This window comes from Streptomyces sp. NPDC058864, assembly GCF_042742985.1.
Lineage (GTDB): Bacteria > Actinomycetota > Actinomycetes > Streptomycetales > Streptomycetaceae > Actinacidiphila.
Window position 1 is genome coordinate 55001 of sequence record NZ_JBHYMQ010000012.1, and the last position, 55687, is coordinate 110687.

The 55687-nt window shown below is 71.5% G+C and carries 54 protein-coding genes, 1 tRNA gene and 1 pseudogene (2 of these 56 cut by a window edge); 40 read left to right on the forward strand and 16 right to left on the reverse strand.

Annotated features, from left to right (window positions below; all coding sequences use genetic code 11):
• From ACFW3D_RS12120 to ACFW3D_RS12135, 4 genes and pseudogenes are all read left to right on the forward strand, one after another.
• Positions 1 to 310, forward strand: a pseudogene (locus tag ACFW3D_RS12120) (geranylgeranyl reductase family protein); its annotated part reaches 1022 nt to the left of the window's first position; the annotation flags it as partial.
• Between the two features lie 148 nt (positions 311 to 458).
• A complete protein-coding gene (locus ACFW3D_RS12125; RefSeq protein ID WP_500503989.1) occupies positions 459 to 926 on the forward strand; it encodes a helix-turn-helix domain-containing protein in 468 nt (155 codons plus the stop codon).
• Positions 919 to 1278, forward strand: a complete 360-nt coding sequence (locus ACFW3D_RS12130) for a DUF4180 domain-containing protein (protein ID WP_500503990.1) — start codon at positions 919 to 921, stop codon at positions 1276 to 1278. The genes ACFW3D_RS12125 and ACFW3D_RS12130 overlap by 8 nt, the downstream gene beginning before the upstream one ends.
• Before the next feature lie 301 nt (positions 1279 to 1579).
• A complete protein-coding gene (locus ACFW3D_RS12135; RefSeq protein WP_500503991.1) occupies positions 1580 to 1978 on the forward strand; it encodes a hypothetical protein in 399 nt (132 codons plus the stop codon).
• A gap of 262 nt (positions 1979 to 2240) precedes the next feature.
• Here ACFW3D_RS12135 and ACFW3D_RS12140 read toward each other — a convergent pair whose 3' ends face one another.
• Positions 2241 to 3029 (reverse strand): C40 family peptidase, encoded by a 789-nt coding sequence (locus tag ACFW3D_RS12140; RefSeq protein WP_500503992.1) that lies wholly within the window; start codon positions 3027 to 3029, stop codon positions 2241 to 2243.
• Between the two features lie 555 nt (positions 3030 to 3584).
• Here ACFW3D_RS12140 and ACFW3D_RS12145 point away from each other — a divergent pair.
• The 20 genes from ACFW3D_RS12145 to ACFW3D_RS12240 all read left to right on the forward strand — a co-directional run bounded on the left by ACFW3D_RS12145 (position 3585) and on the right by ACFW3D_RS12240 (position 27282).
• On the forward strand, positions 3585 to 3944 hold the full coding sequence (locus ACFW3D_RS12145; protein WP_018558791.1) for an NADH-quinone oxidoreductase subunit A: 360 nt from the start codon (positions 3585 to 3587) through the stop codon (positions 3942 to 3944).
• Between the two features lie 15 nt (positions 3945 to 3959).
• Complete coding sequence (locus tag ACFW3D_RS12150; protein ID WP_018558792.1) at positions 3960 to 4514, forward strand: NuoB/complex I 20 kDa subunit family protein; 555 nt, start codon at positions 3960 to 3962, stop codon at positions 4512 to 4514.
• A 121-nt stretch (positions 4515 to 4635) separates the two neighbouring features.
• Entirely contained in the window at positions 4636 to 5373 is a 738-nt protein-coding gene (locus ACFW3D_RS12155; protein WP_500503993.1) for an NADH-quinone oxidoreductase subunit C, read from the forward strand.
• Entirely contained in the window at positions 5370 to 6704 is a 1335-nt protein-coding gene (locus ACFW3D_RS12160) for an NADH-quinone oxidoreductase subunit D (RefSeq protein WP_500503994.1), read from the forward strand. The genes ACFW3D_RS12155 and ACFW3D_RS12160 overlap by 4 nt, the downstream gene beginning before the upstream one ends.
• Positions 6705 to 6730: 26 nt before the next feature.
• Positions 6731 to 7558: an NADH-quinone oxidoreductase subunit NuoE gene (gene nuoE, locus ACFW3D_RS12165; RefSeq protein ID WP_500504087.1), complete on the forward strand. Its 828-nt coding sequence runs from the start codon at positions 6731 to 6733 to the stop codon at positions 7556 to 7558.
• Between the two features lie 2 nt (positions 7559 to 7560).
• The gene (gene nuoF, locus ACFW3D_RS12170; RefSeq protein ID WP_500504089.1) at positions 7561 to 8892 is read left to right on the forward strand and encodes an NADH-quinone oxidoreductase subunit NuoF; all 1332 of its coding nucleotides are present in this window, start codon (positions 7561 to 7563) and stop codon (positions 8890 to 8892) included.
• Complete coding sequence (locus ACFW3D_RS12175; protein ID WP_500503995.1) at positions 8889 to 11390, forward strand: NADH-quinone oxidoreductase subunit G; 2502 nt, start codon at positions 8889 to 8891, stop codon at positions 11388 to 11390. Before nuoF ends, ACFW3D_RS12175 begins: the two co-directional genes overlap by 4 nt.
• Positions 11387 to 12724: an NADH-quinone oxidoreductase subunit NuoH gene (gene nuoH / locus ACFW3D_RS12180; RefSeq protein WP_500503996.1), complete on the forward strand. Its 1338-nt coding sequence runs from the start codon at positions 11387 to 11389 to the stop codon at positions 12722 to 12724. The genes ACFW3D_RS12175 and nuoH (ACFW3D_RS12180) overlap by 4 nt, the downstream gene beginning before the upstream one ends.
• On the forward strand, positions 12717 to 13373 hold the full coding sequence (nuoI, locus tag ACFW3D_RS12185) for an NADH-quinone oxidoreductase subunit NuoI (RefSeq protein WP_500503997.1): 657 nt from the start codon (positions 12717 to 12719) through the stop codon (positions 13371 to 13373). Before nuoH (ACFW3D_RS12180) ends, nuoI begins: the two co-directional genes overlap by 8 nt.
• The gene (locus tag ACFW3D_RS12190; RefSeq protein ID WP_500503998.1) at positions 13370 to 14176 is read left to right on the forward strand and encodes an NADH-quinone oxidoreductase subunit J; all 807 of its coding nucleotides are present in this window, start codon (positions 13370 to 13372) and stop codon (positions 14174 to 14176) included. Before nuoI ends, ACFW3D_RS12190 begins: the two co-directional genes overlap by 4 nt.
• Entirely contained in the window at positions 14173 to 14472 is a 300-nt protein-coding gene (gene nuoK / locus ACFW3D_RS12195; RefSeq protein ID WP_500503999.1) for an NADH-quinone oxidoreductase subunit NuoK, read from the forward strand. The genes ACFW3D_RS12190 and nuoK (ACFW3D_RS12195) overlap by 4 nt, the downstream gene beginning before the upstream one ends.
• A 12-nt stretch (positions 14473 to 14484) precedes the next feature.
• Entirely contained in the window at positions 14485 to 16383 is a 1899-nt protein-coding gene (gene nuoL, locus ACFW3D_RS12200; RefSeq protein WP_500504000.1) for an NADH-quinone oxidoreductase subunit L, read from the forward strand.
• Entirely contained in the window at positions 16383 to 17978 is a 1596-nt protein-coding gene (locus tag ACFW3D_RS12205) for an NADH-quinone oxidoreductase subunit M (RefSeq protein ID WP_500504001.1), read from the forward strand. The genes nuoL and ACFW3D_RS12205 overlap by 1 nt, the downstream gene beginning before the upstream one ends.
• On the forward strand, positions 17975 to 19627 hold the full coding sequence (gene nuoN, locus ACFW3D_RS12210; protein ID WP_500504002.1) for an NADH-quinone oxidoreductase subunit NuoN: 1653 nt from the start codon (positions 17975 to 17977) through the stop codon (positions 19625 to 19627). Before ACFW3D_RS12205 ends, nuoN begins: the two co-directional genes overlap by 4 nt.
• A 318-nt stretch (positions 19628 to 19945) precedes the next feature.
• Complete coding sequence (locus ACFW3D_RS12215; protein WP_500504003.1) at positions 19946 to 21202, forward strand: carboxylate--amine ligase; 1257 nt, start codon at positions 19946 to 19948, stop codon at positions 21200 to 21202.
• Positions 21199 to 22407 carry an FAD-dependent oxidoreductase gene (locus ACFW3D_RS12220; RefSeq protein WP_500504004.1) on the forward strand — a complete coding sequence of 403 codons (1209 nt, stop codon included), beginning with the start codon at positions 21199 to 21201 and terminating at the stop codon, positions 22405 to 22407. The genes ACFW3D_RS12215 and ACFW3D_RS12220 overlap by 4 nt, the downstream gene beginning before the upstream one ends.
• 449 nt (positions 22408 to 22856) lie before the next feature.
• Complete coding sequence (locus ACFW3D_RS12225; protein WP_500504091.1) at positions 22857 to 23843, forward strand: polyprenyl synthetase family protein; 987 nt, start codon at positions 22857 to 22859, stop codon at positions 23841 to 23843.
• Between the two features lie 295 nt (positions 23844 to 24138).
• The gene (locus tag ACFW3D_RS12230; RefSeq protein ID WP_500504005.1) at positions 24139 to 25419 is read left to right on the forward strand and encodes a LolA family protein; all 1281 of its coding nucleotides are present in this window, start codon (positions 24139 to 24141) and stop codon (positions 25417 to 25419) included.
• 38 nt (positions 25420 to 25457) lie between these two features.
• Entirely contained in the window at positions 25458 to 26423 is a 966-nt protein-coding gene (locus ACFW3D_RS12235; protein WP_500504006.1) for an ABC transporter ATP-binding protein, read from the forward strand.
• A complete protein-coding gene (locus ACFW3D_RS12240; protein WP_500504007.1) occupies positions 26410 to 27282 on the forward strand; it encodes an ABC transporter permease in 873 nt (290 codons plus the stop codon). Before ACFW3D_RS12235 ends, ACFW3D_RS12240 begins: the two co-directional genes overlap by 14 nt.
• A 10-nt stretch (positions 27283 to 27292) precedes the next feature.
• On the opposite strand, the gene ACFW3D_RS12245 is transcribed toward ACFW3D_RS12240, so the two are convergent.
• Together ACFW3D_RS12245 and ACFW3D_RS12250 are read right to left on the reverse strand one after the other, a co-directional pair.
• Entirely contained in the window at positions 27293 to 27874 is a 582-nt protein-coding gene (locus ACFW3D_RS12245) for a flavodoxin family protein (protein ID WP_500504092.1), read from the reverse strand.
• Positions 27875 to 27939: 65 nt separating this feature from the next.
• Positions 27940 to 28389 (reverse strand): VOC family protein, encoded by a 450-nt coding sequence (locus ACFW3D_RS12250; protein ID WP_500504008.1) that lies wholly within the window; start codon positions 28387 to 28389, stop codon positions 27940 to 27942.
• Positions 28390 to 28454: 65 nt separating this feature from the next.
• On the opposite strand from ACFW3D_RS12250, the gene ACFW3D_RS12255 reads away from it, so the two are divergent.
• The gene (locus ACFW3D_RS12255; protein WP_500504009.1) at positions 28455 to 29093 is read left to right on the forward strand and encodes a CGNR zinc finger domain-containing protein; all 639 of its coding nucleotides are present in this window, start codon (positions 28455 to 28457) and stop codon (positions 29091 to 29093) included.
• Positions 29094 to 29121: 28 nt separating this feature from the next.
• On the opposite strand, the gene rarD is transcribed toward ACFW3D_RS12255, so the two are convergent.
• Together rarD and ACFW3D_RS12265 are read right to left on the reverse strand one after the other, a co-directional pair.
• The gene (gene rarD / locus ACFW3D_RS12260; protein ID WP_500504010.1) at positions 29122 to 30129 is read right to left on the reverse strand and encodes an EamA family transporter RarD; all 1008 of its coding nucleotides are present in this window, start codon (positions 30127 to 30129) and stop codon (positions 29122 to 29124) included.
• 146 nt (positions 30130 to 30275) lie between these two features.
• Entirely contained in the window at positions 30276 to 31133 is an 858-nt protein-coding gene (locus ACFW3D_RS12265) for an SDR family oxidoreductase (protein WP_500504011.1), read from the reverse strand.
• Positions 31134 to 31238: 105 nt separating this feature from the next.
• Here ACFW3D_RS12265 and ACFW3D_RS12270 point away from each other — a divergent pair, with 105 nt between their 5' ends.
• Positions 31239 to 31634, forward strand: a complete 396-nt coding sequence (locus ACFW3D_RS12270) for a winged helix-turn-helix transcriptional regulator (RefSeq protein WP_500504012.1) — start codon at positions 31239 to 31241, stop codon at positions 31632 to 31634.
• Positions 31635 to 31680: 46 nt separating this feature from the next.
• On the opposite strand, the gene ACFW3D_RS12275 is transcribed toward ACFW3D_RS12270, so the two are convergent.
• The 5 genes from ACFW3D_RS12275 to ACFW3D_RS12295 all read right to left on the reverse strand — a co-directional run bounded on the left by ACFW3D_RS12275 (position 31681) and on the right by ACFW3D_RS12295 (position 38620).
• Positions 31681 to 32766 carry a 2-oxoacid:ferredoxin oxidoreductase subunit beta gene (locus tag ACFW3D_RS12275; RefSeq protein WP_500504013.1) on the reverse strand — a complete coding sequence of 362 codons (1086 nt, stop codon included), beginning with the start codon at positions 32764 to 32766 and terminating at the stop codon, positions 31681 to 31683.
• Entirely contained in the window at positions 32759 to 34684 is a 1926-nt protein-coding gene (locus tag ACFW3D_RS12280; RefSeq protein WP_500504014.1) for a 2-oxoacid:acceptor oxidoreductase subunit alpha, read from the reverse strand. Before ACFW3D_RS12280 ends, ACFW3D_RS12275 begins: the two co-directional genes overlap by 8 nt.
• Positions 34685 to 34942: 258 nt before the next feature.
• The gene (locus ACFW3D_RS12285; RefSeq protein WP_500504093.1) at positions 34943 to 35602 is read right to left on the reverse strand and encodes a response regulator; all 660 of its coding nucleotides are present in this window, start codon (positions 35600 to 35602) and stop codon (positions 34943 to 34945) included.
• Positions 35603 to 35837: 235 nt separating this feature from the next.
• Entirely contained in the window at positions 35838 to 37151 is a 1314-nt protein-coding gene (locus ACFW3D_RS12290; protein ID WP_500504094.1) for a sensor histidine kinase, read from the reverse strand.
• A 302-nt stretch (positions 37152 to 37453) separates the two neighbouring features.
• Positions 37454 to 38620 carry a sensor histidine kinase gene (locus tag ACFW3D_RS12295; protein ID WP_500504015.1) on the reverse strand — a complete coding sequence of 389 codons (1167 nt, stop codon included), beginning with the start codon at positions 38618 to 38620 and terminating at the stop codon, positions 37454 to 37456.
• A 201-nt stretch (positions 38621 to 38821) separates the two neighbouring features.
• Between ACFW3D_RS12295 and ACFW3D_RS12300 the strand changes: the two genes are divergently transcribed.
• The 12 genes from ACFW3D_RS12300 (at position 38822) to ACFW3D_RS12355 (ending at position 49981) form a co-directional block, all read left to right on the forward strand.
• Positions 38822 to 39190: an NADH-quinone oxidoreductase subunit A gene (locus tag ACFW3D_RS12300; protein ID WP_018558821.1), complete on the forward strand. Its 369-nt coding sequence runs from the start codon at positions 38822 to 38824 to the stop codon at positions 39188 to 39190.
• Positions 39181 to 39798: an NADH-quinone oxidoreductase subunit B gene (locus ACFW3D_RS12305; protein WP_089226397.1), complete on the forward strand. Its 618-nt coding sequence runs from the start codon at positions 39181 to 39183 to the stop codon at positions 39796 to 39798. The genes ACFW3D_RS12300 and ACFW3D_RS12305 overlap by 10 nt, the downstream gene beginning before the upstream one ends.
• A complete protein-coding gene (locus tag ACFW3D_RS12310) occupies positions 39795 to 40949 on the forward strand; it encodes an NADH-quinone oxidoreductase subunit C (protein ID WP_500504016.1) in 1155 nt (384 codons plus the stop codon). The genes ACFW3D_RS12305 and ACFW3D_RS12310 overlap by 4 nt, the downstream gene beginning before the upstream one ends.
• Positions 40946 to 41908 (forward strand): NADH-quinone oxidoreductase subunit NuoH, encoded by a 963-nt coding sequence (gene nuoH, locus ACFW3D_RS12315; RefSeq protein WP_500504017.1) that lies wholly within the window; start codon positions 40946 to 40948, stop codon positions 41906 to 41908. Before ACFW3D_RS12310 ends, nuoH (ACFW3D_RS12315) begins: the two co-directional genes overlap by 4 nt.
• Positions 41908 to 42474, forward strand: coding sequence for a NuoI/complex I 23 kDa subunit family protein (locus ACFW3D_RS12320; RefSeq protein ID WP_500504018.1), 567 nt, complete (start codon positions 41908 to 41910; stop codon positions 42472 to 42474). The genes nuoH (ACFW3D_RS12315) and ACFW3D_RS12320 overlap by 1 nt, the downstream gene beginning before the upstream one ends.
• Positions 42471 to 43028: an NADH-quinone oxidoreductase subunit J family protein gene (locus ACFW3D_RS12325; RefSeq protein ID WP_500504020.1), complete on the forward strand. Its 558-nt coding sequence runs from the start codon at positions 42471 to 42473 to the stop codon at positions 43026 to 43028. Before ACFW3D_RS12320 ends, ACFW3D_RS12325 begins: the two co-directional genes overlap by 4 nt.
• Positions 43028 to 43405 (forward strand): NADH-quinone oxidoreductase subunit NuoK, encoded by a 378-nt coding sequence (gene nuoK, locus ACFW3D_RS12330; RefSeq protein ID WP_500504021.1) that lies wholly within the window; start codon positions 43028 to 43030, stop codon positions 43403 to 43405. Before ACFW3D_RS12325 ends, nuoK (ACFW3D_RS12330) begins: the two co-directional genes overlap by 1 nt.
• The gene (locus tag ACFW3D_RS12335) at positions 43402 to 45405 is read left to right on the forward strand and encodes an NADH-quinone oxidoreductase subunit 5 family protein (RefSeq protein ID WP_500504023.1); all 2004 of its coding nucleotides are present in this window, start codon (positions 43402 to 43404) and stop codon (positions 45403 to 45405) included. The genes nuoK (ACFW3D_RS12330) and ACFW3D_RS12335 overlap by 4 nt, the downstream gene beginning before the upstream one ends.
• Before the next feature lie 3 nt (positions 45406 to 45408).
• Positions 45409 to 46974 carry a complex I subunit 4 family protein gene (locus ACFW3D_RS12340; RefSeq protein ID WP_500504024.1) on the forward strand — a complete coding sequence of 522 codons (1566 nt, stop codon included), beginning with the start codon at positions 45409 to 45411 and terminating at the stop codon, positions 46972 to 46974.
• Positions 46974 to 48482, forward strand: a complete 1509-nt coding sequence (locus ACFW3D_RS12345; RefSeq protein WP_500504025.1) for an NADH-quinone oxidoreductase subunit N — start codon at positions 46974 to 46976, stop codon at positions 48480 to 48482. The genes ACFW3D_RS12340 and ACFW3D_RS12345 overlap by 1 nt, the downstream gene beginning before the upstream one ends.
• 120 nt (positions 48483 to 48602) lie before the next feature.
• On the forward strand, positions 48603 to 49463 hold the full coding sequence (gene htpX, locus ACFW3D_RS12350) for a zinc metalloprotease HtpX (RefSeq protein WP_500504026.1): 861 nt from the start codon (positions 48603 to 48605) through the stop codon (positions 49461 to 49463).
• 116 nt (positions 49464 to 49579) lie between these two features.
• A complete protein-coding gene (locus tag ACFW3D_RS12355) occupies positions 49580 to 49981 on the forward strand; it encodes a YccF domain-containing protein (RefSeq protein WP_500338470.1) in 402 nt (133 codons plus the stop codon).
• Positions 49982 to 50013: 32 nt separating this feature from the next.
• Here the strand turns inward: ACFW3D_RS12355 and ACFW3D_RS12360 are convergent, their stop codons facing one another.
• The 4 genes from ACFW3D_RS12360 to ACFW3D_RS12375 all read right to left on the reverse strand — a co-directional run bounded on the left by ACFW3D_RS12360 (position 50014) and on the right by ACFW3D_RS12375 (position 53992).
• Positions 50014 to 51396, reverse strand: a complete 1383-nt coding sequence (locus ACFW3D_RS12360) for an FAD-binding oxidoreductase (RefSeq protein WP_500504027.1) — start codon at positions 51394 to 51396, stop codon at positions 50014 to 50016.
• 75 nt (positions 51397 to 51471) lie between these two features.
• Entirely contained in the window at positions 51472 to 51924 is a 453-nt protein-coding gene (locus ACFW3D_RS12365) for a flavodoxin family protein (RefSeq protein ID WP_500504028.1), read from the reverse strand.
• Positions 51925 to 53247 carry a radical SAM protein gene (locus tag ACFW3D_RS12370; RefSeq protein ID WP_500504029.1) on the reverse strand — a complete coding sequence of 441 codons (1323 nt, stop codon included), beginning with the start codon at positions 53245 to 53247 and terminating at the stop codon, positions 51925 to 51927.
• A 256-nt stretch (positions 53248 to 53503) separates the two neighbouring features.
• Complete coding sequence (locus ACFW3D_RS12375) at positions 53504 to 53992, reverse strand: YajQ family cyclic di-GMP-binding protein (protein ID WP_319135184.1); 489 nt, start codon at positions 53990 to 53992, stop codon at positions 53504 to 53506.
• Between the two features lie 188 nt (positions 53993 to 54180).
• Between ACFW3D_RS12375 and ACFW3D_RS12380 the strand changes: the two genes are divergently transcribed.
• Positions 54181 to 54262, forward strand: a tRNA-Tyr gene (locus ACFW3D_RS12380).
• Between the two features lie 252 nt (positions 54263 to 54514).
• Here ACFW3D_RS12380 and ACFW3D_RS12385 read toward each other — a convergent pair.
• Positions 54515 to 54751 (reverse strand): hypothetical protein, encoded by a 237-nt coding sequence (locus ACFW3D_RS12385; RefSeq protein WP_500504030.1) that lies wholly within the window; start codon positions 54749 to 54751, stop codon positions 54515 to 54517.
• Between the two features lie 307 nt (positions 54752 to 55058).
• Between ACFW3D_RS12385 and ACFW3D_RS12390 the strand changes: the two genes are divergently transcribed.
• Positions 55059 to 55418 (forward strand): hypothetical protein, encoded by a 360-nt coding sequence (locus ACFW3D_RS12390; protein WP_500504031.1) that lies wholly within the window; start codon positions 55059 to 55061, stop codon positions 55416 to 55418.
• Between the two features lie 170 nt (positions 55419 to 55588).
• Here the strand turns inward: ACFW3D_RS12390 and ACFW3D_RS12395 are convergent, their stop codons facing one another.
• Positions 55589 to 55687: the 3' portion of a tyrosine-type recombinase/integrase gene (locus tag ACFW3D_RS12395; protein WP_500504032.1), read on the reverse strand. Its footprint extends 1269 nt past the window's final position; the window shows 99 of its 1368 coding nt (coding positions 1270-1368); its start codon lies beyond the right edge, outside the window; the stop codon is at positions 55589 to 55591.

Sequence of the window (55687 nt, forward strand, 5' to 3'; positions counted from 1 at the left end):
CGGCCAGATCGCGGCCGACGTCATCGTCCAGGCGCACGCGCGCGGCACCGCGGCCCAGCGGGAGCTGGCGCTCCAGTCGTACCCGCGGATCCTGAAGGACACCTACGGCGGCTACTACACGCTGGGCCGGGCCTTCGTGAAGCTCATCGGCAACCCGAAGGTCATGAAGCTGGCGACCCAGCGCGGCCTCACGCACCCGATGCTGATGCGCTTCACGCTGAAGCTGCTGGCGAACCTCACCGACCCGTCGGGCGGTGACGCGATGGACCGCGTGATCAACGGTCTGTCGAAGGTGGCGCCGCGTTCCTGACGCCCCGGTACCGCTCGCCGCGCCGGCCCGTGCTGCACGGGCCGGCGCGGCTTTTTCGTGCCGCCGTGCCACGAGGGGGCACCCGGGATGACGCAACGGGTTACCTAAACATCCTTATCCTTCCCTTCAAAGGGTAGGATGCGTAATCATGGAGAGGGATTGGATGTCCGTCGAGCAGGTCGCGGACCGGCTCGGCCTGCACGTGCGCACCGTCCGCGGCTACATCCGCGACGGCCGGCTGAAGGCCGTGCGCATCGGCAAGCAGTACCGCGTCGCCCGGGCCGACCTGGACGCCCTCACCGGTGCGCCGGCGGCCCCCGCCGCCCGGCGCCGGGTGGAGGTCTCGGCCATCGTCGAGGTGGACGGCATCGGACCGGCCGCCGCCGACCGCCTGGGCACCCTGCTCGTGGCCGGCGCCCAGATGGCGCGGGACCCCCACGAGTTGGCCCGGGTCCGGACGGCGTACGACGACGAGCGCTCGCGGCTGAAGGTCGTGGTGCTCGGCGGCGCCGCGGCGACGGCGGACGTCCTGCACACCATCGACGACGTCCTGGGAGGGGGGAACGACATGTTCCCGGAGGAGCACACCGAGGACCGGGAGGCGGACCGTGGCTGACGTGGTGACCGAACGGCAGGGCGTGCCCGTCCTCGTCTGCGGCGAGGACGGCGCGATGATCTCCGGCGTCCAGGACGCGCTCGACGTGATCGGATCGGCCTACCACCGGGCGGACGTGGTGGCCGTCCCCGTCGCCCGGCTGGACGAGCGGTTCTTCGCCCTGCGGACCGGTCTGGCGGGGGAGATCATGCAGAAGTTCGTCAACTACCGCATCCGGCTCGTCGTCGTGGGCGACGTCTCGGCGTACACGGCGGCCGGCACGGCCTTCCGGGACCTGGTCCGCGAGTGCAACCGCGGCGACCGCACCTGGTTCCTCGACGACCTCGAAGCGCTCGACGCCCGCCTGGGCTGACCGTGCGCCAAGCCCGCCCCGGGGGCAACTCCGCCCGGGGCGGCCCCGGTTGTCCCGTCCGTTGCCGCGTCGTACCGGGCCGGACGGTGAACTCCGCCGCCCCGGCGGCCGGTTCGTGCGAAGCCGGGGGGAGGAGCGTTGACCGGGCGGGGCGCCCGTCCTTTGACATCGATGTCGTTGACATCGATGTCAGATGCGCCTGCCCCGGAGTCAGCTCGCGCCCGAAATGCGGGATTTGAGGCGCTGTGCTCATACTTTTGATCACTGCTCGGGGATCCGTGATCAACAGAAGGGTGCAGACATGAGCACGCGCATAACCCAGGTCCTGGCCGCCGCGGCCGCATCGGTCCTGCTCGCCGGAGGGGGCGTGCTCGCAGCCGGCCCGGCCTCCGCGGCCCCGACGGACCACCGTGCGAGCGACGGGCGCGGTGACGACCGGCGTGACGACGACCGCCGCGGTGACGACCGGCGGGACGGCGACCGGCGCGGTGACGACCGTCGCGGCGACGACCGCCGTGACGACGACCGGCGGGGCGACCGGCAGAGGCAGTGCTCGGCCGGTCTGGGCTCCTGGAAACTGGAGTACCGTCCCGGACGCCTGGTGCGCGTCTCCAGCCACGGTCGCGTCAAGTGGGTCCGCACCCCGGGCCAGTGGGTCAGGGTCTGGCACGGCGGGGGCCGCGACTGCCACCGTCGCTGACCCCGGCACCCGGAGCCCGGTCCCCCGTCACGGCGGAGCCGGGCTCCGGCCCGTGAGCCCCCACGCGGGGCTCCCCGGTCGTCCGGTCCCGTCTGCGGTACCTCTCCTTGCGGCGGGGCCGGACCCACGTCTCCGGCCGCCCGCCGCGGTGCGCGGTGCGGCGGCCCGCCCTCGCGGCGGCGGAGGACCGCACGGGGGCGGAACGCAGGAGGCCGCCGGCCCGGTGCGGGCCGGCGGCCTCCGTGGGGGACGGGGCCCGTGATCAGAGCACGCGGACGGCGGACGTCGGCATGTAGTTGGACATCTGCTGGATGACGACGCCCTTGCTCGGGTTCGCCGCGTCCAGGTACTGCCCGCCGCCGATGTAGACGGCCACATGGTAGGCGGAGCCCACTCCGCCCCAGAAGACGAGGTCGCCCGGCTGGACCGCGCTCACGGACACCGGGGTGCCGAAGGTCGACTGCGCCTGCGAGGTGCGCGGCAGCTCGACGCCGATGGTGCGGAAGGCGGCCTGGGTGAGACCGGAGCAGTCGTACGCGCTGGGGCCCGTGGCGCCGTAGACGTACGGCTTGCCGACCTGGGCCTTCAGGAAGCCGATGACGGAGGCGACGCTGCCCGTCGCGGAAGTGGAGGAGGAGGCGGCCAGCGCGGTGCGTCCGGCGGAGCGGGACGCGGTCGCGGTCTCGCGCGCCTTCGCGGCCTTGGCCTCGGCGCGCGACCGCGCGTCGGCGGCGGCCTTCTTCTTCTGTGCGGCCTTCATGGCCTCGGTGCGCGCCTGCGCGCGGGCGGCGTCCAGCTGCTGCTCGACGACGGTCTCGTCGATGGCGTCAGCGGCCTCCGCGGCGGTGGCGGTGGTGGAGAGGGCGGGGATGACGGGGATGCTCCCCGTGGTCGCCGGGTCGGCGGCCGAAGGCTCGGCGTTCGCCGGGGCGGACATTCCGGTCAGGGCGAGCGTTCCGATGACGCCGCCGGCGACTCCTGCGCGGCGCACCCAGTTGGGGCTCTGCGAGGCGCGTCGCCGGCGGCTTATATGCGAGGTCTGAAGGGACATGAGGACTTGGGTATCAGGCCAGGTCGGTTCCGTTCAACAAAAGTGTGATGCGCCACAGTTGGCTCGCGGGCAGTGCTATTGTCCCCTTTTTGATCTTCCTTATTCGGGACGATAGGGACATCCAAGTCCAAATCCTCGTGCGCGCGTTCACGTGCCCCGGGCCGCCGTCAGCGCGGGGTTTCGCGGCTCACCCGCTCGGGTTGCGAGGCGCTATCACGTCCCCCGATCCGGCTCCAATTTGCTTCGGATCGGCGGCGCCTGATAGTGCGGCACCCCCGTTTACCAGCGGAAACGCAAGTAAATGTGACTTCTGGTGATCGTTTGAGATTCCTGAGTGAGAAGATCACCGCTCATCCCTGTTCATGATCGTTCGACTGGTGGCGGAGATCACAAAGACCAGAGTGAACCCCGTGTCGCAGATCACAGACCAGGAGGCATAGGATGCGGGCAGTCTGGGCTTGTGAACTGCCTCACATGGAGCGGATCCAGGTGGCGTGGGGCGCACGTCCGGGCACGGTCCGTCATCAGTCATCGTCGACTGGAAGGAGCGGGGACGTGAACGCCTACGCGCCCATCCTCGTGCTGGGCGGCCTCGGGGCCGGCTTCGCGATCTTCTCCGTGGTCATGGCCTCCATCATCGGCCCGAAACGGTACAACCGGGCCAAGTTGGAGGCGTATGAGTGCGGCATCGAGCCGACTCCGCATCCAGCCGGGGGCGGCCGTTTCCCGATCAAGTACTACCTGACGGCGATGCTCTTCATCGTCTTCGACATCGAGATCGTCTTCCTCTACCCCTGGGCCGTCACCTTCGACGCCCTCGGGGTCTTCGGGCTCGTCGAGATGCTCCTCTTCGTGCTCACCGTCTTCGTCGCCTACGCCTACGTCTGGCGTCGCGGCGGTCTGGAATGGGACTAGGGGCGGAGAATAGCCATGGGTATTGAAGAGAAGCTGCCGAGCGGGTTCCTGCTCACCTCCGTCGAGGCGGCCGCCGGCTGGGTCCGGAAGGCCTCGGTCTTCCCGGCCACGTTCGGCCTCGCGTGCTGCGCCATCGAGATGATGACGACCGGGGCCGGGCGGTACGACCTGGCCCGCTTCGGCATGGAGGTCTTCCGCGGGTCGCCCCGCCAGGCGGACCTGATGATCGTGGCCGGCCGGGTGAGCCAGAAGATGGCCCCCGTCCTGCGCCAGGTCTACGACCAGATGCCGAATCCCAAGTGGGTGATCTCGATGGGGGTCTGCGCATCGAGCGGCGGGATGTTCAACAACTACGCAATTGTGCAGGGTGTTGACCATGTGGTGCCTGTTGACATTTATCTCCCTGGATGTCCGCCCCGCCCCGAAATGCTGATGGACGCCATCCTCAAGCTGCACCAGAAGATCCAGCACAGCAAGCTCGGCGTGAACCGCGAAGAGGCCGCGCGCGAGGCGGAGGAAGCGGCGCTGAAGGCGCTGCCGACCATTGAGATGAAGGGGCTGCTTCGGTGAGCGACGCACGCGAGGCCGCCGGGCCGCAGGCAACGACGAGGCCCGCACCTCTGCGCCGAGCGGGCGGAGATGGGGGCACCACCCAGGCGACAGCGCTGGGGGAGAACGAAAGGGGCACGCGATGACGGATTCCCCGGACACCCCGAACCCGGACAGGGACGTCAACGCGGCCGGGCTGCCCGGCCAGCGCGGCGACCACGGGGAGGCGATCCGCGTCCAGCGCGGAATGTTCGGCGCCCGCAACGGCGGCGACACCTCCGGGTACGGCGGTCTGGTGCGCACCGTGCGGCTGCCCGGGGCGGCGAGCCGTCCGTACGGCGGCTGGTTCGACGACGTCGCCGACGAACTCGAGGGTGCCCTCGAGGAGCAGGGCCTCGTCGCGGACAACGCGATCGAGAAGGTCGTCGTGGACCGCGACGAGATCACCTTCCACGTCGCGCGCGAGCACCTGCCCCTGGTCGCCAGGACCCTGCGGGACGATCCCGCGCTGCGCTTCGAGCTCTGCACGGGCGTGAGCGGCGTCCACTTCCCGGAGGACAAGGGCCGCGAGCTGCACGCCGTCTACCACCTGCGCTCGATCACCCACAACCGGCTGATCCGGCTGGAGGTGAGCGTCTCCGACGCGGACCGGCACATCCCGTCGCTCGTCGAGGTCTACCCGACCAACGACTGGCACGAGCGCGAGGCCTACGACTTCTTCGGGATCGTCTTCGACGGGCACCCCGCCCTGATCCGGATCATGATGCCGGACGACTGGCAGGGCCACCCGCAGCGCAAGGACTACCCCCTCGGCGGCATCCCCGTCGAGTACAAGGGCGCCCAGATCCCTGCTCCGGACCAGCGGAGGTCGTACTCGTGAGCACTCACCACGCACCCCAGCAGGCCGCGGAGCGGGAGACCACCGAGGGCCGGGTCTTCACGGTCACCGGCGGCGACTGGGACGAACTGGCCGAGACCGTCGGCAAGGCCGACGACGAACGCATCGTCGTCAACATGGGCCCGCAGCACCCCTCCACCCACGGCGTGCTCCGGCTGATCCTCGAGATCGACGGCGAGACGGTCACCGAGGCCCGCTGCGGCATCGGCTACCTCCACACCGGCATCGAGAAGAACATGGAGTTCCGGACCTGGACCCAGGGGTCCACGTTCGTGACGCGCATGGACTACCTGACGCCGTTCTTCAACGAGACGGCGTACTGCCTGGCGGTGGAGAAGCTGCTCGGCATCACCGACGCGATCCCGGACCGCGCCTCGGTGATCCGCGTGATGCTGATGGAGCTGAACCGCATCTCCTCGCACCTGGTGGCCATCGCCACCGGCGGCATGGAGCTCGGCGCCACCACGATCATGATCTACGGGTTCCGCGACCGCGAGCTGATCCTGGACGTCTTCGAGCTGATCACCGGCCTGCGGATGAACCACGCGTACATCCGCCCCGGCGGCCTCGCCCAGGACCTGCCGCCCGGCGCCGTGGACCAGGTCCGCGAGGTCGTGAAGAAGTTCCGCAAGAACCTCCCCGAGTACGACAAGCTCGCCACCGGCAACCCGATCTTCAAGGCCCGCATGCAGGACGTGGGTTACCTGGACCTGGCCGGCTGCATGGCGCTCGGCGCCACCGGTCCGATCCTGCGCTCCACCGGCCTGCCGCACGACCTGCGCAAGTCGCAGCCGTACTGCGGCTACGAGAACTACGAGTTCGAGGTGCCGACCGTCGACACCTGCGACTCCTACGGGCGGTTCCTGCTCCGCCTGGAGGAGATGCGGCAGTCGCTGGACATCGTCGAGCAGTGCCTGGACCGGCTGCAGCCCGGCCCGGTCATGGTCGCCGACAAGAAGATCGCCTGGCCCGCGCAGCTCGCGCTCGGCCCGGACGGGCTCGGCAACTCGCTCGACCACATCAAGAAGATCATGGGCACCTCGATGGAGGCCCTGATCCACCACTTCAAGCTGGTGACCGAGGGCTTCCGGGTCCCGGCCGGCCAGGCGTACGTCGCGGTCGAGTCGTCCAAGGGCGAACTCGGCGTCCACGTGGTCAGCGACGGGGGCACCCGCCCCTTCCGCGTCCACTTCCGCGACCCGTCCTTCACCAACCTGCAGACCATGGCCGCGATGTGCGAGGGCGGCCAGGTCGCCGACGTCATCGTCGCGGTGGCGTCCATCGACCCCGTGATGGGAGGCGTCGACCGGTGACAGAGGTATCACTCGGCATCCCCGCGATGCCCGCGCCGGACTACCCGGCCGACGTACGGCAACGGCTGGACGAGGACGCGGCGAAGATCGTCGCGCGCTACCCCGGCAGCCGCAGCGCCCTGCTGCCGCTGCTGCACCTGGTGCAGGCGGAGGAGGGCTACGTCTCCCGCACCGGGGTGCGCTTCTGCGCCGAGACACTGGGGCTGACCACGGCCGAGGTGACCGCGGTCTCCACCTTCTACTCGATGTACCGGCGGGGGCCCTCCGGCGAGTACCAGGTCGGGGTCTGCACCAACACCCTGTGCGCGGTCATGGGCGGCGACGCGATCTTCGAGGAGCTGAAGCAGCACCTCGGCGTCGAGAACGGCGGGACCACCGAGGACGGCAAGGTCACGCTGGAGCACATCGAGTGCAACGCGGCCTGCGACTTCGCCCCCGTGGTGATGGTCAACTGGGAGTTCTTCGACAACCAGGACCCCGCGTCGGCCAAGCGGCTCGTCGACGACCTCCGTGCCGGCCGCACCGTCGAACCCACCCGCGGTGCTCCTCTCTGCTCGTACAAGGAGACGTCCCGCATCCTCGCCGGGTTCCCCGACGAGCGCCCCGGCGCCGTCGACGCGACCGGCGGCGCCGGCCCCGCCTCGCTGGCCGGCCTGCGGCTCGCCCGCGGCGAGTCGCTGCCGGGCACCGGGGCCGGCGTGCCCCGGCAGACCTCCGCGCCGCCGCAGGACGAGACGCCCCCGGCCCACCCCAGCTCCCACGACGCCCCGCTGGACTCCGCGGTCTCCGACCCGGAGCACCCGGCGGGTCCGGTCACGCAGGAGCGTCCGACCGAAGGCGAGGAGGACCGGTGACCATGGTCGACTCGGCGGAGAAGGTGCTGTCACCCGTTCTCTCGGCCTTCTGGGACGATCCCCAGTCCTGGACCCTCGACACGTACCGCCGCCACGAGGGCTACGAGGGCCTGCGCAAGGCGCTCGCCCTGCCCCCGGACGACGTGATCGCCCTCGTCAAGGACTCCGGCCTGCGCGGCCGCGGCGGCGCGGGCTTCCCCACCGGGATGAAGTGGCAGTTCATCCCGCAGGGCGACGGCAAGCCGCACTACCTCGTCGTCAACGCGGACGAGTCGGAGCCCGGCACCTGCAAGGACATCCCGCTGCTCTTCGCCAACCCGCACTCGCTCATCGAGGGCATGGTGATCGCCTGCCACGCGATCCGTTCCAACCATGCCTTCATCTACCTGCGCGGCGAGGTCGTCCCCGTGCTGCGGCGGCTGCACCACGCCGTGGACGAGGCGTACAAGGCCGGCTTCCTCGGCAAGAACATCCTGGGCAGCGGCTTCGACCTGGAGCTGACCGTCCACGCCGGCGCGGGCGCCTACATCTGCGGTGAGGAGACCGCGCTGCTCGACTCCCTGGAGGGACGCCGCGGCCAGCCCAGGCTGCGTCCGCCCTTCCCGGCGGTCGAGGGCCTGTACGCCTGCCCGACGGTGGTCAACAACGTCGAGTCCATCGCCTCGGTGCCGTCGATCCTGCTCAAGGGCAAGGACTGGTTCCGCTCGATGGGCAGCGAGAAGTCCCCGGGCTTCACGCTCTACTCGCTCAGCGGCCACGTCGCCAACCCCGGCCAGTACGAGGCCCCGCTGGGCGTCACGCTGCGCCAGCTGCTGAACCTCAGCGGCGGCATGCGGCCCGGCCACAAGCTGAAGTTCTGGACCCCGGGCGGTTCCTCGACGCCGATGTTCACCGACGAGCACCTCGACGTCCCGCTGGACTACGAGGGCGTCGGCGCCGCGGGCTCCATGCTCGGCACCAAGGCGCTGCAGTGCTTCGACGAGACGACCTGCGTGGTGCGGGCCGTCACCCGCTGGACCGAGTTCTACGCCCACGAGTCCTGCGGCAAGTGCACCCCGTGCCGCGAGGGCACCTACTGGCTCGTCCAGTTGCTGCGCGACATCGAGGCGGGCAAGGGGACCCTGGCGGACCTCGACAAGCTCGCCGACATCGCCGACAACATCAACGGCAAGTCCTTCTGCGCCCTCGGCGACGGAGCGGCCAGCCCGATCTTCTCCTCCCTCCAGTACTTCCGCGACGAGTACGTGGAGCACCTGGAGGGCCGCGGCTGCCCCTTCGACCCGTCCAAGTCCACGGTCTGGGCCGACAAGTCTCACCTGGAGGTGAACGCGTGACCGTCACGACCAACGCCGCCTCCGGTGAGGCGGCGGTGCCGCCCGAGGGCCTGGTGTCCGTCAGCATCGACGGCGTCGAGATCTCCGTGCCCAAGGGCACCCTGGTGATCCGTGCCGCCGAACTGATCGGCATCGAGATCCCGCGCTTCTGCGACCACCCCCTCCTCGACCCCGCGGGCGCCTGCCGCCAGTGCATCGTCGAGGTCGAGGGCCAGCGCAAGCCGATGGCGTCCTGCACCATCACCTGCACCGACGGGATGGTGGTGAGGACCCAGCTCACCTCCGAGGTCGCGGACAAGGCCCAGCGCGGGGTGATGGAGCTGCTGCTCATCAACCACCCGCTGGACTGCCCGGTCTGCGACAAGGGCGGCGAGTGCCCGCTGCAGAACCAGGCGATGTCCGCCGGCCAGGCCGACACCCGCTTCGAGGGGCGCAAGCGGACCTACGAGAAGCCGGTCCCGATCTCCACCCAGGTGCTGCTGGACCGCGAGCGCTGCGTGCTGTGCGCCCGCTGCACCCGCTTCTCGAACCAGATCGCCGGCGACCCGATGATCGAGCTGCTGGAGCGCGGCGCGCTGCAGCAGGTCGGCACCGGCGAGGGCGACCCCTTCCAGTCGTACTTCTCCGGCAACACCATCCAGATCTGCCCGGTCGGCGCCCTGACCTCGGCGGCCTACCGCTTCCGGTCCCGGCCCTTCGACCTGGTCTCCTCGCCGAGCGTGTGCGAGCACTGCGCGGGCGGCTGCGCCACCCGCACCGACCACCGGCGCGGCAAGGTCATGCGCCGGCTCGCACAGGACGACCCCGAGGTCAACGAGGAGTGGATCTGCGACAAGGGCCGCTTCGGCTTCCGCTACGCGCAGCGCCCCGAGCGGCTCACCACCCCGCTGGTCCGCAACGCCGGCACCGGTGAGCTGGAGACCGCGAGCTGGCCCGAGGCGCTGGAGGCCGCGGCCCGCGGGCTCGCGGCGGCCCGCGGCCGCACCGGCGTGCTGACCGGCGGCCGGCTCACCGTCGAGGACGCCTACGCCTACGCCAAGTTCGCCCGCGTCGCCCTCGACACCAACGACGTCGACTTCCGGGCCCGCGTCCACTCCGCGGAGGAGGCCGGCTTCCTGGCGGCCGTCGTGGCGGGCCGCGGCCGGGACCTGTCCGGCGACGGGGTCACCTACACCCTGCTGGAGAAGGCCCCCGCCGTCCTGCTGGCGGGACTGGAGGCCGAGGAGGAGGCGCCCGGCGTCTTCCTGCGGCTGCGCAAGGCCTGGCGGGGGCACAAGCAGCGCACCTTCGCGCTGGCCCCGTTCGCCACCCGCGGGCTGGAGAAGGCGGGCGGCACGCTGCTGCCGGCCGCGCCCGGCACGGAGACCGAGTGGCTGGACGCGCTCGCCGGCGGGGTGGGCCTGGACGGCAACGGCCTCACCGCCCACGAGGCGCTGCGCGCCGAGGGCTCGGTCGTCCTGGTCGGCGAGCGGCTGGCGGCCGTACCCGGCGCGCTGACCGCGGTCGTCCGGTTCGCGCAGGCGACCGGCGCCAAGCTGGCGTGGATCCCGCGCCGCGCGGGCGAGCGCGGTGCCGTCGAGGCGGGCGCCCTGCCCGGGCTGCTGCCCGGCGGCCGCCCGGTCACCGACCCGCGGGCCCGCGACGAGGTCGCCGAGGTCTGGGGCGTGGCCACGCTCCCGTCCCGCCACGGCCGCGACACCGCAGAGATCCTGGAGGCGGCCGCGAGCGGCGAGCTCGGCGCGCTGGTCGTCGGCGGCGTCGAGCCGGCCGACCTGCCCGACCCGGCCCGGGCCCGTGCGGCCCTGGACGCGGCGGGCTTCGTGGTCAGCCTGGAACAGCGCCCCGGCGAGGTCACCGAGCGGGCGGACGTCGTCCTGCCGGTCGCCGCGGTCGCCGAGAAGGCCGGCACCTTCCTCAACTGGGAAGGCCGCGCACGGCTCTTCGAGGCCGCGATCAAGCCGGCCCAGCAGGTCCAGCGCCACCAGTACCCGGACGCCCGGGTGCTGACCATGCTGGCCGACGCGATGGACGTGGCCCTCGGTCTCGCCGATGTCCGCTCGGCCCGCGCCGAACTGTCCCGGCTCGCCCCGTACGAGGGCCCGCGCGCGGAAGTCCCGCAGGAGACCGGCCAGCCGCTGCCGAAGCCCGGCAGCGGCGAGGCCGTCCTCGCGGGTCACCGGCTGCTGCTCGACCAGGGCCTGCTGCAACAGGGCGACGACGCCCTCGCCGGCACCCGCCACCCGGCGGTCGCCCGCCTGTCGGCGACCACCGCGAAGGAGATCGGCGTCGCCGACGGCGAGCCGCTGGAGGTGTCCGGCCCGCTGGGCTCGGTCCGGCTGCCGCTGCAGGTGACGGCGATGGCCGACCGGGTCGTGTGGGTGCCCCTCAACTCGGCCGGCGGGGGAGTCGCCTCGGACACCGGTGCCCTGCCGGGCCAGGTCGTCCGGATCGCCCCGGCCGCCGTGGACGCCGCTGCCGCACCGGAGGTGACCCCGTGACGGGACTGACGACCCTCGCCGCCGAGGACCTGTCCCTGTTCGGGCGGGACCCGTGGTGGCTGATCGCCATCAAGGCGGTCTTCTGCTTCGCGTTCCTGATGGTGACCGTGCTCTTCTCCATCGTGTGGGAGCGCAAGGTCGTCGCGTGGATGCAGCTGCGCATCGGCCCCAACCGGCACGGCCCCTGGGGCATGCTCCAGTCGCTCGCCGACGGCATCAAGCTGATGCTCAAGGAAGACCTCATCGTCAAGAAGGCCGACAAGGTCGTCTACGTGCTGGCCCCCATCGTGGCGGCCATCCCGGCCTTCATGGCGATCGCGGTGATCCCCTTCGGCCCGGCGGGCAACGAGATCTCCATCTTCGGCCACCGCACGCCGATGCAGCTCACCGACCTGCCGATCGGCGTCCTCTACATCCTGGCCACCGCCTCCGTCGGCATCTACGGCATCGTGCTCGCCGGCTGGTCGTCCGGCTCGACGTACCCGCTGCTCGGCGGACTGCGCTCCTGCGCGCAGATGATCTCCTACGAGATCGCGATGGGCGTCGCCTTCGCGTCGGTCTTCCTCTACTCCGGCTCGATGTCGACCTCGCAGATCGTCGCCCAGCAGGAGGACCGCTGGTACGTGCTGCTGCTGCCGGTGTCCTTCATCATCTACATCGGCACCATGGTTGGCGAGACCAACCGCGCCCCCTTCGACATGCCGGAGTCCGAGGGCGACCTGGTCGGCGGCTTCAACACCGAGTACTCCTCGATCAAGTTCGCGCTCTTCATGCTCGCCGAGTACGTGAACATGGTGACCGTCTCGGCCGTGGCCACCACCCTCTTCCTGGGCGGCTGGCGGGCCCCGTGGCCCATCAGCACCTTCTGGGAGGGCGCCAACCACGGCTGGTGGCCGCTGCTCTGGTTCGTGATCAAGGTGCAGCTGCTGCTCTTCTTCTTCATCTGGCTGCGCGGCACGCTGCCCCGCGTCCGCTACGACCAGCTGATGAAGCTGGGCTGGAAGGTCCTGATCCCGGTCTCGATGGTGTGGCTGATGCTGGTCGCCACCGTCCGCGCGCTGCGCAACGAGAACTACGACTTCCAGTCGATCGTGCTCTACGTCGGCGGCGGCGTGGTCCTGCTGCTCCTGGTCTCGCTGGTCTTCGACGTCTTCCGCGACCGCGGCGACAAGGCCCGGGAGGCGGCCGAACAGGCCGGGCCCCAGGAGCCGTTCGACCCCATGGCGGGCGGATTCCCCGTACCGCCGCTGCCCGGCCAGGAGCTGCCGCCCGTCCCGCGGCGGCCGTCCCGTGCGGAGCGCCAACTCGTAGGCAAGGAGGCCGACGATGCCTGAGTTCCTGGGCCCGGTAGCCGGCTTCGGCGTGACCTTCAAGGCCATGTTCAAGAAGCGGCTGACCGAGCAGTACCCCGAGGAGAAGAAGCCGACCGCGCCGCGGTTCCACGGCCGCCACCAGCTCAACCGTCACCCGGACGGGCTGGAGAAGTGCGTGGGCTGCGAGCTGTGCGCCTGGGCCTGCCCGGCGGACGCGATCTACGTCGAGGGCGCCGACAACACCGACGAGGAGCGCTACTCGCCGGGCGAGCGCTACGGCCGCGTCTACCAGATCAACTACGCCCGCTGCATCCTGTGCGGGCTGTGCATCGAGGCCTGTCCGACGCGCGCCCTGACGATGACCAACGAGTACGAGCTCGCCGACAGCAGCCGCGAGTCGCTGATCTTCACCAAGGAGCAGCTGCTCGCCGGCCTGGAGGAGGGCATGGTCGACACCCCGCACGCGATCTTCCCCGGCATGGACGAGGGCGACTACTACCGCGGCGCGGTGACGCACGCGGCCCCGGGCACCGAGCCCCAGGTCGCCGTGTCCAAGGGCGAGAAGCCGGACGAGACGGTGCGCGGCGAGCAGGACGGCGCCGGCGCGGTGGGCGTGGAGGTCCCCGCGACGGGCGGCACCGCTCCGGCCGGGACGGGAGGCGAGGCATGAACGACGTGACCACGCTGACGTCGCTGGCCGCGTACACCACCTCGACCGGGGAGGCCGTCCAGTTCTGGGTGCTCGGCACCGTCGCGGTGCTCGGCGCACTCGCGACCGTGCTGATGAAGAAGGCCGTGCACAGCGCACTGTCACTCGCCGGGACGATGATCGTCCTGGCGGTCTTCTACCTGGCCCAGGGCGCGTACTTCCTCGGCGTCGTCCAGATCGTCGTCTACACCGGCGCGATCATGATGCTCTTCCTCTTCGTCGTCATGCTGGTCGGCATCACCGCGGCCGACTCGCTCAAGGAGACGCTGAAGGGGCAGCGCTGGCTCGCCGCCGGGGCCGGCATCGGCTTCGGCGTGCTGCTGATCGCCGGCATCGCCAACGCCTCGATCAAGAACTTCCAGGGGCTCGGCCAGGCCAACGCCGGCGGAAACGTCGAGGGACTCGCCTCGCTGATCTTCACCAAGTACGTGTGGGCCTTCGAGATCACCGGCGCGCTGCTCATCACCGCCGCCATCGGCGCGATGGTCCTCACCCACCGCGAGCGCACCCAGGCCCGCGCCACCCAGCGCGAACTGGCCGAGCGGCGCGTGCGCGAGGGCAAGCACATCACCCCGCTCCCCGCGCCCGGCGTCTACGCCCGCAACAACGCGGTCGACGTCCCCGGCCTGCTGCCGGACGGCACGGCCTCGGAGCTCAGCGTCAGCCCGACGCTGCGCGGCCGCGGCCAGTACCGGGACGTGTCCGCGGAGTCGGTCGCCAAGGTCGCCGAGCTGGAACAGCGCTCCGAGGAGGCGTCGAAGTGAATCCGGTCAACTACCTGTACCTGTCGGCGCTGCTGTTCACCATCGGCGCGGCCGGGGTGCTGATCCGGCGCAACGCGATCATCGTCTTCATGTGCATCGAGCTGATGCTGAACGCCGCCAACCTGGCGTTCGTCACCTTCTCCCGCATGCACGGCAACCTCGACGGCCAGATCATCGCCTTCTTCACGATGGTCGTCGCCGCCGCGGAGGTCGTCGTGGGCCTGGCGATCATCGTGACGATCTTCCGCTCCCGCCACTCGGCCTCGGTCGACGACGCCAGCCTGATGAAGCTCTAAGGGGTAGCGACAGTGGACTACTTGATCGGATGGCTCGTCCTCCTGCCGCTGCTGGGCGCCGGTGTGCTGCTCACCGGCGGCCGGAGGCTGGACCGTACGGGCCACTGGATCGGCACCGTGCTCGCGGGGTCGTCCTTCGTCGTCGCGGCGGTGCTCTTCTTCGACATGCTCGGTCGCGGCGGCGAGGACCGCGCGCTGCACTCGACCGCCTTCACCTGGATCTCCGCCGGGAGCTTCACGGCGGACGTGGGCTTCCAGCTCGACCAGCTGTCGATGACCTTCGCCCTGCTGATCACCGGTGTGGGAACGCTCATCCACATCTACTCGATCGGCTACATGGAGCACGACGAGCGGCGCCGCCGCTTCTTCGGCTACCTCAACCTCTTCCTCGCGGCGATGCTCCTGCTCGTCCTCGCCGACAACTACCTGCTGCTGTACGTCGGCTGGGAGGGCGTGGGCCTCGCCTCGTACCTGCTGATCGGCTTCTGGCAGCACAAGCCCAGCGCGGCGACCGCGGCCAAGAAGGCCTTCATCGTCAACCGCGTCGGCGACGTCGGCCTGTCGATCGCGATCATGCTGCTCTTCACCACCTTCGGCACCTTCGCCTTCGAGCCGCTCTTCGGCCAGGTGGACAAGGCGGGTGAGGGCGTCCTGACCGGCATCGGCCTGATGCTGCTGCTCGCCGCCTGCGGCAAGTCGGCCCAGGTCCCGCTGCAGTCCTGGCTCGGCGACGCGATGGAGGGCCCGACCCCGGTCTCGGCCCTGATCCACGCGGCGACGATGGTGACCGCCGGCGTCTACCTGATCACCCGCTCCGGCGTGATCTTCGACGCCGCGCCCACCGCCCAGATCGCGGTGGTGACGGTCGGCGCGGTCACGCTGCTCTTCGGTGCGATCGTCGGTTGCGCCAAGGACGACATCAAGAAGGCGCTGGCCGGCTCGACGATGTCGCAGATCGGCTACATGGTGCTGGCCGCGGGCCTCGGGCCGATCGGCTACGTCTTCGCGATCATGCACCTGGTCACCCACGGCTTCTTCAAGGCCGGGCTCTTCCTCGGCGCCGGATCGGTCATGCACGGCATGAACGACGAGGTGGACATGCGGAAGTACGGTGCCCTGCGGAAGTACATGCCGGTCACCTTCGTCACCTTCGGCCTCGGTTACCTGGCGATCATCGGCTTCCCGGGCCTGTCCGGCTTCTTCTCCAAGGACAAGATCATCGAGGCCGCCTTCGCCAAGGGCGGCACCGAGGGCTGGATCCTCGGCGGCGCGGCCCTGCTGGGCGCGGCGATCACCGCGTTCTACATGACCCGCGTGATGCTGATGACCTTCTTCGGCGAGAAGCGCTGGCAGCCCGACGCGGACGGCCACGAGCCGCACCCGCACGAGTCGCCGAAGTCGATGACGATCCCCATGGTCGTCCTGGCCTTCGGGTCGGTCTTCGCAGGCTTCCTGTTCAGCTGGAACGAGGCCTTCGTGAAGTGGCTGGAGCCGGTCACCGGTCACGAGGAGGGCCACCCGCCGATCGGCGCGGGCGCCGTCACCGGCGCCACGATGGTGGTGATGGTGCTCGGCGTGGCCCTGGCCTGGGCCATGTACGGACGCCGTCCGGTCCCGTCCCTCGCCCCGCGCGGCAGCTGGCTCACCCGCGCCGCCCGGCGCGACCTGCTCCAGGACGACTTCAACCACGTCGCCCTGGTGCTGCCCGGCGAGTACCTCACCCGCGGTCTGGTCTACGTGGACCACAAGGGTGTGGACGGTGTCGTCAACGGCACCGCGGCCGCCGTGGGCGGGCTCTCCGGCCGGATGCGGCGGCTCCAGAACGGTTATGTGCGCAGCTACGCCGTGTCGATGCTGGCGGGCACCGCGGTGCTGGTCGCCGCGACGCTGCTGATGAGGGGTGTTGCCTGATGTCCTTCCCCCTGCTCACCCTGACCGCCGGCCTGCCGGCGCTCGGCGCGATCGCGACCGCCGCCGTGCCGGCGGCGCGGCGCGGGGCCGCCAAGTGGCTCGCGCTGCTCGTCTCGCTGGCGACGCTCGTGCTGGCCGCCATCGTGTTCGTGCGCTTCGACCCGGGCGGGGCCCGGTACCAGCTCACCGAGTCGCACGCCTGGATCGCCGACTTCGGGGTCCGCTACGAACTCGGCGTGGACGGCATCGCCGTCGCGCTCATCGGGCTGACCGCGCTGCTCGTCCCGTTCGTCATCGGCGCGGGCTGGCACGACGCCGACCCCCTGGAGGAGAAGAACCCCAACCGCCGCTGGCGGCCCACCCAGGGCTTCTTCGCGCTGATCCTGCTGGTCGAGGCGATGGTGATCATCTCCTTCGAGGCCACGGACGTCTTCCTCTTCTACATCTTCTTCGAGGCCATGCTCATCCCGATGTACTTCCTCATCGGAGGCTTCGGGGACCGTGCCCACGAGCACGGCGAGGAGGAGGCGGCCCGCCAGCGCTCCTACGCCGCGGTGAAGTTCCTGCTCTACAACCTGGCCGGCGGGCTCATCATGCTGGCCGCGGTCATCGGGCTCTACGCCGTCACCGCCGACCAGCTCGGCCAGGGCACCTTCTCCCTCCAGGAGATCCTGCAGGCCCGGGCGGCCGGCAAGCTCGACATGTCCGCCACCGCCGAACGCGCCCTTTTCCTGGGCTTCTTCTTCGCCTTCGCGGTCAAGGCCCCGCTGTTCCCGCTGCACACCTGGCTGCCCAACGCCATGGGCGAGGCCACGGCGCCGGTCGCGGTGCTCATCACCGCGGTCGTCGACAAGGTCGGCACCTTCGCGATGCTCCGCTTCTGCCTCCAGCTCTTCCCGGAGGCCAGCAAGTGGGCGACGCCGGTGATCCTGGTGCTGTCGCTGATCAGCATCGTCTACGGCGCACTGCTCGCCGTCGGCCAGCGCGACATCAAGCGGCTGGTCGCGTACGCGTCCATCTCCCACTTCGGCTTCATCATCCTGGGCATCTTCGCGATGACCTCCCAGGGCCAGGGCGGGGCGACGCTGTACATGGTCAACCACGGCATCTCCACCGCCGCGCTGATGCTGGTCGCGGGCTTCCTGATCTCCCGCCGCGGCTCCCGTCTCATCGCGTCCTACGGCGGGGTGCAGAAGGTGGCCCCGGTGCTGGCCGGCACCTTCCTGATCGGCGGTCTGGCCACCCTGTCGCTGCCGGGGCTCGCGCCCTTCGTCAGCGAGTTCCTCGTCCTCGTCGGGACGTTCAGCCGCTACCCGGCCGTCGGGATCATCGCCACCACCGGCATCGTCCTCGCCGCGCTCTACGTCCTCGTCCTCTACCAGCGGACGATGACCGGCCCGGTGAAGGCCGAGGTCCAGGGGATGCCCGACCTCAAGGTCCGGGAACTCGCCGTCGTGGCGCCGCTGATCGCGCTGCTGATCGTGCTCGGCGTGTACCCGAAGCCGCTGACCGACGTCGTCAACCCGGCGGTGCAGCAGACGCTCTCCGACGTGCACAAGACCGACCCCAAGCCGGCGCTGGAGGCATCCAAGTGAGCAGCACAGTTGCTGTCCACAGCCTGTGGACAACGGCGGCACCGCTCGCCGCCGACAAGATCGACGCGCCGAAGATCGAGTACGCCCAGCTCGCGCCGGTCCTGATCGTCTTCGGGGTGGCCGTCCTCGGCATCCTCCTCGAGGCGTTCCTGCCGCGGCGCCTGCGCTACACCGGGCAGGTCGGCCTCGCGGTCGTCGGGCTGGCCGCCTCCTTCGCCGCGGTCGTGGCGCTCGCGGCGGGCGGTTACGCGACGACCAAGGCGCACATCGCCGCCATGGGCGCGGTCGCCGTCGACGGCCCGGCCCTCTTCCTGCAGGGCACGATCCTGCTGGTGGGCCTGGTCGGGGTGTTCACCTTCGCCGAGCGCCGGCTCGACCCCAAGGCGCACGGCCGGCACGTCGACTCCTTCGCCGCGCAGGGTTCCGCGGTGCCCGGCAGCGACCAGGAGAAGGACGCCGTCCGGGCCGGTTTCACCACCACGGAGGTCTTCCCGCTGCTGATGTTCGCCATCGGCGGCATGCTGATCTTCCCGGCGGCCAACGACCTGCTGACGCTCTTCGTGGCGCTGGAGGTCTTCTCCCTCCCGCTCTACCTGCTCTGCGCCCTCGCCCGGCGGCGCCGGCTGATGTCGCAGGAGGCGGCGGTCAAGTACTTCCTGCTGGGCGCCTTCTCCTCCGCCTTCCTGCTCTTCGGCATCGCCCTGCTGTACGGCTACGCGGGCACCGTCTCCTACTCCGGCATCGCGTCGGTCGTCGACGGCACCGCCAAGCTGAACCCGGCGCTGGCCGACTCCGCGGGCAATGACGCGCTGCTGCTGATCGGCGCCGCGCTGGTCGGCATGGGCCTGCTGTTCAAGGTGGGCGCCGTGCCGTTCCACATGTGGACGCCGGACGTCTACGAGGGCGCGCCGACCCCGGTCACCGGCTTCATGGCCGCGGCCACCAAGGTCGCCGCCTTTGGTGCGCTGCTGCGGCTGCTCTACGTGGTCCTGCCGGAGCTGCGCTGGGACTGGCGGCCGGTGCTGTGGGGCGTCGCGATCCTCACGATGCTGGTCGGCGCGATCGTGGCGGTCACCCAGACCGACGTGAAGCGACTGCTCGCGTACTCCTCGATCGCGCACGCCGGCTTCATCCTGGCAGGTGTCATCGCGACCACGCCGGAGGGCGTCTCCTCGGTGCTCTTCTACCTGGCGGCGTACTCCTTCGTGACGCTGGGCGCCTTCGCGGTCGTCACGCTGGTGCGCGACGCCGGCGGGGAGGCCACGCACCTGTCGCGCTGGGCGGGTCTGGGGCGGCGCTCCCCGCTGGTGGCCGCGGTCTTCGCGGTCTTCCTGCTCGCCTTCGCCGGCATCCCGCTGACCTCCGGTTTCGCCGGGAAGTTCGCGGTCTTCAGCGCCGCCGCGCAGGGCGGCGCGGTGCCGCTGGTGATCGTGGGTGTGATCTCGTCCGCGATCGCGGCGTTCTTCTACATCCGGGTCATCGTGCTGATGTTCTTCAGCGAGCCGAAGGCCGACGGCCCCACGGTCGCCGTGCCCTCGCCGCTGACGTCCACGGCCATCGCGGTGGGTGTGGCCGTCACCCTGGTGCTGGGTGTCGCGCCCCAGTACTTCCTGGACCTCGCTAACCAGGCGGGCGTCTTCGTCCGCTGACCCCCTCGCACGGCCCGAGCGCCCCGCGACCGGCTCCCCGGTCGCGGGGCGTCGTGCTGCCGCGGACCGGCCGCCGGGGCCCGGCGCGGCCTCATCGCGCCAATTCGTCTTCCATGCCGTCTTCCTGACCTGCATTCGGCTCCGGTACCCCGAGGAATCCGGCCACTTGGTGCCACGGTGAACGGCACTTCTCGCTTGTCTAAAGAGTTCGCAATGTCCGGAAAAGTCTTGCAGCGGTGGTCAATTCGGGCTTAGCTTCCTTTCAGGTCACGGTCGGGAGGGGCCGATCAATACCGTGATCATTGGGGGGATTACGTGGTGAAGTCCGCGTTCGCGGTCGACCCTGCCGTGCCGGGGCTGATCGTGAAGATCGGGAACTATCCGCTACACCACGGCGGCGTGGGGGCGATCCGCAGCCTGGGGAGGCTCGGTGTCCCCATGTACGCCGTGACCGAGGACCGGCGCACGCCCGCCGCGGCCTCCCGCTACCTGCGCGGGCGGTTCGTCTGGCCGACCACCGGACTGGAGCCGGCGGAGCGCCTGGTCGAGGGGCTGCGCCGGATCGGCCGCCGGATCGGGCGCCCCACGGTGCTGATCCCGACCGACGAGGAGGCGGCCGTGCTCATCGCCGAGCACGCCGCCGAACTGGGCGACCTCTTTCTCTTCCCGCGCACCGACGACCCGGGGCTGTCCCGGCGCCTGGCCAGCAAGCAGGGATTGCACGAACTGTGCGTCCGGCACGGGGTGCCCACGCCGCGGGCGGCCTTCCCCGACTCGCCCGAGGAGGTGGAGAAATTCGCGGCGGACGCCCGCTTCCCCGTCGTCGCGAAGAACCGGGAGGCCTTCGAGCGGCGCCGCACCCCCGCCGTGACCGGCACCACCCGCATCGACGACGCGGAGGAACTCCTGGCGCTGGCCCGGGGCTGGGGGCCGAAACCCGGTGTGATCCTGCAGGAGTACCTGCCGCGCGAGGAGGCCGAGGACTGGATCGTGCACGCCTACTTCGGGGGCGGCACGACCGAGCCGGTGCTTTTCACCGGGGTCAAGGTGCGCTCCTGGCCGCCGCACGCCGGAATGACGGCCTGCGCCTACGTGGTGGCCAATCCGGAACTCGCCGGGATGGCACGCCGGTTCTGCGCGGCCATCGGATTCCGGGGCATCGCCGACCTCGACTGGCGCTACGACCGCCGCGACGGCCGTTACAAACTCCTCGACTTCAACCCCCGCATGGGCGCCCAGTTCCGGCTCTTCGAGTCCACGGCCGGGATCGACGTCGTCCGCGCGCAGCACCTCGACCTGACCGGCCGGGAGATCCCCGGGGCCGGGCAGCTGGAGGGCCGGCGCTTCGTCGTCGAGAACATCGACCTGCCCGCCCTCCTGGCCTACCGCCGCAGCGGCTACACGACGCCGCACGCCCCCGCCCGCGCCACCGGTACCGAACTCGCCTGGCTGGCCGCCGACGACCTGCGGCCGTTCGTCACCATGCTCGCCCGCTTCGTGCGGCCGGGCGCCCGGCACCTGATGCAGATGTACCGGTCACGACGTCGAACCGCGATGCGAAGGGAACATCCATGACCACGCCCGTTGCCGTGATCGGCGCCGGCCCGTACGGTCTGTCCACCGCCGCACACCTGCGCGAACGGGGCGTCCCCGTACGCACCTTCGGCAACCCCATGGTCAGCTGGCGCGAGAACATGCCGTCCGCCATGGTGCTGAAGTCCACCCCCGCTGCCTCCAGCATCTCCACCGGCCGACCGGGCCACACCCTGCGCGACTTCTGCCTGGACGCCGGGGAGCGGCCGCTGGTCACCGACTGGGACCTGGTCCCCGCCGGGACCTTCGTCCGCTACGGCCACTGGTTCCAGGAGCGGCTCGTCCCCGACCTGGAGCAGGTCAAGGTGGTGTCCGTGGACCGGGCCGCCGCCGGCGGCTTCGAGCTCAAGCTGGACTCCGGAGAGCAGTTCCGGGCCCGGGCGGTCGTCGTCGCCAGCGGGCTGCACGGCTTCGCGTACACGCCCGACGTGCTGCGCGGGGTCACCCCCGACGGGCCGTCCGCGGCGGGGCCCGTCTCGCACAGCTCCCAGCACACCGACCTGGGCCGGCTCGCCGGGCGCGAGGTGGTCGTCGTCGGCGCCGGTCAGTCCGCCCTGGAGAGCGCGGCGCTGCTCGCCGAGGCGGGCGCCACCGTACGGCTGCTGGCCCGCGGGCGGCGCGCCGTGGGCTTCGGCGACCCGCCGGACCGGCAGCCGCGGCTGCGGCCCGAGTCGCCCTTCGGACGGGCCTGGTCCCTGTACGCCTTCAGCTACCACGCCGAGTACTTCCGCGGCCTGCCCGCGCCGCTGCGGATGTACCTCGTGCGCCGCGTGCTGGGGCCGCTGGGGGCCTGGTGGCTGCGCGAGCGCTTCGAGGGCAAGGTCACCGTCAGCGAGGGCCACACGCTGCGCAGCGCCCGCCTCGACGAGGGCGGCAAGGTCGTGCTGTCCACCGCCGCGCCCGGCGGCCGCGCGGCCGAGTTCCACGCCGACCACGTGATGGCCGCCACCGGCTACCGCGTCGACCTGGAGGCGCTGGACTTCCTCGGCCCCGAACTGCGCGCCGAGCTGGCCCGTACCGGCGGCTCACCACGGCTGGGCGCCGACTTCGGCTCCTCCGTCCCGGGGATGTACTTCACCGGCCTGCCCGCGGCGGCCACCTTCGGGCCGGTGCTGCGCTTCGTGTGCGGCACGGAGTGGGCCTCCCCGCGACTGGCGGCGGCGGTGGCGAAGGCGTACGGGCGGTAGACCACCGCCCCGGTCCGGTCCGGGCCGCTGCCCGGCCCGCTGCCCGGTCCGTGCGGCCATCCACGGCGCGGCTCCCCGCACTTGGCGGGGGCCGCGCCGTTCGCCGTGCACGCCGGGGGCCGTACGGCGGGCGCGGCATGGAGGGCGGCTCGCGGGGAAGGCGGGAGTGGGGCGCAGGGCCCTCGCGGAGCCCGTTCCGGGCGGGCCGCAAGGGGCGGTGCGAGGCGGCGGTGGGGCCCGCGGCCGGGCGCGGGGGCGGGAAAGGCCGGTCGCACACGCGGGCAAAACCGGGCGTAGTGGCCCGAGGGGGCCATGCCCTCGCAGTGATCGAGAGGCGACCGGTTACGCTGCCGGTGTAGTAAAGCGCCACGCCGCAAGCCGCAGAAGCGATCTCAGCGACAGGAGACTCCCAGGTGACGACCGTCGTCGGGCCCTTCGGGCTGAGCGTAATGGACGAGGACCTCGAGTCCGGGGTCCGGGCCGGGCTGTCCGCCGTCGAGGAGGGCCTCATGGAGGCCACCAAGAGCGACGTGCGGTTCATCACAGAAGCGGCCCGCCACCTGGTGCACGCGGGCGGGAAGCGGTTCCGTCCGCTGCTGGTGCTGCTGGCCGCCCAGTTCGGCGACCCGCACGCGCCGGGCATCGTTCCGTCGGCCGTGGTGGTGGAACTGACGCACCTGGCGACGCTGTACCACGACGACGTGATGGACGAGGCCGAGGTGCGCCGCGGCGTGCCGAGCGCCAACGCCCGCTGGGACAACTCGGTGGCCGTGCTGACCGGCGACTTCCTGTTCTCCAAGGCCTCGCACATACTGGCCGACCTCGGGCCGGAGGCCGTACGCATCCAGGCCGAGGCCTTCGAGCGGCTGGTCACCGGGCAGATCCTGGAGACCGTCGGCCCGCGCGACGGACGCGACCCGATCGACCACTACCTGGAAGTCATCGCCGGCAAGACGAGCTCGCTGATCGCCGTCTCGTGCCGCTTCGGCGCGATGATGTCGGGCGCGGACGAGAGCGTCGTCGACATCGTCACCCAGTACGGGGAGCGCGTCGGCACGGCCTTCCAGCTCGCCGACGACGTGCTCGACATCGCCAGCGACTCGCACGAGTCCGGCAAGACCCCGGGCACGGACCTGCGCGAGGGCGTGCCGACCCTGCCGGTGCTGCACCTGCGTTCGGCCGTGGCCAAGGCCGGCGGCTTCGCGTCGGCGGAAGACCGGCGGCTGTGCGAACTGCTGGACGGCGATCTGACGGACGACCGGCGGCACGCCGAGGCACTTCGGCTGCTGCGCGCCCACCCGGCGCTGGAGCAGGCCCGGCGCGACACCGTGCGCTACGCGGACGAGGCGCGGGCCCTGCTGGCACCGCTGCCCGACTGCGCCGCCAAGCGGGCCCTGGAGGGCCTCTGCGACGCCGTGGTGCACCGCGCGGGCTAGGTCCCCGGACGACCCGGGACGACCCCGGGACGACGCCGGGAGGGGCCGTCCCCCGGCGTCCGCGCGGCCCCGCGGCCCCGCGGTCACGCGGGTGACGGGCCGGCGCCCTGAGCCGATGTCAGGGGACGTCATCCCAGAGGTGTACGCCGAGTTGATCCCGGCGGGCGATGCGCCCGGGCGGCCGGATTGATGGGATAAGAGGCAGCACCACACGGCGGATCGGGTGACAATGGCCCGAGGTGGACGAGTGCGACGCTGACGGGAACCCGCCGTTGACAACGGAGGTAGGGACGTAATGGCACCCATCCAGCCCATGGACGACGACCGGCAACCCCGGCGCCGCGCCAAGGCGATACGTTACGCGGTCCCGGTGGCGGCGGCGGGGGTCGCCGCGGCGACCATCGGGCTCGTACCGGCGCTCGCGAGCGCGGGCAGCCCCGATCTGCCCAGGATCACGGCCGAGGAGCTGATCGCGAAGGTCACGGCCTCGGACACGCAGACGATCTCCGGATCGGTCCGCATCAGCACGGACTTCGGCCTGCCGGCCGTGCTGACCGGCGCCAGGGGCGGTGCCGGGCCGTTCGGCGGAGGCGGCGGACACGGCGGAGGGGACTCCTCGGCCGACCCGAAGGAGCAGCTGACCGAGCTGCTGGCCGGCTCCCACACCCTGCGCGTCGCGGCCGACGGCCCGCAGCGGCAGAAGGTGTCGATCGTCCGGAACGCTGCGGAGTACAGCCTCATCCACAACGGCGACGAGGTCTGGGCCTACGACAGCGGCAGCAACCAGGCCTACCACCTGACCGGCCTCCCGCAGGAGGCGCAGGGCAAGGACCGGGCCGGGGGCGGCCACGAACTTCCCGAGGGCTGGCCGGCCACCCCGCAGGAGGCCGCGAAGAAGATCCTCGACGCGGCGGACGACAGCTCCACCGTCTCGGTGGACGGCACCGCCCGCATCGCCGGACGGGACGCCTACCAGCTGGTGGTCAGCCCCAAGGCCACCGACTCGACGGTGGGGTCGATCCGGATCGGCGTCGACGCCCGCACCGGTGTGCCGCTGAAGTTCACCCTCGCCCCGAGGGGCGGCGGCAAGGCCATCGTCGACGTCGCCTTCACCAAGGTCGACTTCTCCCGGCCCGCCGCCTCGACCTTCGACTTCACCCCGCCCAAGGGCGCGAAGGTGACGACGGAGAAGGCCGGCGAGAAGGCCGGCGAGAAGGCGGAAGCGAAGGCCGGGCAGGAGGCCCGCGGGGCGCGCGAGGAGTTCGGTGACCTCGGCGGCCTGGACGGTCTGGAGGGCCTGGACGTCCTCGGCAAGGGCTGGGACTCCATCGCCGAGCTGAAGCTGCCGCAGGACGCGCTCAACGCCGGCCCGTCCAAGGACGGCGACAAGGCCCCCGGCTTCGGCGGGCAGGGGCTGCTCGGCACCTTCGGCAAGGAGGTCAAGGGCGACTTCGGTACCGGCACGGTGATCGGCACCCGCCTGGTCAACGCCCTGATCACCGACAGCGGCAAGGTCTACGTGGGCACCGTGACCCAGGATGCCCTGGTCAAGGCCGCCGACGCGGCCACCCGGTAGGCACGGAGCAGGGCACGTCACGGAGCGAAGGAGCGCCGATGGGGGAGCCGTCCGCCCAGACCGGTGAGCACGCGATCTCCACGCGTGGACTCACCAAGAGGTACCGCGGCGGACAGCTCGCCGTCGACGGCCTCGACCTGGCCGTCCCCCGTGGCAGCGTCTTCGGCTTCCTGGGGCCCAACGGCTCCGGGAAGACGACGACGATCCGGATGCTCATGGGGCTCATCGCCCCGACCTCCGGCACGGCGAAGGTGCTCGGTGAACCCATGCCGGGCGCCGTGCGCAGTGTCCTGCCGCGTGTGGGCGCGCTGATCGAGGGTCCCGCCCTCTACGGTTTCCTCTCCGGCCGGGACAACCTGCTGCGCTTCGACGCCGCCGATCCGACCGCCGTGCCCCGCACCCGCGGGGCGCGGGTCGACACGGCCCTGGAGAAGGTGGGACTGTCCGCCGCGGCGGGCAAGAAGGCGCGCGCCTACTCGCTCGGCATGAAGCAGCGGCTCGGTCTGGCGGCCGCGCTGCTGCGGCCCCGCGAACTGCTGGTGCTGGACGAGCCCACCAACGGCCTGGACCCCCAGGGCATGCGGGAGATCCGCTCGCTCGTCCGCGAGCTGGCGGCGGACGGCACCACGGTCTTCCTCTCCTCCCACCTCCTCGATGAGATCGAACAGGTCTGCACCCACGCGGCCGTGATGTCCCGCGGCAGGCTGATCACCCAGGGCCCGGTGGAGGCGCTGTCCTCGGCCGGGCGCCTGGTGGTCACCACCCCCGACCCCGCCGAGGCGGTGCGGGTCCTGAAGGAGCAGGGGGTCACCGGCCTGGCCGCCGACGGCGACCGGGTCACCGGGGAACTGCCGCAGGATCCCTCGGCACTCCCCGAACTCGCCGACCTCAACGCCGCACTGGTCGCCGCCGGAGTCCGCGTCCGCGGCTTCGGCGTCGAACGGGCTTCACTGGAGGACGCGTTCGTCGCGCTGACCGGAGAGGGCTTCGATGTCGCAGGCTGACACCCTGACCAGGTCGGTGTGGCCGATCCGCTCGCTCGGGCTGTTCCGCAGCGAACTGGTCACCGTGCTGCGCCGCTGGCGCACCCTCGCCCTGCTCGCCGTCCTGGCCGGGGTCCCGGTGCTCATCGGGATCGCGGTGCGGATCGAGACCGGTGACGGCGGCTCGGCCGGCGGCGGTGGCGGGGACGGCCCGGCCTTCGTCGCACTGATCACCAACAACGGTCTCTTCCTGGTCTTCGCCTCGCTCGCCGCCACGCTGCCCTTCTTCCTCCCCATGGCGATCGGTGTCGTGGCCGGTGACGCCATCGCCGGTGAGGCCAACGCGGGCACCCTGCGCTACCTGCTGGTGGCCCCCGCCGGGCGCACCCGTCTGCTGGTCTCCAAATACGCCTCCGTCCTGGCCTTCTGCCTGATCGGCACCCTCGTCGTGGCCGTCTCGGCACTGGTGACCGGCGCGCTGCTCTTCCCGCTGGGCGGCGTCACCCTGCTGTCGGGTACGACGGTCTCCTTCTCCGAGGGACTCCTGCGCGCCCTGCTGGTCGCCCTGGTCGTGACCGCCTCGCTCACCGGCATCGCCGCGCTGGGCCTGTTCATCTCCACGCTCACCAACAGCGGCATCGCGGCCATGGCCACCACCGTGGGCCTGCTGATCACCGTGCAGATCGTCGACACCATCCCCCAGCTGCACGCCGTACAGCCCTACCTCTTCCCCCACTACTGGCTGAGCTTCGCCGACCTGGTCCGCGACCCCGTCTACTGGGACGAGATGCGCAGCAACTTCCAGCTCCAGGCCCTCTACGTCGCCGTGTTCGGCTCGGCGGCCTGGGCCCGCTTCACCACCCGCGACGTCACGGCCTGACCCCCGCCGGTCAGCCGAAGAAGGTCTTCGCCCGGCCCAGCGCCGCCGTGTCCCGCAGGATGTCGCCCGGCCTGCTGCCGTAGCCCAGCAGCGCCCCGCCCCAGCGCATCCCGGCGTAGTCGGCCGTGTGGCGCAGCGTGCCCACCAGCGGGGCCGCCGTGGCCGGGTCCCGGCCGCCGTGCACGGTCACCGACCACAGGGTCTTGCCGCGCATCCGCTCCAGGAAGTCCAGCCCGGGCACCCGCATCCAGCCCGACCAGTGGTCCAGGTAGAGCTTGGTGCCGGTCGAGACGCTGTACCAGTACAGGGGGGAGACCACCACGATGTCGGTGGCCGCCAAGGTGGCCTCCAGGAGCGTCGCGGCGTGCCCCGACGGCGCGGGATAGCGGCCTTCGCCCTCGTGCCGGACGTCCTCGAAGAGCGGCAGCGGCAGGTCCTTGAGCCGCAGCCAGCGCCGGTCCACCGCGGGCGGAAGCTGCTCGGCCGCGCGCCGCGCCAGCGTCTCGGTGTTGCCGTCGGCGCGGCTGCTTCCCACCAGGAACAGGAACGACCGCTGTGAGTCCGACACCCCGTCATCTCCTTGCGTATGCATTAGTTGCGTACGCATGGAGATATTTCCACCGCCCCGCCTCCGCCGTCAAGGCGGACGCCGGAGGGCTACTCGACGTCGAACTCGTTGCCCTCCGGGTCGGCCATGGTGACCCAGGTGCCGGAGGGCTCGGCTATCCGCCGCAGCACCTTCGCGCCGAGTGCTTCCAGCCGGGCCACCTCCGCCTCCAGCCTTCCGCCGCCCGGGTGGAGGTCGATGTGCAGCCGGTTCTTCTCCGTCTTCGCCTCGGGCACCCGCTGGAAGAGGATGCGCCGCCCGAGGCCCGAGCCCTTCTCCTCGTCGTACGGGTCCTCCGGGTGGCGCACGGCGGCCAGGTCCCGCCAGGCCCGGCGGCCGGCCGCCTCGGTCAGGACCTCCTCCGTGACCGCGCCGAACCCCAGCAGCTTCTCGATCAGCACGCTGTGGTCCTCGAGCGTGTACTCCAGGGCCTCGGCCCAGAAGGCGGCCTGCCGGTGCGGATCCGCCGCGTCGATCACGAGCTTCCAGTGAACTGCCATGACCTGCCCCCTCGTTCGCGTCCCCACCGGCCCTCGGCCGGTCTGTAACCAGTTATATTGGTTACATGACGGAGCCCGCAATCGGTCTGGTCCTCCATTCATCCGAAGGAGTTGCCTACCGCTTCGATCCGGGCGCGCTCGGCCTGGAGCTGCTGCCCACCGGCGGCCCCGGCGCGTACACCCGCTGGGAAGTCCTCCACGAGCCCGCCGACCTGGCCCGCTGGGCCGTGTCGTCCCGGCTGCGCCCCGACCCCGGCGCCCTCGCCGTCTCCCCGGAGGACGTCGCCACGGCCCGCTATCTGCGCGACGCGCTCTGGCACATCGCCGGTGCCCGCGTCCACGGGGAACCGCTCCCCGCCCCGGACCTCGTCGTCCTCAACGAGGCGGCCGCCTGGCGTCCCCCGGCGCTGCGCCTCGCCCCCGACGGGGGCCGCACCTGGCGCACCCCGGTCACCGGAACGCAGGTCCTGGCGGCCGTCGCGCGGGACGCGGTGGAGCTCTTCTCCGGCCCGTACGCCGACCGCGTCCGGGAATGCTCGGCCCACGACTGCCGACTGGTCTTCGTGGACACCTCACGCCCCGGCCGGCGCCGCTGGTGCTCCATGGAGCACTGCGGCAACCGTCACAAGGTCCGTGCCCACCGCTCCCGCAGGGAGGCGTACGAGGTGCCGGAGGGCGGGCAGGGCCGGGACGGTGGGGCCTAGCCGGATCGCGGTGCCCGGACGCCGCCGCTCAGCCGGTGACGGCCCCGCGCGGCGCCGCCTCGCCGGGCACCACTGCGGCGTCGCGCACCGCGATCCGGCCGCGCCGCGCGGCGCGCAGCGCGTCCCAGGTCAGCAGGGCCAGCGCGAGCCAGACCAGGGCGAAGCCGGCCCAGCGCTCGGCCGGCATCTCCTCGTGGAACCAGAGCAGTCCGAGTCCGAACTGGAAGACCGGCGCGAGGTACTGCAGCAGCCCCAGCATGCTCAGCGGGATGCGGATGGCCGCCGCGCCGAAGCAGATCAGCGGCACCGCGGTGACGACGCCGCAGGCGGCGAGCAGGGAGGCGTGACCGGCCCCGTGCGAGGCGAAGGTGGTCTCCCCGCGGGTGCCGAGGAAGACCAGGTAGCCGAGCGCGGGCAGGAACTGGATCGCCGTCTCCGCCGCGAGCGACTCCAGGCCGCCCATGCCGACCTTCTTCTTGATGAAGCCGTACGTGGCGAAGGAGCAGGCCAGGGTCAGCGCGATCCAGGGCAGCCGCCCGTACCCCAGGGTCAGCACCAGGACGGCGGCGGCGCCGACGCCCACGGCGGCCCACTGCGCGGGCCGCAGCCGTTCGTGCAGGACGAGGACGCCGAGGGCGATGGTGACGAGCGGGTTGATGAAGTAGCCCAGCGAGGTCTCGACGACGTGACCGCTGTTGACGCCCCAGATGTACAGGCCCCAGTTCACGGATATGACGGCCGCGGCCACGGCCAGCAGTCCGAGCCTCCGCGGCTGCCGCAGCAGTTCCGGGACCCACGCCCAGCGGCGCATCACCAGCAGCACGACGGAGACGACGGCCAGCGACCAGACCATGCGGTGCGCGAGGATCTCGCCCGCGCCGGACGGCTCGAGGAGCGGCCAGTAGAGGGGGAACAGCCCCCAGAGCCCGTAGGCGGTGAATCCGTACAGCAGACCGGCACGCTGCTCGTTCACTCGTTTCCTCCCGGGGCGCTGGCCGACTGCTCGAAGGTAGCGCGCGGGGCCTTCTCCCGTCATCTGCGTATCGCATGACGGTCATGACACCTTCGCCGCAGGCCGGGAGCGGGTCCGGGGCGCGCCGCGCCGGGCGGTCCGGAAACGGGACGGGCCCCGCGGCCGGGGGATCGGCCGCGGGGCCCCGCCGTCCGGGAGGCCGTCCGGGGTCAGCCCTTGAGCGCCGCGGCGATCGTGTCCGCGAGCGGGGTGGTGGGACGTCCGATCAGCCGGGCGAGGTCGCCGCTGCCGCCCTGGAGCAGGCCGCGGGAGATGCCGGCGACGTCCACGTCGACGTAGATCGCGGCCACCTGCTCGGGCAGCCCGGCGCCGGTCAGGACCGCCAGGAAGGCGTCGGCGGGCAGGTCGGCGTAGGCCACCGGCCGGCCGGACTGGCGGGCCAGTTCGGCGGCGTACTCGGCCATCGTCCAGGCCTCGTCCCCGCTGAGCTCGTACACCGCGTTCTCGTGTCCCTCGCCGGTCAGTACGGCCGCGGCGGCGTCCGCGAAGTCCTCGCGGCTCGCGGAGCCGATGCGCCCCTCGCCCGCGCTGCCGGCGACACCGTGCTCCAGCTGGACGGCGATCTGCGCGGTGTAGTTCTCGGTGTACCAGCCGTTGCGCAGCAGCGTGTAGGTCAGCCCGGAGTCCAGCAGGGCCTGCTCGGTGACCTTGTGCTCGGCGGCAAGCTCGAAGTCGGCGGCGGGTCCGCCGAGGACGCCGGTGTACACGAGCCGCGCGACCCCCGCCTCCTTGGCGGCGCCGATCACGGCGGTGTGCTGGGCGACCCGCTGCCCGACCTCGCTGCCCGAGATCAGCAGCACCACGTCCCCCGCCCGGAAGGCGTCCTTGAGGGTCCCCGGGTCGTTGTAGTCGGCCACCCGGAGCTCCACGCCCCGCGCGGCGAGGTCCGCGGCCTTGTCCGCGTCGCGCACGACGGCCACGACCTGCTCGGCCGGGACGTCGGCCAGCAGCCGGTCCACGACCAGCCGGCCGAGCTGTCCGGTGGCTCCGGTGACGACGATGCTCATGAGGGGTTCACTCCAGTCACTGTTGTCCCCGTTGGTGTTGACCGGACTAACCCTAAGGCCGGTACTAACTTCCAGAAAGTACCCACTTCAAAGTAAGCTAGTGGCATGGACGTAAGGGAAGAGCTGACCGGCGTGCTGCAGGCGCCCCCCGACGTGAACGCGCGCAACTGTCCCTCGCGCGTGATCCTCGAGCACGTCACCAGCCGCTGGGGCGTGCTGGTGCTGGCCGCCCTGATCGACGGGACCCTGCGTTTCAGCGAGCTGCGCCGCACGGTCGGCGGGGTCAGCGAGAAAATGCTCGCCCAGACCCTGCAGACCCTGGAGCGCGACGGCTTCGTGCACCGCGAGGCGCACCCCGTCATCCCGCCGCGCGTCGAGTACTCCCTCACCCCGCTCGGCAAGGAGGCGGCCGACCAGGTCTGGGCCCTGGCCCGCTGGACCGAGGACCGCACCGAGCAGGTGATCGCGGCCCGCCGGACGTACGACGAGGCCCGGGCCTGATCGTCAGGCCCGGGCCCCGTACGGCGGCCGAAGTGGGTGCCGTGGCTCAGCCCACGACCGTCCACGTGTCGTTGCCGGCCAGCATGGCGGCGAGGTCGCCCTTGCCGTGCTGCTCGACGGCCTGCTCCAGCTGCTCGGACATCAGCACGTCGTAGACCGGCCGTTCGACGCTGCGGAACACGCCGATCGGCGTGTGGTGCAGCGTGTCGGGGTCGGCGAGTCTGGACAGGGCGAAGGCCGTCGTGGGCGTCGCCGCGTGCGCGTCGTGCACCAGGACCTCGTCCTCGTTGGACGCGTCGATCTCGACGACCTTCAGGTCACCGGTCGCCCGGTCGCGCACGACGCCCTTGGCGTTGTCCGCCCCGAAGCGGATCTGCTCCCCGTGCTCCAGCCGGATCACCGCGTTCTCGGCGGAGGTCCGGTCCTTGAGCACCTCGAAGGCGCCGTCGTTGAAGATGTTGCAGTTCTGGTAGATCTCCACGAAGGCCGTGCCCGGGTGCGCGGCGGCCGCCCGCAGCACGCTCGTGAGGTGCTTGCGGTCGGAGTCGACGGTACGGGCCACGAAGGAGGCCTCCGCGCCCAGCGCCAGCGAGACCGGGTTGAAGGGAGCGTCCAGCGAGCCCATCGGCGTCGACTTGGTGATCTTGCCGAGCTCGGAGGTCGGGCTGTACTGCCCCTTCGTCAGACCGTAGATCCGGTTGTTGAAGAGCAGGATCTTGAGGTTGACGTTGCGCCGCAGCGCGTGGATCAGGTGGTTGCCACCGATGGACAGCGCGTCGCCGTCACCCGTGACCACCCACACCGACAGATCGCGCCGCGAGGCGGCGAGCCCGGTCGCGATGGCCGGGGCGCGGCCGTGGATGGAGTGCATCCCGTAGGTGTTCATGTAGTACGGGAAGCGGGAGGAGCAGCCGATCCCCGAGACGAAGACGATGTTCTCCCGGGCCAGGCCCAGTTCGGGCATGAAGCCCTGCACCGCGGCGAGGATCGCGTAGTCACCGCAGCCGGGGCACCAGCGCACTTCCTGGTCGGACTTGAAGTCCTTCATCGACTGCTTGGCTTCGGCCTTGGGGACCAGGGACAGCGCCGGCAGCCCCGGCGTGCGGTGTTCGACGGCAGGCGCCTCAGACATCTGCGCTCTCCTCCTGGATGGCGGCAGCGAGTTGCTCGGCCTTGAAGGGCAGGCCGGTGACCTGGGTGTGCGAGCGTGCGTCGACCAGGTACCGCGCCCGCAGCAGGTGGGCGAGCTGGCCGAGGTTCATCTCCGGGACCACTACTCTCTGGTAACGCTTGAGGACTTCCCCGAGATTCCCGGGGAAGGGGTTCAGATGGCGCAGATGGGCCTGCGCGACCGCGCCCCCTGCGCCCCTGATGCGCCGTACGGCCGCCGTGATCGGCCCGTACGTCGAGCCCCAGCCGATCACCAGCGTCCGCGCCCGGCCGTCCGGGTCGTCGACGACGACGTCGGGCACCTCGATGCCGTCGATCTTGGCCTGCCGGGTGCGCACCATCAGGTCGTGGTTGGCCGGGTCGTACGAGATGTGCCCGGTGCCGTCCTGCTTCTCGATGCCGCCGATCCGGTGCTCCAGGCCCGGGGTGCCCGGCACCGCCCAGGGGCGCGCCAGGGTCTCCGGGTCGCGCAGGTACGGCCAGAACTCCTCGGTGCCGTCCTCCGCCACGTGGTTGGGCGTCGTCGCGAACTGGACCCGCAGGTCGGGCAGCTCGTCCAGCTCGGGGACCCGCCACGGCTCGGAGCCGTTGGCCAGGTAGCCGTCGGAGAGCAGCAGGACCGGGGTGCGGTAGGTCAGGGCGATGCGGGCCGCCTCCAGTGCCGCGCCGAAGCAGTCGCCCGGGGTGCACGGCGCCACGATCGGGACCGGCGCCTCGCCGTTGCGCCCGTACATCGCCTGCAGCAGGTCGGCCTGCTCGGTCTTGGTCGGCAGCCCCGTCGAGGGCCCGCCGCGCTGGATGTCGACGACCAGCAGCGGCAGCTCCAGCGACACCGCGAGGCCGATGGTCTCCGACTTCAGCGCCACGCCGGGACCGGAGGTGGTCGTGACGGCCAGCGAGCCGCCGAAGGCCGCGCCGAGCGCGGCGCCGATGCCGGCGATCTCGTCCTCGGCCTGGAAGGTGCGCACACCGAAGTTCTTGTGCTTGCTCAGCTCGTGCAGGATGTCCGAGGCCGGGGTGATCGGGTACGAGCCCAGGAAGAGCGGCAGGTCCGCCTGCCGGCTCGCGGTGACCAGGCCGTACGACAGCGCCAGGTTCCCCGAGATGTTGCGGTAGGTGCCGGCCGGGAAGGCCGCCTCGGCCGGGGCCACCTCGTAACTGACGGCGAAGTCCTCGGTCGTCTCGCCGAAGTTCCAGCCCGCGCGGAAGGCCGCCACGTTCGCCTCGGCCAGCTCGGGCTTCTTCGCGAACTTCTTGCGCAGGAAGTCCTCGGTGCCCTCGGTGGGACGGTGGTACATCCACGACAGCAGTCCGAGCGCGAACATGTTCTTGCTGCGCTCGGCCTCCTTGCGGGTCAGCGGGAATTCCTTGAGGGCCTCGACCGTCAGGGTGGTCAGCGGCACCGGGTGCACCGCGTAGGCCGACAGCGAGCCGTCCTCCAGCGGCGAGGCCGCGTAGCCGACCTTGCCCATCGCGCGGGAGGTGAACTCGTCCGTGTTGACGATGATCTCCGCGCCGCGCGGCAGGTCGCCGATGTTCGCCTTCAGCGCCGCCGGGTTCATCGCGACCAGGACGTTCGGGGCGTCACCCGGGGTGAGGATGTCGTGGTCGGCGAAGTGCAGCTGGAAGCTCGAGACGCCCGGCAGGGTGCCTGCCGGAGCGCGGATCTCGGCCGGGAAGTTCGGCAGGGTGGACAGATCGTTGCCGAACGACGCCGTTTCCGAGGTGAACCGGTCTCCCGTGAGCTGCATCCCGTCGCCGGAGTCCCCGGCGAAGCGGATCACCACCCGATCGAGCTTCCTGGTCTCCTTGGCCGGTTTCCGCTGCTCGCCCAGAACGGGACGATCGGGGGTTGTCGGGCTGCTGACCTGGCTGGTCACTGAATCGGACCTCCTTCGAGGCGGCGGCTCACGACCGGGGCCGTGACCTTGTGTCCCACGCGCCATCGTACGTGGGTAAGGGTCGCCTTCCCGGGTCTTCCCGCATCGTGAACGCCGTGCTGAGCTCCCTTTGTGCCCTGATGGGTCACGGTCACCGCCCCCCGGAGCCCGTGCCGCCTGCTTCCTCCATATGGGACGCCGTCCGGCGCCGCTCCAGTTCTGCGTCTCCGCGGGTTCCTCTGACGATACGTCAGAGGATCAGGAATTGAGGTACGTGAGCACGGCCAGGACACGCCGGTGGTCGCCCTCGCTGGGGGCCAGCCCCAGCTTGAGGAAGATGTTGCTGACGTGCTTCTCCACGGCCCCGTCGCTCACCACCAGCTGCTTGGCGATCGCGGAGTTCGTCCGGCCCTCGGCCATCAGTCCCAGCACCTCGCGCTCCCGCGGGGTGAGACCGGCCAGCACGTCCTGCTTGCGGCTGCGCCCCAGCAGCTGCGCCACCACCTCCGGGTCCAGGGCGGTACCGCCGCCGGCCACCCGTACGACCGCGTCGACGAACTCCCGCACATCGGCTACCCGGTCCTTGAGCAGATACCCGACCCCGCGGGAACTGCCGGCCAGCAGCTCGGTGGCGTACTGCTCCTCCACGTACTGCGAGAGCACCAGCACACCCAGCTGCGGGTGGTCGCGGCGCAGCCGCACCGCGGCGCGCACGCCCTCGTCGGTGTGGGTCGGCGGCATCCGCACGTCCGCCACGACCACGTCCGGCACCGCGTCCTCGGCGGCCAGCTCGCCGATCACCTTCAGCAGGGCCTCGGCGTCGCCGACCCCGGCGACGACCTCGTGCCCGCGGTCGGTCAGCAGGCGGGTCAGTCCCTCCCTCAGCAGCACCGAGTCCTCGGCGATGACCACCCGCACCCTGTCCTCCACCGCTACCGGCCCCCCCCATGTCGACGTCGACGTGTCCCTCCCCAGCATTCCAGCTTCCGGCGGCCGGCACACGGCCTCGCCGACGGGAGCGGAGCGCGGAGGAGGGACGGAGGGAGGCGCGGTCAGCGTCCTCTCGGTTCTTCCGGTCTTCCCGGTCCTGCGGTCCTGCGGTCCTGCGGTTCTGCGGTCCACCGGGCCTGGCGCCCGCGCGGGCCCCGTGGGGTCAGGTCCGCCAGGGCAGCTCGGCCGCGACGGTGGTCGGGCCGCCCGCGGGGGAGTCCACGGCGAGGACCCCGTCCACCGCCCCCAGCCGCTCGGCGAGCCCGGCCAGGCCCGAGCCGCGCGCCGTGGAGGCGCCGCCGCGCCCGTTGTCGACGACGTGGATCATCAGCCGGTCCCCGGAGCGCCACAGGTCGACCGCCGCGCGCGAGGCGCCGCTGTGCTTGCTGATGTTCTGCAGCAGCTCGGAGACGGTGAAGTACGCGATGCCCTCGATCGCCGGCACCGGCCGCCCCGGCAGGTCCACGCTCACCTCCACCGGCACGGTGCAGCGCGCCGCGAGGGCGGACAGGGCGGCGTCCAGGCCGCGGTCGGTGAGGACGGCCGGGTGGATGCCGCGGGCCAGGTCGCGCAGTTCCTGGAGGGCCAGCTTCACTTCGCCGTGCGCCTCCTCGACCATGGTGGCGGCCGCCCTCGGGTCCTCCTGCAGCTTCTCCTTGGCCAGGCCCAGGTCCATGGCGAGCGCCACGAGCCGGGCCTGGGCCCCGTCGTGCAGGTCGCGTTCGATGCGGCGCAGGTCGGCGGCGGCGGTGTCCACCACCGTGCCCCGGTCCGACTCCAGCTCCGAGACGCGGCTGGCCAGCCGGGACGGCCCCAGCAGCCCGGCGACCAGGCCCCGGTCCACGTACGCCATGCCCCGGATCAGCCAGGGCGTGACCAGGACGAGCAGCAGCCCCAGCACGGAGGTCATGGCCACCTCGAACGGCGAGTCCAGCCACCAGCCGTTGCCGTTTCCGTCGCCGTACAGCTGGAGCCCGGGCTGGTCGGTGTAGGCCGGGAAGACCCACTGCCACAGCGGGTACGTGAGGAGCCCCCAGCCGTAGGTGAAGAAGGAGATGGCCACGGAGAAGGTGAACACGCCCCACGGGAAGTGCACGAAGAAGTACAGGATGTGCCGCCAGGAGGCGCCGCTGGTCAGCTGGCCGCCGAGCCAGGACATGAAGCCCTGGCCGGGCCGCCGGCGCAGCGGCTCGGGCGCGGCCACGTCGATGCGCAGGCACTGCCGGGCCCGCTCGCGCTCCACGACGCCCAGTGCCCGGCACCCGGCCAGCATCAGGGCGAGGACGGGCAGCCCGAGGAAGGTGACCAGCAGTCCCGCACCGAGCGACAGCATCGTCACGGTGAAGACGAAGCCGATGATGCCCATCGGCAGGTTCAGCAGCAGATACAGCAGCTCGCGCCAGGTGCGGGCCTCGATCGGCGCGCGCAGCGCCGCGGGCAGCCGGTGCTCGCGCGGCTCCGGGAAACCGTATGCCATGGTCACGTCCGTCCTCTTCGTCGTCCCTCTGCGACCGCCTGGTGATGCCTCCAGCCTCGTCCTCCGGAGCCCCCGCGCCCATGGTGCGGATCGGCCTCTTGGACCTGGGGAAAACCCCACCCCCGTGGTCCGGCGGTCCGGAGCGGGGGGCCGGCGGGAGAGCCGGCGGGAGAGCCGGTGGGGGAGCCGGGGCGGCGGTCCGTCGAGGACGACGTCCCGACCGCGGGCGAACCTGTCGCCCGGCGCCACGGGAGAAGGCCGGTGCCCTCGCTGGAGGGCGCCGGCCTTCTCCCGTAAGCGGCTCAGGCGCGGTCCCGCCAGGGCAGCTCGGCCGTCACCGTCGTCGGGCCGCCGGCCGGCGAGTCGACCACCAGCAGACCGTCCACCGAGTCCAGCCGCTCGGACAGTCCGCCCAGACCGCTGCCGCCGCCCGACGTGGTCGCCCCGCCCCGGCCGTCGTCACGGACCTGGATCATCAGCCGGCCGTCCGAGCGCCACAGCTCGACGACGGCTCGGCGCGCCCCGCTGTGCTTGCTGATGTTCTGCAGCAGTTCGGAGACGGTGAAGTACGCGATGCCCTCGATGGCCGGCGCCGGCCGGTTCGCCAGGTCCACCTGGACCTGCACCGGCACCGTGCACCGGGCCGCCACCGAGGACAGGGCGGCGTCCAGGCCGCGGTCGGTGAGGACGGCCGGGTGGATGCCGCGGGCCAGGTCGCGCAGTTCCTGGAGGGCCAGCTTCACCTCGCCGTGGGCGTCGTCGACCATCCTCGCCGCCGCCTCCGGGTCCTCCTGCAGCTTCTCCTTGGCCAGGCCCAGGTCCATGGCGAGCGCCACGAGCCGGGCCTGGGCCCCGTCGTGCAGGTCGCGTTCGATGCGGCGCAGGTCGGCGGCGGCGGTGTCGACCACCGTGCCCCGGTCCGACTCCAGCTCGGCGATCCGCCGCTCCAGTTCGTCGGAGGGGGACAGCAGGCCCCGGACCATCGCGCGGTCCGCGTTGGCCAGCCCCCGGGCGATGAACGGCAGCACGGGCCACGCGACGAAGAGCGAGGTCAAGGCGATGGTGAAGGTCGCGATCCCCCACGGCAGCCGGATGAAGAAGTACAGCGCGTGCCGCCAGCCCACCGGGTCCTTCAGCGAGGTCCACAGCCAGGGGAAGAAGCCCATCCGCCCGGGACTGAGCGACCGCGGCTCGTCCACGGTCACCCCGAGCATCCCGCGCGCCCGTATCCGCTCCAGCCGCCCCAGCAGCCGGCACCCGGCCAGTCCCAGTGCCAGCAGCGGCAGACCGACCACGGTCACCGACAGCCCGACGCCGAGGTAGAGCACCACGGCGACGTAGACGAAACCCGCGATGTCCACGGGCAGGTTCGCCAGGAGATACGCGATCTCCTTCCACGTCACGGAGTCGAAGGCGAAGCGCGCCGGCGGCAGCGGGGCGGCTTCCCCGCGCTGGGAGTCGATGGTCATGACGTCAAGCCTGCCGGGGACGGGGCGGCCACCGCCATGGGGTGCGCCTGCCAGGACAAGGTGGGGTTATCCGTACCACCGGTCAGACGGGTGGTTCCGCTCCGGGGGGCAGGGCCTAGACTCCGTTCGTACGGATCGTCTAAAGATCCGCCGGGATCGCTGGACAACGCGCTTACGACGAGAAACGAGGGGCGGACGGACGTGGACTACTTCCACGGCTACTCGGTCGTCGGGCTGGTCGCGGTGCTCGGGGTGCTCTTCGTGACCGTGGCCTTCGGGGCCGGTCGCCTGCTGCGGCCCGTGGTGCCGACGCAGGAGAAGATGCTCACGTACGAGTGCGGCGTCGACCCCGTCGGCGAGGGCTGGGCGCACACCCAGATCCGCTACTACGTCTACTCGTTCCTGTACGTGATCTTCGCGGTCGACGCGATCTTCCTCTTCCCCTGGGCGACGGTGTTCGCCGCCGAGGGGTACGGCGGCACGACGCTGGTCGAGATGTTCGTCTTCCTCGGCTTCCTCGCCGTCGGTCTGCTCTACGCCTGGAAGAAGGGCGTCCTGGAATGGACGTGACCGATGTGACCGATGTGAGCACCCCCGAGTACCTGCCGGAGCCGCGCCGCCTCGGAACGCTGGCGCGCCTGGCGCCCGAGCCGATGAAGGTGGTCCTGAACTGGGGCCGCCGCTACAGCCTGTGGGTCTTCAACTTCGGGCTCGCCTGCTGCGCCATCGAGTTCATCGCCGCGTCCATGGCCCGGCACGACTTCATCCGGCTCGGCGTGATCCCCTTCGCGCCCGGCCCGCGCCAGGCCGACCTCATGGTCGTCTCGGGCACCGTCACCGACAAGATGGCCCCGGCCGTCAAGCGTCTGTACGAGCAGATGCCCGAGCCGAAGTACGTCATCTCCTTCGGCGCCTGCTCCAACTGCGGTGGCCCCTACTGGGACTCGTACTCCGTGACCAAGGGCGTCGACCAGATCATCCCCGTCGACGTCTACGTGCCCGGCTGCCCGCCGCGGCCGGAGGCGCTGCTGCAGGGCATCCTCAAGCTCCAGGAGAAGATCGCCCGCGAGTCGCTCGGCGAGCGCTACGGCGACGGGGGCACCCCGCGCGCGTCCACCGCGGCGCTGCGCAGCGGCCTCGTCCAGGCCCCGCCGCCGCCCGGAGAGGCCGCGAAGTGAGCACGCCCTTCGACCGGCTGCCCGAGCCGGACGCCGTCGCCGAGGTCTTCGGCGCGGAGGCCACGGCGGAGGAGACGTACGGCCTGCTGACCGTCGACGTGCCCGCCGCCTCCTGGACGGACGCCCTGCGCGCCGCCCGGGACACCCTCGGCTGCACCTTCTTCGACTGGCTCAGCGCCGTCGACGAGGGCGGCGCCGGCTTCCGCGTCTGCGCCCACGTCGTGGCCCCCGCGGTCGGCTCCGTGCGGCGCCTGATGATCCGTACGACCGTCCCGCACGAGGCACCGGCCCTGCCGACCGCCGTGGGCGTCTACGCGGGCGCCGCCTGGCACGAGCGCGAGACGCACGAGATGTTCGGCGTCGACTTCACCGGGCACCCGCACCTGGTGCCGCTGCTGCTGCCCGACGGCTTCGAAGGGCACCCGCTGCGCAAGGACTTCGTCCTGGCGGCACGGGTCGCGAAGGCGTGGCCGGGCGCGAAGGAGCCGGGGGAGTCCGATCACGGCGGCCCCAAGCGGCGTCAGATGCTGCCGCCGGGCGTGCCCGACCCCAACGACTGGGGCCCGATGAAGGGCCAGCTCCCGCCCGCCCCCGCGCGCCCCGCCCGTACGCCGCGCGCGGCCGGTGCCGCTGGTGCCGCCGGTGCGGGCGCCGCGGAGCGCCCCGCCCGGCGCAGCCGCAGCGTCACCGAGGGCTCCGCGAGCCAGAGCGCCGCCGAGGCCCCCGCCGCCCCGCGCCGCACCCGCTCGGCGGGCGACGGCTCCGTCAGCCAGGCCGCCACCGCCGGTACTGCCGCCACCGCCGGGACCCCGGCGGGCTCCGCGGCACCGGCGGAGCCCCGCAAACGCACCCCGGACGCTCCCTGGGAGGTCCCCCGCGACACGGCCGCCACCGGTCCGGCGCCGGAAGCGGTCGCGCAGGCACCCGTCACCCCCGAGGCGAAGCCGGCGGGGGAGCCCGCGAAACCGGACACGGAATCCACGGCGGAATCCGCGGCGGGATCCGCGGCCGGCGCCGACGGCGACCGGCTTCCCGTGGAGGAAGCGGCACCGGCCGGCGGCAGGGAGGACGAACCCGCGCGGCCCGCGCCGGGCGGCGACGACGCCCGGACCCCTGACCACGACGACGCAGAAGGAGGCAGCACACCGTGAGCGACGCCCTCGAAGTGATCCTCCGGCTGCTCGCCGTGCTCGTCGCCTTCCTCGTCCTGCCCCTGGTCGTCGGCCAGACCGAGCACAAGGTCATGGCCCACATGCAGGGCCGCCTCGGACCCATGTACGCCGGCGGCTTCCACGGCTGGGCCCAGCTCGTCGCCGACGGCGTGAAGTTCGCGCAGAAGGAGGACGTGGTCCCGGCCGACGCGGACCGGAAGATCTTCCAACTCGCGCCCGCCGTCGCGCTGCTGCCCTACCTCCTGGTCCTCATCGCGATCCCGGTGGGGCCCGGCGGTTTCGTCGGCCAGGACATCGACGCGGGCCTGTTCTTCGTGCTCGCCGTGATGGGCGTCGGCGTGCTCGGCTCGCTCATGGCCGGCTGGGCCTCCGCCAACAAGTTCTCCCTTCTCGGCGGTCTGCGCACCGCCGCGCAGCTGATGTCGTACGAGCTGCCGATGCTTCTCGCCGCCGCGTCCGTCGCCATGGCGGCCGGGACGCTCTCGCTGCCCGGCATCGTCGACGCGTACGCCTGGTGGTGGACGCCGTGGCAGCTGATCGGCGCCGTCGTGTTCTTCACCGCCGGCCTCGCCGAGCTGCAGCGCCCGCCGTTCGACATGCCCGTCGCGGACTCCGAGATCATCTTCGGCGCCTACACCGAGTACACGGGCCTGCGCTTCGCCCTGTTCCTGCTCGCCGAGTACGCCGGCATCGTCGTGCTGTGCGGGCTGACCACCGTCCTCTTCCTCGGCGGCTGGCACGGCCCCTGGTCCGGCAGCCTCGGCTGGCTGTGGACGCTGCTCAAGACCGCGGCCCTGGCCTTCGTCGTCATCTGGCTCCGGGTCACCTACCCCCGGCTGCGTGAGGACCAGCTGCAGAGGTTCGCCTGGACCGTCCTCATCCCGCTCGCCCTGGCCCAGATCGCGCTCACCGGCGTGGTGAAGGTGGTGATCTCCTGATGGGCATCCCCGGTTCCGGCCTGGCCAAGGGCCTCGCCGTCACCCTGCGCACGATGACCCGGCGCTCGCACACCGCGCAGTACCCCGAGGTGCAGCCCGACCTGCCGCCGCGCACCCGCGGAGTGATCGCGCTGTTCGAGGAGAACTGCACGGTCTGCATGCTCTGCGCGCGCGAGTGCCCCGACTGGTGCATCTACATCGACTCCCACAAGGAGACGGTGCCCGCCGTCACCCCCGGCGGCCGCGAGCGCAGCCGCAACGTGCTGGACCGCTTCGCCATCGACTTCTCGCTCTGCATGTACTGCGGCATCTGCATCGAGGTGTGCCCCTTCGACGCCCTGTTCTGGTCGCCGGAGTTCGAGTACGCCGAGACCGACATCCTCGAACTCACCCACGAGCGCGACAAGCTGCGCGAGTGGATGTGGACGGTGCCGGCCCCGCCGCCGCTCGACCCGGCGGCCGAGGAGCCCAAGGAGCTCGCCGCCGCCCGCAAGGCCGCGGAGAAGGCGGCCGCCGCTGCCGCCGCCACCGGGGCCGAGCGCGAGCAGCCGGGGGGCGACGCGTGAACGCCGCCGCCGCCCACCCCGGCTTCCTGTCCCCGACCGGGGTCGAGATCGTCTTCGTCCTCGTCGGCGTCGCGACCCTGGCCGCCGCCGTCGTCAGCGTCACCACCAAGCAACTGGTGCACGCGGCCCTGTGGCTGGTCGTCGCGCTCGGCGGCGTCGCCGTGGAATACCTCCTCCTCACCGCCGAGTTCATCGCCTGGGTGCAGGTGCTGATCTACGTCGGGTCCGTCGTCGTGCTCGTGCTGTTCGGGCTGATGCTCACCAGGGCGCCCATCGGCCGCTCCCCGGACGCCGATTCGGGCAACCGGATCGCGGCGCTGGCCGTGGCCGCCGCCGCCGCGGGCACGCTGGTGTGGGTCGTGGTGGACGCCTTCCGGGCCACCTGGATCGACGTGGACGGCGCCGCGCAGGGCTCCACCAAGGTCACCGGCCAGATCCTCTTCCGGCACTGGGTACTGCCGTTCGAGGCGCTGTCCGTACTCCTGCTCGCCGCGCTCGTCGGTGCGATCGTCCTGTCCCGCAAGCAGTCCCGTCAGCAGCCGGGGGAGCGCTGATGCATCTCGCCTATCCCGCCGTCCTCGCCGCCCTCCTGTTCTCCGTCGGCCTGTACGGCGTCCTCGCCCGGCGCAACGCGATCCTCGTCCTGATGTCGGTCGAGTTGATGCTGAACGCGGTCAACCTCAACCTGGTCGCCTTCGACGTCTGGCTCCGCGACACCCTCCACGCCGGGCAGGCCCTGACGCTGTTCGTCATCGTCATCGCCGCCGCCGAGATCGGCATCGGCCTCGCCATCGTGCTGCTCGTGTACCGCAACCGGGGCAGCTCGGACGTGGACCGCCTCACCGACCTGGCCGAGCACGAACCGCACGACCCGCAGGGCGAAGGGGACGGGCCCTCCGCACCCGAAGAGAAGGCCGAGGCCGCAGCGTGACCCTGACGACCCTCGCCGTCCTCGTCCCCCTCCTCCCGTTCCTCGGCGCCGTCGGCGGTCTGCTGCTCGGCCGCACCGCCCCCGGCTTCGTCCGGCCGCTGGCCGTGCTGCCCACCGCGACCGCCTTCGTGCTGGCCGTCGTCGTCGCCGTACGGCAGGGCAGCGGCCCGGCCACCGACGCCGCGACCCGGCTCACGCCGACCGGATCGGTGCCCGTCGACCTCGCCCTGCACCTCGACGGCTTCGCGGTGCTCATCGCCGTCCTCGTCGGCCTGGTCGCCACCTGCGTGCAGCTGTACTCCACGGCCTACCTGCGCCACGACCCGCGCTACGCCTCCTACTCCGCCCTCGTCTCCCTCTTCACCGCCGCCATGTTCCTGGTCGTCTACACCGGCGACCTGATGGTGCTGCTGGTCGGCTGGGAGATCATGGGCATCTGCTCGTACTTCCTGGTCGGCCACTACTGGGAGACCGAGGTCGCCCGGGCCGCCTCCCTCAAGGCCTTCCTCGTCACCAAGCTCGGTGACGTCCCCTTCCTGATCGGCGTCTTCGCGCTCGCCGCCGACGCCGGGACCTTCCGGATCAACGGCATCCTCACCGCCGCCACCCACGGCGGGATCGCGCACCCGACCGTCGTCGGCCTGCTGCTGCTCGCCGGCGTCGCCGGCAAGTCGGCGCAGTTCCCGCTGCACACCTGGCTGCCCGACGCGATGGCCGGCCCCACCCCGGTGTCCGCGCTGATCCACGCCGCCACCATGGTCGCGGCCGGCATCTACCTCGTCGCCCGGCTGCTGCCGGTCTTCGAGGCCTCCACCGTCACCCTCGCGGTGCTCGGCGTGCTGGCCGCCGTCACCATGATCGGCTCCGGTCTGGCCGCGCTCGCCCAGGACGACATCAAACGCGTGCTCGCCTACTCGACGATCGGCCAGCTCGGCTACATGGCCGCCGCCCTCGCCGTCGGCGACCGCAGCGCCGCCGTGTTCCACCTCGTCTCGCACGGTGCCTTCAAAGCCCTCCTCTTCCTCGCCGCCGGCGTCGTCATCCACGCCGCCGGCACCAACTCGCTGGCCGCGATGTCGCGCATGGGCGACCTCGGCAAGCGCGCCCCCGACGCCATGTGGACGATGGGCATCGCGCTGGCCGCCCTGGCCGCCATCCCGCCCTTCTCCGGCTTCTTCTCCAAGGAGTCGGTGCTGCGGGCGGCCGAGCACGCCGCCTCCGGCCACGCCGAGGGGGTACCGGCGGCCGTCGGCTGGCTCGTCCTGGTCGCCGCGCTGATCACCGCCGTGCTCACCGCGGGCTACGCCACGCGTCTGTTCCTCCTCGCCTTCCGCGGCCAGGGCGCCACAACCCCCGAGGCCCACGGCAGGGAACCGGCCGTCATGACCGTCGTGCTGTGGGTGCTGGCCGTCCCGACCCTCGCCTTCGGTGCCGTCGCCCTCGTACCCTCGCTCCTCGACCTCCCCGCCTGGCTCGACGGCAACGCCCTCGCCCCGACCCTGGTCACCTCGATCCTCGGCGTCGGCCTCGCCGTCGTCGGCATCCTCGCGACCTACGGCGCCTGGCAGGCGGCCGCCTCCCGCCGCGGCACCCCGCTCGGCGCGGTCGTCACCGCCGAGGCCGCGGAGGAGGAGCCCGCGCTCACCGAGGCCGCGGCGCTGCAGACCCACGAGCAGGTCTACGGGGACGTCGCCGCCGCCCAGGACCCCGCCGACCCCGGACGCCTGCTGCTCGGCCCGCTCTTCGGGCCCGCCTCGCACGGCTTCCGCCTCGACGCCCTGTACGCGGCGCTCTTCGTCCGCCCCGTGCTCGCCGCCTCCGGCCTCGTCCGCTTCCTCGACCGCGAGGTCGTCGAGACGTACGTCCGCGGCGCGGGCGGACTGCCCCGGCTGCTCGGCGCGCTCGTGCGCCGGACCCAGACGGGCAACGTGCAGACCTATATCAGCGTGCTGCTGGCCGGCTCCGTGATACTCGCCGTCCTCGTCGCCGTCGGAGCGTGAGCCGTGAACGACACCGTCCTCCAGTACGTCCTCGCGGCGGCCGTCGTCCTGCCGCTGCTCGGCGCCGCGGCCGCCCTGCTGCCGCCGCCGCCCGGCCTGAAGGGGAAGAACCCCGACCAGGCCGTGCTGCGCCACGGCGTCACCGTCACCGGTCTCGTCCTCGTCCTGAGCATCGTCCTCGCCGCGGGCTTCGACCACGACCACCCCGCGACGATGCAGGCGAACACCGACATCAGCTGGATCCCGGCGCTCGGCATCCGCATCCACCTCGGCATCGACGGCATCAGCCTCCCCCTCTTCGTCCTGACCGCGCTGCTGACCTTCCTCTGCGCGCTCTACAGCTACTTCAAGATGCCCGCGGGCCCTTCCCCGAAGGCCTTCGTGGCGCTCCTGCTCCTCCTGGAGACGGGCACGCTCGCCACCTTCGCCGTGCTCGACCTCGTGCTCTTCTTCCTCGCCTTCGAGACCGTCCTGATCCCGATGTACTTCCTCATCGCCCGCTGGGGCGGCGAGAACCGGGAGAAGTCCGCCCTCCGCTTCATCCTCTACACACTGCTCGGCTCCGTGATCATGCTGCTCGGCCTGCTCCTCATCGGGCTGAAGGCGGGCACATTCGACATGGTGGCACTCGCCACTGACAACGGGTCGTCGCTCAGTCACTCCACGCAACTGATCGCCGTCCTCGCCATCGGCCTCGGCCTCGCCGTCAAGGCCCCGATGTGGCCGCTGCACAGCTGGCTCCCGGACGCCCACACCGCCGCCCCCACGGTCGGCTCGGTCCTCCTGGCCGGCGTCCTGCTCAAGATGGGCACGTACGGTTTCGTACGGATCCTGCTGCCGGCCGCCCCCGAGGGCATGCAGACCTTCGCGCCCTACCTGGCCGCCTTCGCGGTCGTCGGCATCGTCTACGGTTCGCTGGCCTGCCTGGCCCTCGCCCGGCGCGGAGCCGGCGGCGACCTCAAGCGGCTCATCGCCTACAGCTCCGTCGGCCACATGGGCTTCGTCCTGCTGGGCATCGCGACCCTGACCACCACCGGCGTGAACGGCGCGCTCTTCGCGAACATCGCCCACGGGCTCATCACCGGCCTGCTCTTCTTCCTGGTCGGCGCCCTCAAGGACCGCTACGGCTCCACCGACCTGGACACCCTCGCCGGGCAGACCGGCGCCGCGCTGTACGGCAAGGCCCCCCGCATGGGCGGTCTGCTGGCCTTCGCGGCCGTCGCCTCCCTCGGCCTGCCGGGCCTGGCCGGATTCTGGGGCGAGATGCTGGCCATGTTCGGCTCCTTCAAGCCCGCCCCGGGCCTGGACCGCGGCGCCTACCTGGTCTTCACCGCGGTCGCCGCCTTCGGCACCCTGCTCACCGCCGCGTACCTGCTCGTCGTCGTGCGCCGCGTCTGCATGGGCGAGCGCGACACCGTCCACGCCGCGCCGGCACTCGCCGACGTCCGGGGCTACGAGTTCGCGGCCTGGACCCCGCTGGTCGTCCTGACCGTCCTCGCGGGCCTGTGGCCCGCCGCCCTGCTCGGCCTCACCGACCCGGCCGTGCGCACCCTGCTCGGAGGCAGCTGATGAGCACCCTCGCCACCTCCGTCGTCCAGTCGGTCGACTGGGCCGCGATCGCCCCGCCCGGCATCGTGGCGGTGGCCGCGATCGTCGTGCTGGTCGCCGACCTCTTCCTGCCCGAGGGCCGCAAGCAGCTCCTGGTCGGGATCACCCTCGGCGGCCTCCTGCTGGCCGGGCTGAGCCTGCTGCCGCTGCTCGACGGCGACCGCACCACCTTCTGCCTCGTCGGCAGCCCCGCCGACTGCTCCTACGTCGCCGACCGCTTCACGCTCGTCGTGCAACTGCTGGTCCTGGCCGGAGCGCTCGTCGCCGCCCTGCTGTCGGTGCACACCCTCGACGAGCTGCCGGCCGGCGAGTTCTGGTTCCTGCTGCTCTCCTCGGCGTCCGGCGCCGCGCTGCTGCCCGCCTCCCGCGACCTGGCGACCCTCGTGATCGCCCTGGAGGTCACCACCCTCCCGTCGTTCGCCCTGGTCGGACTGCGCCGCGGAGACCGGCTGTCGAGCGAGGCGGCCCTGAAGTTCTTCCTGTCCTCGGTCGCCGCGACCGCCGTCACCCTGCTGGGCGTCAGCTTCGTGTACGCGGCCACCGGCACCCTCCACCTGGAGGCCATGGCCAAGGGGCTGCAGGGCGTCGACCCCCGCCTGGACACCCTCGCCGCCGCCGGCGCCGCCCTCACCGTCGTCGGCTTCGCCTTCAAGCTCGCCGTCGCCCCCTTCCACTTCTGGGTCCCCGACACCTACGCCGGCGCCCCGCTCCCCGTCGCCGGCTACCTGTCGGTCGTCGGCAAGGCCGCCGGGTTCGCCGGCCTCATCCTCGTCACGGTCGTCGCCTTCCGGCCGTACGCGCACGTCTGGGGTCCGGCCGTCGCCGTCCTGGCCGCCCTCACCATGACCGTCGGCAACGTCGGCGCGCTGGTGCAGCACCCCGACCGCCCGCGCAGCGCGGTCCGCCTGCTGGCCTGGTCGTCCATCGGACAGGCGGGCTACCTTCTGGTCCCGATCGCCGCCGCCGCGTACACCGACCCCGACCGGCAGGTCGGCACCACCCTCGCCTACGCGCTGATGTACGCCGCCGTGAACCTCGGCGCCTTCGGCGTCGCCGCGCTCGTCGGCCGCACCGCGCCGCAGAACCGGCTCACCGACTACCGCGGCCTGCACGGCCGCCACCCGCTGGCCGCGCTCGCCATGGCCTTCTTCCTGCTCTGCCTGGCCGGTCTGCCGCCCGGCGTCATCGGCCTGTTCGCCAAGGTCGCCGTCTTCTCCTCGGCCGTCGACGCGGGCCTCGGCTGGCTGGCCGCCGTCATGGCCGTCAACGTCGTCATCGCGCTCGTCTACTACCTTCGGTGGACGTTCCTGCTCTTCGCCAAGGCCGGGACGGAGCCGGCCGCCGCCGTACGCCCGTCGGGCCCGTCGCGTCCGCTCGGCGCCGCCATCGCGCTCACCGCCGTCGTCGGGATCGTGCTGTCCGGCGCCCCGCAGCTCGTCCTCCGCTTCGCCTCCGCGACCCTGCTCTGAGCACCCGGCCGGAAGGTGCACAAGGGAACTAACGCCCCTCCGGTGGCGTTGGCCCCTACGGGAGGTTCTCCTTGAACGAGGAGAGAAGGTCCTCCTGATGCACAACTTGGAGGGTGTACCGTGCACCGCCGGCACAACGGCCTGAAGACCGCCGCGCTCCTGGGCGGAATGTCGGCTCTCATCCTGATCGTCGGCAGCTTCTTCGGCCGTACGGGACTGATCGTCGCGCTCGTCGTGGCCCTCGGAACCAACGCCTATGCGTACTGGAACAGCGACAAGATCGCGCTGCGCTCCATGCGCGCCCGCCCGGTCAGCGAGTTCGAGGCGCCGGCGCTGTACCGCATGGTGCGCGAACTCTCCACCTCCGCCCGGCAGCCCATGCCCCGGCTCTACATCTCCCCGACCGAGGCCCCCAACGCCTTCGCCACCGGCCGCAACCCGCGCAACGCCGCCGTGTGCTGCACCGAGGGCATCCTGCGCCTGCTCGACGAACGCGAACTGCGCGGCGTCATCGGCCACGAGCTGAGCCACGTCTACAACCGCGACATCCTCATCTCGTCCGTCGCCGGCGCCCTGGCCTCGGTGGTCATGTTCCTCGTCAACTTCGCCTGGCTGATCCCCGTCGGCCGTTCCGACGACGACGAGGGCCCGGGCCTGTTCGGCCTGCTCCTGATGATGATCCTCGGCCCCGTCGCCGCCTCCCTCATCCAGCTCGCCGTCAGCCGCTCCCGCGAGTACGAGGCCGACGCCTCCGGCGCCCGCCTCACCGGCGACCCGCTCGCCCTCGCCTCCGCGCTGCGCAAGCTGGAGACGGGCACCAAGCTCGCCCCGCTGCCGCCCGAGCCCCGGCTGGAGACCACCAGCCACCTCATGATCGCCAACCCGTTCCGCCCCGGCGACGTGTCCAAGCTCTTCTCCACCCACCCCCCGATGGCCGAGCGCATCACCCGCCTCGAGGAGATGGCCGGCCACCGCCGCTGACGTCCGCGTGCGGCCACGCCCGCGCGCGGGTACGGGCCCTGTGGGGGACGCCTGACGGAGCGGCGGCTCCCGCCCCCTGACGGGCGGGGCCCCCGGACGCATGGGAGGCTTGGGCAATGAAGGCGGTCAACATCGTCCTGAACGTCGTGTGGCTGATCATCTGGGGCCTGTGGATGGCGATCGGCTACGCCCTGCTGGGCCTGCTGATGTTCATCTTCATCATCACCATCCCCTGGGGGATCGCGTCCCTGAGGATCGCCAACTACGTGCTGTGGCCCTTCGGCCGCACCACCGTGGAGCGCCGCGACGCGGGGGTCGGGTCGCTGCTCGGGAACATCATCTGGCTGATCTTCGCGGGGATCTGGCTCGCCATCGGCCATGTGCTCGCGGGCATCGGCTTCTGCCTGACGATTATCGGCATCCCGTTCGGCATCGCCAACTTCAAGATGGTGCCGATCTCCCTGGTGCCGCTCGGCCGCGAGATCGTCCCCGTCGACGCCCCGTACGCCACCCGCTGAGCCCAGCGCCCCGGGCACGCGCCGGCGGGGCCTCAGCCCGGCTCGATGTTGTGGTTGAGCCGGAAGACGTTCTCCGGGTCGTACTCGGTCTTCACCCGGGCCAGCCGCCCCAGGTTGTGCGCGCCGAGCCCGGCGATCACCCGGCCCTCGCCCTCGTCGCCGATGAAGTTCAGGTAGACCGCGCCCGAGGACCACTGCCGCAGGTCGGCGCGGACGTCGTGGGCCCACCGCCGGGCCCGCTCGTCGTCCGCCGGGTCCGCCCACAGGCCGAAGGGGTGCACGACCCACGGTGCCCGGCGCCAGGGCAGCGGGTAGTCGGCCGGAGGGCGCGCCACGGCGCCGCCCACGGGGAACAGCACGTGCTGGGACGGGGAGGGGACCACCATGTCCCGGGCACGCGCGCAGAAGCGGTCCACGGCCTCGTCCGGGAAGTCGTCCAGGTACTCCGCCGACCAGTAGTTCCGGAAGCCCGGCGGGTCGTCGAACGCGGACTGCAGGTCCGCGTACGGCAGCTCCGCCACCATGCGGCCGTGCGGGCCCAGCGCGAGCAGCGGCTCCAGCACCTCGCGCGCCGCGTCGCCGGTGCCCGCGTACGCGAACACCACGGCGCAGGCGAGGGTGCCCACCAGGTGCTCCGGCACGAACTCCTCCGGCGGCCCGGTCAGGAAGAGCATGCCCCCGCCCACCTCGTCCGGCGCCGACGCCAGCAGGGTGCGGTAGGCGCGCAGCACCTCGGGGCCGGCGTCCGGCGGCCACAGGAGCACGGCCAGGGTGGCCGCGGGCAGCGGGTGCAGCCGCAGCGTGAGCGAGGTGGCGACGCCGAAGTTGCCGCCGCCCCCGTGCAGCGCCCAGAACAGCTCCGGGTTCTCGTCCTCGGCGGCCCGCACCAAGGTGCCGTCCGCCGTCACCAGTTCGGCCTCGGCCAGGTTGTCGCAGGCCAGCCCGAACTTCCGCTCCAGCCAGCCCGATCCGCCCCCGAGGGTGAAACCGCCCACCCCGGTGGTGGACACCCGGCCCCCGGTGGTGACCAGGTCGTACGGCTGGGTCGCCCGGTCCAGGTGGCTCATCGTGGCGCCCCCGCCGACCCGTGCCGTGCGCGCCGCCGGGTCGACGACCACCGCGTGCATGCGCCGCAGGTCGACGACGATGCCGCCGTCGGTCGTCGCGTTGCCGGAGACGCTGTGCCCGCCCCCGCGGACGGCGACCTCCAGCCCGCGCTCACGGCCGAAGCGGATCGCCGCGGCGACGTCGTCCACCGTTTCGCACAGGGCGATCACGGACGGTCTGCGGTCGATCATCGCGTTGAACAGCGCGCGGCTCTCGTCGTACGAGGCGTCACCCGGTGCGACGACCTCGCCGGCGAAGCCGGAGCGCAGGGCGTCCAGGGCCGCGCCGTCCAGGACATGGGGTGCCATCGGCCTGCCCCCTCTCTCCACCTCCACGGTAGGACGGGGGCATGGGCCCGGCACGTCGGCGCCGGGCCCCCGCGGTCAGTCCGTCAGCCCGGCGGCCAGCGTCGCGCCCAGCTCCCAGCAGGCCTGCAGATCGGCCTTGGACGGCTCCCCGGTGACCGTCACCTCCGCCGCCGCCTGCTCCCAGCCCAGGCCCGTGGTGATCGACCGGATCCCCCGCACCGTTCCCGTGACATCGCTGCCGCCGTGCACGTAGTAGCCGAACGGGCGGCCGCGCGTGCTGTCCAGGCAGGGGTAGTAGACCTGGTCGAAGAAGTGCTTGAGCGCCCCCGACATGTAGCCGAGGTTCGCCGTCGTGCCCAGCAGGTATCCGTCCGCCGCGAGCACGTCGGAGGCGGTCGCCGCGAGGGCGGGCCGCCGTACGACGTCCACGCCCTCGATCTCGTCGGTGGTCGCGCCCGCGACCACCGCCTCGAACATCGCCTGCAGGTTCGGCGACGGCGTGTGATGCACGATCAGCAGGGTCGGCACTCAGCTCACTCCGGCGGGCGCCGACGCCGGCAGGCTGTCCATGAACGAGCTCACCGAGAACACCGCGTTGCCGGGGCCGGCCGGACCGTACCCGGGCGGCGAACTCAGCCCGTACTCCTCCAGCGTCGCCCGGTACACGTCCAGCAGGCGGATGTGGTACTCCAGCGGCGCACCCTCCGGGTTGGCCTTCCCCAGCGGGGTCGTCGGCTCCGGGCACCAGGTGGTGAAGCGCGGCGTGATGCCCCGCGACATGAAGAAACGCAGGCCCTCCGCCGTGGAGTCGATCGCCTCGCCGACGCTGGTGAAGCCGAACGGCTCGGCCATCTCCACGCCCGCCACGAAGTTGGGGATCACGTTGCGCGGGCCGAAGATCTCCGCCGAGTCCAGGATGCGGCGGTGCCACTCGTCCCGGCCGACGTAACGCTCCTTGCCGGGGCAGTACAGCTCGAACAGACGGCGGTCCCACACCTCGTAGTTGGGGTGGTAGATCTGCACGCCGTAGTCCTTGAAGCGCTGCACGTCCTCCTTGGGAAGCGCCTGCGCGACCACCTTGCCGATCCAGCGGCCGGGGAAGCGCTCCTCGATGGCCTTCGCGTAGTGGCCGTAGAAGTCCGCCTCGTCCCGCCCGGCGACCTTGGAGGTGATCGCCCCGCCGGTGAGGGTGTAGGCGGTGGAGGACTTCGTCTCGTCGTACTTGTCGATGATCTCCAGCGCCTCCAGCACCTCCTCGACCGGCTTCACACCCGTGTAGGGGCGGCCGGCCGCCTTGTGCTGGCGCCAGTTGTGGTTGATGTCGCAGTACTGGCACTCCTCCTTGGCGCCGAAGTACTGGCACACGCGGAAGACCGTCAGGTAGATCAGGTAGCCCCACTGGATCGTCGGCGCGACCTCCATCACCGACTTCCCGTTCTCCAGGGTGTGCCGGTAGTACGCCGGCATCGGCGGCAGGCCGACGTCCGCGATGCGCACCCCGTCGAGGTAGAGCCCGAGCACCCCGCGCCCGCCCGCCCGCACGCGGTACGGCGAGGCCGGGTTGACCCGCACCGACACCACCGTGCGGCGCAGGTCGTACGGGCCGCCGGTGAGCACGATCTCCTCCGGCGGCCGCTTCAGCGCGGCGGCGCCCAGCTCGGGGAGGGTGCGGTGGTCGAAGGAGAAGATGAAGTACGACTTCGGTTTGACGTCGCCGTCCTCGTTGCCGCTGAGCGCCGACTCGTCGAACGCGATCCCGCCGCGCAGCAGGTCCTCCTTGATGACCGCCTCGCGCGGGACGTGCGGGAAGCGGCTCATCAGGTCCTCGACCAAAGCGGTGCGGCTTTGCATGCCCGGCTCCATCCTCGAGACGCTGCCCCGGGTCCGCCTTCGACGGGCGGGGCGGTCCGCGGGGAGACCTAACAGGAAGACACTACGCACCTGCGGCGGCCTCCCGGGCGGCACCCTCCGAATGCGCCCTCCCCGTGGCCCGGCGGGCACGCCCGCGCGCCCTCCGTACCCTCCGTACCCTCCGTACCCTCCGTACCCGTACGAGGCCCCGGTCGCCTCCTCACGGCCGGGACCTCGGGCAGGACCGGGACCTCGCTCAGCGGTAGTTCACGAACTGCAGCGCGAAGTCGAAGTCCTTGCCCTTGAGCAGCGCGATGACGGCCTGCAGGTCGTCCCGGCTCTTCGAGCTCACGCGCAGCTCCTCGCCCTGCACCTGCGCCTTGATGCCCTTGGGCCCCTCATCACGGATGATCTTGGCGACCTTCTTGGCGTTGTCCTGCGAGATGCCCTCCTCGATGGACGCGAAGATCTTGTACTCCTTGCCGGACAGCTGGGGCTCGCCCGCGTCCAGCGACTTCAGCGAGATCCCCCGCTTGACCAGCTTGGTCTCGAAGACGTCCAGGATGGCCTTGACCCGCTCCTCGGAGTTGGCCTGCATCAGGATCTTGTCCCCGGACCACGAGATCGACGCGCCGACGTTCTTGAAGTCGTAGCGCTGCGAGATCTCCTTCGCGGCCTGGTTGAGGGCGTTGTCGACCTCCTGCCGCTCGACCTTCGAGACGATGTCGAAACTGGAGTCGGCCATCTTCTGTTGGCTCCTTGGCTCTGATCCGTCGGGTCCGCGACCCGCCTCCGGGCCGCCCCCGCAAGCCTAGCCACCGGACCCGCCCGAAGCGCTGATCAATTGGGTGGCGGAGCACCCCCGCGCATCGGGTATTGTTTACGACGTCGCCACGGGGACCGCACACAAGCGGCCCGCGGAGACACTTCCCAGGCGGTGTGCCCGAGTGGCCAATGGGAGCGGACTGTAAATCCGTCGGCTTAGCCTACCCAGGTTCGAATCCTGGCGCCGCCACAGTGGAAACACAGCCCCTGAGCTGCGGAAACGCAGCGCAGGGGCTGTGTTGCTTGCTCTGCGTGAATCGCGTCGGTGTCTCAAGCTGTCCCGCTGTAGGGCGCTCTCTACCAGCGTCTCTGGACGAGGCGTGGACGGTGGGAGCTGGCGGTCTACGTCGGGTCGGGCCGCAGTTCGCCCTTGGGTGCGCCAGAGGCTGTTGCGGCTACGCCATGGCTTCGGCGGTGACCCAGTTGCTGTTGTTGACCCAGATCAGACGATGTGTACCCGCTCAAGCGACCCGTCTTCATTGCGCAGGAGTACCTGTCGGCCATCCGCCATCTCGCGGGCAAGGAACGCGTACACCTGAACCGCTCGATTGATGGCATCCGACTTGGACAGCCCTGACAGCTCGGTTAGCGACTGGATGGCTTGCACGGCCGCCGGTACGAAAGTCACCGAGTAGCGCTCACTCTCAGCAGGCTCCACCGATCTCAGTGCCCTGCTCATATCCAAGCCTTTCGCTGTGTTCTTTCCGATCCGCTTGCTTGGCGTGATCGCCTTCCATGCTCATGGTCTCACAGCGGGCACCGATTGTGCACCCAGTAGGGCGTCAAAGTGGTGCACATGTGGTGCGCTCGAGATGCGTCTTGCGGTAGGGTGGCTGCTGGCCCTCGTAGCTTGGGGGCTTCCCGAGGAGAGGAGATCGCATGCGAGGAGCATGCCAAGCCGCTTAGTTCTAGCGGCTGGCGAAGCTTCAGTCCCGGCTTTGTCGCGAGCCGACAGGGTTCGCAGTTGGGACGCGCGGAAGGAAAAAGTGGCGAAGAACCTGGGCGCGCCTGCCCACCCTGTCGTCAGCGCTGTGCCGAATCTGCCTTCTCAGGATGGAGAGACCCTGCTGAGCGAGCCCACGGGTCTCGCCACTGTCGGTGTCTTTGCCACACCGGAGGGGGCGGGGGTCTCCGTCTCTGTGCCGGGGGGGTCCAGTGACCACATGCTGCGGACGTTGAAGTGCGTGAGCGCTACCGCGGCGTCGACGGTTGGGTCGGTCGCTTCTCTGAAGTTCACCAGTGGCACCGAGCTGCCTTGGGAGGCGTCGGTGGGTTTGGCCCTCCTGCTGGCCGTGATGCCGTTGGTGTACTTCCTGCTCAGCAGCCGGCGCTCGCGACGCGAGTAGTTGGTCGGCTGTGCAGAGTTGTTCTCTCTCTACCTATCGAAGTGGCGCCGCCCCCCTCTTCACTAGAGGGATGACCCGTTAGTGGTCACTGGCCAGCGCCCGCGCTTAGCGGGCGCTGGCCGTCAGCTATGGAGCGTCGCGAGGGTCGACTCTCGCGTGTCGCCGTGAGATCAGTCCGTCATGATCCGCAGTCGTGCGGAAATCTTGGCATTGGCGGCTTCGTCCCCGCCCTTCAGGAATTTCGCGTACACCCGGAAGAGCACGGCGAC

Excerpts from the sequence above, each read along its gene's own strand:
- ACFW3D_RS12290 (WP_500504094.1), bottom strand. The coding sequence starts at position 37,151 with ATGGCATACGGTTTCCCGGAGCCGCGCGAGCACCGGCTGCCCGCGGCG.
- ACFW3D_RS12240 (WP_500504007.1), top strand. The coding sequence starts at position 26,410 with ATGTCGCAGGCTGACACCCTGACCAGGTCGGTGTGGCCGATCCGCTCG.
- nuoE (WP_500504087.1), top strand. The coding sequence starts at position 6,731 with ATGCCCGCGCCGGACTACCCGGCCGACGTACGGCAACGGCTGGACGAG.
- ACFW3D_RS12360 (WP_500504027.1), bottom strand. The coding sequence starts at position 51,396 with ATGGCACCCCATGTCCTGGACGGCGCGGCCCTGGACGCCCTGCGCTCC.
- ACFW3D_RS12275 (WP_500504013.1), bottom strand. The coding sequence starts at position 32,766 with ATGTCTGAGGCGCCTGCCGTCGAACACCGCACGCCGGGGCTGCCGGCG.
- ACFW3D_RS12385 (WP_500504030.1), bottom strand. The coding sequence starts at position 54,751 with ATGAGCAGGGCACTGAGATCGGTGGAGCCTGCTGAGAGTGAGCGCTAC.
- ACFW3D_RS12265 (WP_500504011.1), bottom strand. The coding sequence starts at position 31,133 with ATGAGCATCGTCGTCACCGGAGCCACCGGACAGCTCGGCCGGCTGGTC.
- ACFW3D_RS12345 (WP_500504025.1), top strand. The coding sequence starts at position 46,974 with ATGAGCACCCTCGCCACCTCCGTCGTCCAGTCGGTCGACTGGGCCGCG.
- ACFW3D_RS12205 (WP_500504001.1), top strand. The coding sequence starts at position 16,383 with ATGTCCTTCCCCCTGCTCACCCTGACCGCCGGCCTGCCGGCGCTCGGC.
- rarD (WP_500504010.1), bottom strand. The coding sequence starts at position 30,129 with ATGACGGGAGAAGGCCCCGCGCGCTACCTTCGAGCAGTCGGCCAGCGC.
- ACFW3D_RS12225 (WP_500504091.1), top strand. The coding sequence starts at position 22,857 with ATGGACGAGGACCTCGAGTCCGGGGTCCGGGCCGGGCTGTCCGCCGTC.
- ACFW3D_RS12150 (WP_018558792.1), top strand. The coding sequence starts at position 3,960 with ATGGGTATTGAAGAGAAGCTGCCGAGCGGGTTCCTGCTCACCTCCGTC.
- ACFW3D_RS12190 (WP_500503998.1), top strand. The coding sequence starts at position 13,370 with ATGAACGACGTGACCACGCTGACGTCGCTGGCCGCGTACACCACCTCG.
- nuoF (WP_500504089.1), top strand. The coding sequence starts at position 7,561 with ATGGTCGACTCGGCGGAGAAGGTGCTGTCACCCGTTCTCTCGGCCTTC.
- ACFW3D_RS12125 (WP_500503989.1), top strand. The coding sequence starts at position 459 with ATGGAGAGGGATTGGATGTCCGTCGAGCAGGTCGCGGACCGGCTCGGC.
- ACFW3D_RS12245 (WP_500504092.1), bottom strand. The coding sequence starts at position 27,874 with ATGCATACGCAAGGAGATGACGGGGTGTCGGACTCACAGCGGTCGTTC.
- nuoK (WP_500504021.1), top strand. The coding sequence starts at position 43,028 with ATGCATCTCGCCTATCCCGCCGTCCTCGCCGCCCTCCTGTTCTCCGTC.
- ACFW3D_RS12220 (WP_500504004.1), top strand. The coding sequence starts at position 21,199 with ATGACCACGCCCGTTGCCGTGATCGGCGCCGGCCCGTACGGTCTGTCC.
- nuoI (WP_500503997.1), top strand. The coding sequence starts at position 12,717 with ATGCCTGAGTTCCTGGGCCCGGTAGCCGGCTTCGGCGTGACCTTCAAG.
- ACFW3D_RS12250 (WP_500504008.1), bottom strand. The coding sequence starts at position 28,389 with ATGGCAGTTCACTGGAAGCTCGTGATCGACGCGGCGGATCCGCACCGG.
- ACFW3D_RS12140 (WP_500503992.1), bottom strand. The coding sequence starts at position 3,029 with ATGTCCCTTCAGACCTCGCATATAAGCCGCCGGCGACGCGCCTCGCAG.
- ACFW3D_RS12230 (WP_500504005.1), top strand. The coding sequence starts at position 24,139 with ATGGCACCCATCCAGCCCATGGACGACGACCGGCAACCCCGGCGCCGC.
- ACFW3D_RS12155 (WP_500503993.1), top strand. The coding sequence starts at position 4,636 with ATGACGGATTCCCCGGACACCCCGAACCCGGACAGGGACGTCAACGCG.
- ACFW3D_RS12320 (WP_500504018.1), top strand. The coding sequence starts at position 41,908 with ATGGGCATCCCCGGTTCCGGCCTGGCCAAGGGCCTCGCCGTCACCCTG.
- ACFW3D_RS12375 (WP_319135184.1), bottom strand. The coding sequence starts at position 53,992 with ATGGCCGACTCCAGTTTCGACATCGTCTCGAAGGTCGAGCGGCAGGAG.
- ACFW3D_RS12305 (WP_089226397.1), top strand. The coding sequence starts at position 39,181 with ATGGACGTGACCGATGTGACCGATGTGAGCACCCCCGAGTACCTGCCG.
- ACFW3D_RS12295 (WP_500504015.1), bottom strand. The coding sequence starts at position 38,620 with ATGACCATCGACTCCCAGCGCGGGGAAGCCGCCCCGCTGCCGCCGGCG.
- ACFW3D_RS12255 (WP_500504009.1), top strand. The coding sequence starts at position 28,455 with ATGACGGAGCCCGCAATCGGTCTGGTCCTCCATTCATCCGAAGGAGTT.
- ACFW3D_RS12135 (WP_500503991.1), top strand. The coding sequence starts at position 1,580 with ATGAGCACGCGCATAACCCAGGTCCTGGCCGCCGCGGCCGCATCGGTC.
- ACFW3D_RS12270 (WP_500504012.1), top strand. The coding sequence starts at position 31,239 with ATGGACGTAAGGGAAGAGCTGACCGGCGTGCTGCAGGCGCCCCCCGAC.
- ACFW3D_RS12235 (WP_500504006.1), top strand. The coding sequence starts at position 25,458 with ATGGGGGAGCCGTCCGCCCAGACCGGTGAGCACGCGATCTCCACGCGT.
- ACFW3D_RS12355 (WP_500338470.1), top strand. The coding sequence starts at position 49,580 with ATGAAGGCGGTCAACATCGTCCTGAACGTCGTGTGGCTGATCATCTGG.
- ACFW3D_RS12370 (WP_500504029.1), bottom strand. The coding sequence starts at position 53,247 with ATGCAAAGCCGCACCGCTTTGGTCGAGGACCTGATGAGCCGCTTCCCG.